Here is a 53,602-nt window from a genome sequence, read left to right on the forward strand (position 1 = left end):
AGCCCGACGAGCTCGTCGGCGCCTCGAAGATGACGATCATCCCCGAGCGGCTCCGGGAGGTCCACGCCGAGGCGCTCCAGCGGTACCTCGAAACCGGCCGCAAGCACATCGACTGGACCTACGTCGAACTCCCGGGGCGCCACGCCGATGGCCACGAGGTGCCGCTCGCGGTCTCGCTCAACGACTTCGAACACGCCGGCGAGCACTACTTCGTCGGCACCTTCCGGGACATCTCCGATCGCAAGGCGGCCGAGCGCGAACTCGAACGCCAGAACGACCGGCTCGAACGGTTCGCCAGCATGCTGGCTCACGAGCTCCGCAACCCCCTCGAGATCGCACGGGTGTCGGTCGAACTCCTCGACGGCGGCGACGAGGCGACCCGCGAGGAGATCGCGGACGCGCTCGGACGCATCGACGAGATCATCGACGTGTTGCTGGCGATCGCCCGCGACCGCGAGCTGATCGAGGGCGTCGAGGCGGTCGCGCTCGCCGGCGTCGCCGCCGACGCGTGGGCCGACATCGAGACCGGCGCGGCCACGCTGGAGAACGACGCCGAGGCGGTGGTCCGGGCGAACCCCAGCCACCTCCGCCATCTGCTGGAGAACCTGTTTCGGAACGCGATCGAGCACGGCTCGACCAGCGACGGTCCTTCGGACGACGGCGACTCGGAACCCGACTCCGCCGACTCCGACGACGCTCCGGTGACGGTGCGGATCGGCGACCTGTCGGACCCCGACCCGAGATCGGACGCGCCCGTCGGGGGCTTCTACGTCGAGGACACCGGCTCGGGCATCCCCGAGTCTCAGCGCGCCGCCGTCGCGGAGCCGGGTTTCACCACCGACGAGGCCGGAATCGGTCTCGGGCTCACCTTCGTCGCCGAACTCGCGGCGGCCTACGGCTGGGAGTGGTCGATCACCGAGAGCGAGGCGGGCGGCGCCCGCTTCGAGTTCGTCGGCGTCGGGCTCGCGTGAGCCACCGCCCGATCCACGAGTCGGGCCACTACTCTCTGGTCGCCGCGGGCGGCGGCGGAATCGAGACCCAACCCAACGTTGTTGTGGCTGGGGACAGAAGGTGGGCGGTATGCCCCAACTCGAAATCGACCTCACGGACGACATGGACATGCAGATCGACCAGCTCGTCTCCCAGGAGGAGTTCGTGGATCGACAGGAGGCCCTCGAAGAGATGCTCTCGCTCGGGATCAAGGAGTATCAGACGACCATGGGCACCGACACGCGCGACGAGATGGAGTTCGCCGACGAGATGATGGAGACGACCGAGCGGTCGCTCGGCGAAGACGACGACGGCTATCGGTTCTGAACGCGCCCGTTCTCGGCGCCGAGTCGCTCCGTCGCTGTCCCGTTTTTTGTCCGGTCGATTGCTGTTAGGAGAAGATTTAAGTGTTTCCATGGTGTTTGTTACCTTGTAGCACGATGGCAACGAACACGACATCCGGTTCGGACGCTCGAACGCTCCGCGTCCGTCCCATCGACGACGTGCCGCCGGACCGCCCGGTGTGGCACTTCGACGAACTGCCCGAGCGCGCACAGCAGTTGCTCGCCGAACGAGACGACCGCGGCTGCGTCGCGGTCACGCCCGACCTCGCGTCGGCGTTCGCCGACGAGCCGGTCGTCGTGTTCTCCGAGTACCTCCTGATCGAGTCGGCCTGACCCGGACCGAAGGCGTTTTGCCCGCCACGCGCCCAACGGGGAGTATGAACGGAAGCGGCGAGATGACCCTGGCCTTCGAGCTCTCCGCGCTGAAGGAGCTGGCCGAGCCCGGGACGGTGTTCGAGGACGCCCGGCGGTGGAGCGAGTACGTCGGGGTCATCTCCGAGCAACCCACCTACGTGGTGACCAACTTCACTCGGAAGAACCGCATCCGACAGGACTTCTTCTCGGGGCCGAAAGGCCGGGGCGAGAGCCTCGACAGCGTCGGCGAGCAGTTCGACACCGACCGCCACGTCTTCGTCGGCGTCGACGACGAGGACCGCGCGCTCGCCGAGGAGTACGACTGGGAGTACCTCGACGTGACCGAGGCCGCCGAGGCCGCCGAGTGGCGACTCGCCGACGACGCCGACGACGAGCCCGACGCGGCCGACGACGACCAGCGCGACGACTGGCCCTGAGCCGGCGCCCCCGATTTCGCGGGCGTTCCCCGCCGGTTTCGCGGGCCGCCCGACCGCAGTCGCGGCGTTTAAACGCCCGAATCTCTAAGTGCGTCCCATGGCAGAACCGCGCGTTCCGGGCGGCCGCGGGGCCGAACTCGATCTCCCCTGCGGCGAGTCGGTCCACGTTCACGACCTCGACATGGGCATGCGAGAGTACGATTGTGCGTGCGGGGCGTCCCACGCGGTCGTCACCGACATCCACCCGCCGTCACGTTTCTTCCCCGAGTTCCTCGTCGACATCCTCAGAGAGACAATCGAGACCGACGACGACATGGGAGAGTTCGGTACCACCCACCTCATGGGGATCGTCTTAGAGGAGTTCCCGGGCGAGGTCGCCACCGAGAACGTCGAGGAGGATCAGGACGTCGGCTACGCGCTGGTGTGGGTGTCCGACTTCGACTCGCGGCGCCTCCACGAGATCGTGGTCGAACTCGTGGTCGAACTGATGGAGCACGCGCTGAGCCACGCCGACAGCGACGAGGCGATGACCCAGTTCGAGGCCGACATGCTCGATTTCGACGTGACCGAGTTCGTCGACGAGTACCGCCGCGAGCGCGACTTCTCGGGCCCCCACGACACCCCGGCCTGACGCGGTCGGGCCGATCGATCGACACCTCGGCGCCGGGACCGCCGTCAGACGCCCGACTGACTGAACACTAAGTGCGATTCGACCGAACCTCGCGGTATGGTCGAGCGCGCGAGAGAGTACGATCGGATCCGCGCCGTTCTCGCCGAGGCCGACCCGGACGAACCGCTGACCGCCAACGAGATCCTCCAGTTGCTCGACGCCTCCGACGGGGCGTTCGACAGCCCCCACCGGGTCGCCACCGTGCTGGGACGGCGCGCCCGCGAGGGCGAGGTGACGGTCATCCGGTCGTCGCCGTACCGCTATCGGCTCGACCCCGCGTCGGGGTCTGGCTCGTAGGCGTCGCCGACACACAGCTCCAGGGCCTTCGGTCTGGTCCGGAGCGCGAGCGACTCGTAGTCGCGGATTTCGCCGTCGAAGCTGAAGCTGACCGGGCTGTCGCGCCTGACGGTCACGTCCAGTTCCGCGGCGAGCAGGCGAGTCACGTTGTCGGTCTCGTCGCCGAACAGCCGCTTGATAGCGGCCTCCTCGAGCAGTTCGACGGTCGGGACCTGCTCGACGATGGTCACGTCGAGCAGTCCGTCCTCGACGTCGGCCTGCGTCCGGCCCTCGTCGGGGAACCGCCGGGCGTTACCGACGAGGACGGCGACGGCCTCGCCGCCCCATGTCCGGTCGCTCTCGGACCCGGTCGCCTCGACCCCCAGCGGGAGGCCGTCGAACTCCCGGGCGGTTCGCAGGCCGCTGATGACGTAGGCGAGCATCCCGAACCGGGCCTTCATCTCGGCGGAGGCCGAGGCGCTGGCGTCGGCGGTCACACCCGCGATACAGGAGTTCAGGAAGATCCGGTCGTTGCCGGTCCCGAGGTCGATCCGCCGGCGCTCGCCGTGCTCGGCGACCTCGAAGGCGTGAGGCGCGTCCTCGACGCCGACGTTCTGGGCGAAATTGTTGCCGGTCCCGGTCGGGACCACCCCGAAGGTCGTCTCCTCAAGCGCGTCGGCGGCGTCGAGCCCGCGGACGGCTTCGTTGAGCGTCCCGTCGCCGCCCGCCGCGAGCAGGAGGTCGGCGCCGGCCGCGCCGGCGATCCGACCGAACGCGAGCCCCTCGCCCTCGGCCTGGGTCTCCAGTACCGTGTAGCCGTAACTGTCGGCGAGTTCGCGCACGCGCTCGCGGTGGTCGGCGTCCCCGCTCTCGGGGTTCAACACCACCACGCGGTCGAGCGGCTCGGTCCCTGCGGTCGCGGCGTCGTCCCCGTCCCCCGACATGTAGCCCCGTTCGGGGCAGAAAGACAAAGGTCTACCGGCGCGTCACCCAGTGCGTGCTCGCAGTCGACCTACACGCTCACACGCGGTTTTTCCACGGCCACGAGGACGCCGCGGCGGCCTTCGATCCGCTCGGCGTCCGCCTGCTCGCGGGCGTCGCGCGGGCCCGCGGGCTGGACGGCGTCGCGCTGACCAACCACGACTACTACCGCGAGTTCGACCTCGGGGGATCGGAGGCGTTCGCGACCACGATCCCGGGCGTCGAAGTCACGACCACCCACGGACACGTCCTCGTCGTCGGCCCGGACCCGCCGCGCCGGACCGCTCCCGGCGAGCTCACGCCCGAGGAGACCGTCGAACTGGCCCACGACCGGGGCTGTGTGGCCATCATCGCCCACCCGTACCGCAACAGCACCGTCCGGAACGTCGAGGCCGACTTCGACGCCATCGAGGTCAACGGCAAGCATCCCCGGACCGAGGAGTGGGTCCGACGGCTGGCCGAGACCCACGACCTCCCGATCGTCGGGGGGAGCGACGCCCACTACCCCGTCGAGGTCGGCCGGGCGTACACGAAGCTCGACCTCGGGACGAGCGGCCGGCCAGGCGCCGCCGAGCTCACGCCCGAAGCGGTCGTCGACGCGATCCGGGACGGCCGGGTCGAGTCGCGGGTGAGCCGCGGGCCGATCAACCGAGGCGTCCGGTGGCTCTACCGGGAGATCCACGAGGACAAGGGGTACCTCCAGCGCCCCGAGTGGGCCGAGTCGCCGGGCGTGGGCGAACCGCCGAAGTAGCCCGGCGAGCGCCCTGTGTATTGGGGCGGCGCGTCGCCGGGCGATTCGGGGGCGGCGCGGCGCGCTGTCTCTCACCCCAGTTTTTCGTCGAGAATCAGTCGCGTCTTGGTGTTGACGACCTCCTCCAGTTCGCGGGCCTTCGTGATGAGTTGGTTCACGCTCTGGGTGTCGGCGGCGTCGACGACCAACACGATGTCCTCCTCGCCCGAGACCTGCCAGACGAAGTCGACCTGCTCCCAGTCGGCGACCCGCTCGCCGAGGTCGGCGGTGTTGACGTCGACCGCCACGTCGAGTTCGATCATCGCCTTCACGTTCCCGGTCCGGGTCGAGACGGTGAACCGTTCGATGACCCCCTCCTCGGTCAGCCGATCGACGCGGTTGCGCACCGTCCCCTCGGACGTCCCGACTTCGTCGGCGATCTCGGTGTAGGGCTTTCGGGCGTCTCGGCGCAGTATGGTCAGAATCTCGCGGTCCAGTTCGTCCATCGAGGTGCGAACGTAGACGGCGGGAACACTTGACGATTACGAAATTCGTAATCTCGCTACGAAAGCAAGGTTTATGACGCCGGGTTTCGTATGAATCTCGTAATGCCGGACGCATACGTAGCGCTGGAGGGCGGCAGCGTCGTGGCGGCGCGCTGTCGCGCTCCGGGCACGTCCCACGGAGAACTGGTGTTCACGACAGCCTACACCGGGTACGAAGAGAGCCTGACCGATCCTTCCTACGAGGAGCAGGTCCTGACGTTCTCGTACCCCCTGATCGGGAACTACGGCGTCCGATCCGAGCGGTTCGAGAGCGAGCGCGTCCACCCCCGCGCGGTCGTCGCTCGCGAACTCACCGAGGACGTGGCCGAGTGGCTCGCCGAGGAGGGCGTGCCCGCGGTCGATCGCCTCGACACCCGCGATCTGGTTGGCCAGATACGGGAGGGCGGCGCGATGAAGTGTGGCATCTCGGCCGGCCCCGACGCCTCCGAGCAGAAGGCCCGCGAGGCGCTCGCGGACTGTCCCGGGATGAGCGACCACACCGACATCGGCGCGCAGGTCAGCGTCGCCGAGGCCCAGACTCGCGGCGACGGGTCGACCGACGTCGCGCTCGTCGACTGCGGCGCGAAGGGGAGCATCGCCCAGTCGCTGGTCGAGCGCGACGCCACGGTCCACGTCCTGCCGTACGACACCGCGCCCGGGGAGGTCGCCGACCTCGACCCCGACGTGCTGTTCATCTCGAACGGCCCCGGCGACCCGGCGAACTTCGAGGCCGCCCAGTCGCTGGTCGAGGAGTTCGCGGGCGAGATTCCGCTGGCTGGAATCTGTCTCGGCCAGCAGATCATCGCTCGCGCGCTCGGCGGGTCGACCGAGAAGATGGACTTTGGCCACCGCGGCGTGAACCAGCCCGTTCGGGACCTCCGGACCGACCGGGTCGTGATGACCACTCAGAACCACGGCTACACGGTCGCCGATCCCGGCGAGCTCGAAGTCACGCAGGTCAACGTCAACGACGACACGCCCGAGGGGCTCGAAAGCGACGCCCTCGACGTGTTGACCCGCCAGTACCACCCCGAGGCCAACCCCGGCCCGAACGACTCGCTGGGCTTTTTCGACGACGTGCTGGAGCTGGCCGACTGTCGAACGCCCGTGGCCGCCGACTGATCCGGCTACCCCTTCTGTTCTCCCGATCTATCGCTCGTCGACCAGCGGTAGGTCCGCCAGTTGGGCCTCGACCATCTCGCAGACGTCCGCGCTCCGGGTCGAGTGATCCCGCGCGAGCTCGCGGGCCTCGGCGAGTCCCGCCTCGTCGGCGACCGGGACCTGTCGGAGCGTCGTCCCTCCGGGACCGATCTCCGCGAGCACGTAGGCCTGCGGGAACGACGACAGCGGCGGGCAGATCAGCCCCCGGAAGTCGCCCGACATCGCCGCCGGGAGGTGGACGTGTCCCGAGACGTGCAGCGCGTCGTGGCCCGCGAGCGCGTCGGCGAACGCGGTCGCGTCCCCGACCGGCGGGTGAGGCGCGTAGCCGTCGGCGCCCACCCGCGCGTCCAGCCCCGGGAGGTTGTGGTGCGAGACGACGAGCGGGGCCTCGGCGTCGGCGAGTGCGCCGTCGAGCCACTCGCGCTGGCCGGCCGAGATCTCGCCGTCGTGGGTCGCGTCGAGTTCGCCGTCAGGCGCCGTCGCACTGTCGAGTCCCAGCACGTCGACGCCGCCGAGCCGCGCCCGGAACGGGAGCCCGTCGGGCGTGAACCGGGCCTCGAACGAAGCCACGGGCGGCGTCTCGTGCTCGTCGAACGCCTTGGGAACGTCGTGGTTGCCCGGCACCGCGACGAACGGCGCGTCCAGCGCTCCGAGGAGGTCGGCGACTCGCTCGACGTCGTCCGGCCGGCCGTCCTCGGTGAGGTCGCCCGTGAGAACGACGCCGTCGACCCCGCGCGCGTCGGCGTCGGCCAGCGCGGCCCGGAGTCGGGCCTCTGTCCGGTGGAACGCTTTCCAAGTCCCCGTCTTCGCGGTCGAGACGTGCGGGTCCGAGACGACCGCCAGCGCCGTCTCGGTGTCGGCTCGCGGGCGGGCGAAGCGAGCGAGCGTTCGGGCGCCCGCGGACTCGCACGTCGTCGAGGTCTCGGCGCCGTCGGCGTTCGTCCCGTACTCCGTTTCGGGTCGCCCCCGGTCTTCGGTTCGCATCTCGATCGGGACTACCGGGCAGAGAGATATAAGGATGACGCACATAATATATATTCAATACCATATGATATATAGATAATAGCGCCCGAGAGCCGATGTCCGGCGACACCGACACCACCCGAGAGTCGCGGGCCGGCGACGCCCCCGGCGCAAGCAGAAACTACAAGGCGCCCGCGTGCGCCCTTTCGGCGAATGCTCGACCGACTGCTCGGGCGCGCACGGCTCAAAGAGCGCATCGAGGAACTCGAAGAGGAAAAGCGCCACCTCGAACGCCGCGCGGAGGCCGAGGAGGAGCGCCGGGCGGAGGCCGCCACCGCGCGGCAGGCGGCCGAGGAGCGGGTCAACCGCCTCGAAGACCGCATCGCCGAGCTCGAAGACCGGGTCGAGCGCACCGAGAGCGACGCCCCCGATCTGGAGTTCCGCGGCGTCGAGACGGTGCGGGGCGACCGACTCGACGAGGTCCTCTCGCGGCTCGAATCGGTCGAGACCGACCCGGAGGGCGCGCTGACCGCGATGGTCGGTGCGGGCGGCTCCCGCCCCGACGCGGTCGAGGAGGCCTTTGGCGATCGGGCCGCGCTGGTCGACCGGGCCCGGCCCTGTCTCGCGGTGGCCGACGACGCCGGCCTCGTGAGCGCGGCGCTCGCGCCCCCGGTCGCGCCCGCCCCGTTCGCCGAGTGGGACGCGGGCTTCCGACTCGAACGGAAGTGGTTCCTCCCGACCGGTCGGTTCGCGCTCGCGCTCGTGCGCTCGGATCTGTTCGCGGTCGGCACCTACCAGGGCCGCGAGCGGGTCGACTTCGAGGGGTTCGAGAGCGACGTGAAAGCCGACCACTCGAAGGGCGGCTTCTCGCAGGGCCGATTCGAGCGCCGCCGGGACGCCCAGATCGACGAGCACCTCGAACAGGCCGAGGCGGCGCTGGCGGCGGTCGACGCCGACCGCCTGTTCGTCGTGGGCGAGTCGACGCTCTTGGGGGAGTTCGACGACCGCGCGGACGCGACCGCGGCCGTGGACGCGACCGGCGACCCGGAGGCGGCGCTCGACGACGCGTTCGGCGCGTTCTGGACGACGCGGCTCTACCGGATCTGAGAGCCCCGCCGGCTCACGAGCCGCCGATAGAGAGCGGTTCGGCCGCCTCCCATCGGGGGGCGAACTCCTCGCGGACGTCCGCGGCGAACTCGGGGTCCTTGAGGTCGATCATCGCGAACGGCTCGCCCGGGTTCAGGGGGTTGACGACCTCGATACAGACCTCCACGCTGTCGATGAGGTTGAACGTCCCCCGGAGCCCGTCGACGGTGCGGACCGCGAACGTCGAGCGGTCGGCGAGGCGCTCGGTGTAGCGCCTGCCGACGCTCGGCGGGAGGGTGTCGACGAGATCCGGCGCCATCAACAGCGAGATCTCGACCCCCCGGTCGAGCGCGGCTTCGAGGTGTTCGGCCACCCGGTCGCCCACGCTCCCGAGGTCGAACTGGGCCGACGACCGCCCGACCACCATCACGATCCGGCGGTCCGCGGCGTCGAGGCGCTCGATCAGCAGGTCGACCGACTCCTCGGCGCCCACCGACGCGGTCCAGAACTGCTCTTCGAGGGGCTCGGCGGCCTCGAGCTCGTCGGTGAGGGTGTCGACGATCTCCTCGTACTGCTCGGCCTGCTCCTCTAACTCCGCGAGCTTGTCCTCCAGTAGTCGGTTGAGCGCGGTCTCGGGCTCGACCGCGACGTACTTTTTCGGGCGGCTCGCGCTCTGGGACCGCACCAGGCTGTGGGTTTCGAGGCTGGAGAGGACGTCGTAGATGCGTCCCATCGGGACGTCGCTCGCGCGTGACAACTCTTTTGCAGTTGTCGGCCCCGCGTCGAGAAGCGATCGGTAGGACCGAGATTCGTACTCGGAGAGGCCGAGGTCTCGTAGACTCGCCATACGCCTCGACATTACGCTCCCGACATATAAACTCCCGGCCCGTTTGTTGATCCGGGGCTACTGGGTCGCCTCGCCGACGAGTTGGCTCAGTTGCGCGGGGTCGCTCGCGGTCCCCGCTCGCTCGCCGTCGACGACGACGTGAGCGGTCCCGGCCTCGTACTCGCGGTCCCGGAGCTCTCCGACCGCCGGGATCACGACCTTCTCGTGGTCGGCGACCCGGAGCGCGGCCCGGTGGAGGTCCGACCCCGCCGGGTCGGCGACCTCGATCACGAGCGGCTCTCGGCAGAGCCGGGCGGCCGCGGTCGCGTAGCTCGCGACCTGCACCCCGAAGCGGTCGGCCGCGCCCGCGAACGCCGCGACCGCTTCGGCGGCGGCCTCGCGGTAGCGGTCCTCGCCCGACAGGATCGCGAGGTCGATCAGCGCGTCCGCGAGTTCGGCGTTGCCGTCGAGCGGTCGGAGCGGTCGGTCGAGCAGTCCCGGCCCCGACCGGGGACCGTCGACGAACGCCCCGGTGTCCTCGTCCCGGAGCGCCTCGAGCGCGCGGTCGGCAACCTCGCGGGCGGCCCCGAGGGACGCCGCGTCGCCGGTCACCTGTCGGGCGGTCGTCAGCGCGCCGAGGAGGTGGGCGTGGTCGGCGAGCAGGTCGGTCTCGCCGGTCCGACCGTCGGCCCGAAAGTGGGTGATCGCGCCGTCCGCGACCAGTTCGTCGAGGACGTGATCGAGCGCGCGCTCGGCGTACGTCCGGGCGCGCTCGTCGTCGGTGTACGCGTGGAGGGTCAACAGCGCGTCGGCGGCCATCGCGTTCCAGTCCGCGAACGCGGTGGCGTCGACCGCCGGCGGGTCGGCGGCCTCGCGGTCGCTCGCCGGCCGGTCGTAGTAGCCCGGCTCGTCGGCCTCGCTCTCGGAGTCGTCCGGGGCGTCTGGCTCGTCGCCGGGCGCCTGACTCCCGGCGAACGACTCGCCCGTCCAGAGCGTCGTCGTGAGGTACTCGACCGTCCGGTCGGCGGGCTCGCGGTACTCCGCCTCGCCGGTGTAGAGGTACGCCTCGGCGAACGCCCGGACGAGCGCGGCGTTGGTCGACAGCAGTTTCTCGTGGTGGACGTCGGTCCAGTCTCGCCCCTCGGCGAACCGGAAGAACCCACCGTCGTAGTCGTCGAAGAGGTGCTCGCGGACCGCCGTGAGGCTCGCCAGCGCCTGCTCGCGCTCGCGCTTCAGGGCGAACTCCGCGGTGCGGGCGAGCGGGAACTTCTCGCTGTCGCCCCACCCGCCGAACTGGTCGTCGAACTTCTCGCCGAGCTGGCCCGCGACCAGCCGCTCGATCTCCGGCGACAGCTCGCCGGCGGGCGGGTCCTCGCGCAGGCTTCGCGGGACCCGGGCGGCGTCCCGACCCTTGTGGGTCCAGAGGTCCCGGACGCGCTCGACGACCTGCCGCATGCCGTCGACTCCGAGGTAGGTCGCGCCGGTCAGCGTCTCGCCCTCGGGGGTGAGAAACACGTTCGAGGGGAACCCGCCGACGTTGTACCGCTCGCGGACCCGCGGCTGGCGGTCGATGTCGACCCGAATCGGGACGAACGAATCGTTGACGTTGGCCGCGACCATGGGGTTGCTGTAGGCCTCCCGGTCCATCCGGTGACACCACGAACACCACGTCGCAGACAGCGAGAGCAGGACGGGCTTGTCGGCCGCTCGGGCCTCCTCGAAGGCGTCGGCGCCCCACTCGCGCCACTCGACTTTGGTTCGCTCGGCGCTCTCGTTCATCGGTACCCCACGGTTCGTGTCTGTCTGGGATGGGTCTTGCTATACTCGCGCGGCTCGGCGGGCGGTCGGACTCGGGGCAAGAGAGCAGAAGGACCGGCGCCCCGCGGCCGGTCGGGCCGCGAGGAGTCGAACGGGCGCGGTCCTCCTGCGAGTCGCGTTCGAGCGCCCTCCGCCGGACGGCATCATCGGGCGACTCCGGCCGGTCACCTGCTCGGAGCCGGTTCGCAAAACGCCGTGCGTCCGAGTCGACGCCGCGCCCACTTAAATTCCGCGCCGGCAGACCGTCGGCCCGACCGCCGGTAGCGAGACGCTTACGGGGATGGGCGCCAACGTCGAACTGTGAACCGAACGCGGTTCCTGTTCGGACTGGCGGCGGTGCTCGCGGGCATCGCCACGCTCCAGTTCGTGCTGGCGTTCGTCTACTCGCCGGCCCTGCTGGGGGTGGCGCTCCCGTTCGGCGCGGCCGCGTATCTGGTGTGGTACCAGGCGAGCGGTCGACTCCGCGAGCGCGTCGAGCGCGGGCGGGCAGGCCAATATCGTGACCGCGGGACCGAGGCCGGGGGGTTCGGCGCCGGCCCGCGAGAGTCGTTCTCGGGACGCCGGGGCGGGTTCGGCGACCGCGAGGCCGGGGGCGGCCGTCGCCGCCGGACTCGCGGGGCGGCCGGCCCCCGGACCGACGCCGGCCCGACCGCGGCCGAGGCGTACCGAACGCTCGGCCTCGACGCCGACGCCGACGAGGAGGCGGTCCGGGAGGCGTACCGCGAGCGCGTGAAGTCGGTCCACCCGGACCGCGAGGGCGGCGACGAGGAGGCGTTCAAACGGGTCAACGACGCCTACGAGCGCCTCCGGGAGTAGACGATCCGGGGTCGGCGGGCCGACCGCGGGGACGTGCTAAATATCAGTGTCTCGGCAGTTCCGAGATGGGACCTCTCAGTTCCTGCAAAACGACTACTGCTCTCTTGGCGATCCAAATCCTCCGCGACTGTCGGTTGTCTCGCTTTCGTATTCGGTCGCAGGGGTGATGTTTTTTATACGGGGCCTGCGGATGTGAGATCGAACGCAGTCCCCGCGGTGACTACCATGTTGCAGGAAATGGACCAGTCGGAGTTCGGGCAGTTCGTGGCGGCCCTCTGGGACCAGCAGGGCTGGGAGACGCAGGTCAAGACCGACGACGGTCGGACGTTCGTCGCGGTCCAGCGCCCCGAGACCGGCGACGAGGGACTGCTCTGGGCGATCCCGGCCTCGGCCGGCGAGGTCGGCGGCAAGCAGGTCCAGCAGTTCGTCAAACTCTGTCGGGAGTACGGTGTCGACGAGGCCGCCATCGTCTCGGCGGGGTCGGCCTCCGACCACGCCGAGAAGGCCGCCCAGGGGACCCAGATCAAACTGCTCGACGGTGAGGGCGTGATGACGTTCCTAGAGCGTCGCGACATGACCGATCTGCTCGAACGCCACGCCGGGGGCGCGACCGGAGGCGGATCGGACGGCGGGTCGCCGGTCGACCGAGTCCGGGCGATCGCCGAGACCGCGGTCGGGCGCGTCTCGGGCCTCGCCGGCGGGGTCGACTCGCGGGGGCTCGCACTCGCGGTGGTCGTCGCGGTCGCGATCGTCGCGGCCGGGGTGCTCGGCGTACCGTCGATCCCGTTCATCGGCGGGGGCGGCGACGACATCACCGCCGAGTCGGTCTCCCCCGAGGGGGCGAACGCCAGCCTCTACGTCGCGTGGAACGCCGCGACGACCGACACGATCGACCCCAACGAGTCCGACGAGTTGGCCTACCGGGCGCCCGAGGGGACCCGGTTCGTCGTGGTTCGGATGTCGGTCAACAACACCGGCGAAACACAGACGCCGTTACGACAGGCCGCGTTCCGGTTCCGAGCCAACGGCACGACCTACGACAACCAGACGCTGGCCGACCACGACGGCTTCGTCGACCTCCCGATGGGGCCGACATCGAACCGCGTGGTCTGGACCGTGTTCGTGGTTCCCGAGGGGGTTTCGGGCGGCACGCTCGTGTACGACCAGAACGCGACCGACGCGACGGTGGCCGTCGAGTTCGAGCGCGACACCGCCATCTCGACGAACGTGACCGCGCGGTGACTCCCCGAACCCGTGGTACTGCGCCTCACACTCCGGGCAAGGCTTTTGCCGACTCCGGCCTAATCGCGCGGTATGTGCCCTAACCGGGCCACGTTGCAACGCGCTCTCGATCGCGGCGAGCGAGAGGGCGGCAGCGTCGAGTTCAAGGAGCGACTCACCAGAGACCTCCACCTCGGGGACGGTCGGATGGAGAGTCTGGCGGCACAGCTCAGACACCGCGTGCTGTCGGGCGACGGCGAGGCCACTTACGTGGTCGGCGTCACCGACGACGGCGGGATCGCGGGAATCAGCCACGACGCCTTCTCGGAGTCGATGGACGTGCTGAGCCTGCTCGCCGAGGAGGCGGGCGCCCACATCGAGGACGTCCAGACGTGGGGGATCGACGACGACGGGTCGGTGGCGACCAACCGCGACGGCGGGGCCGACGGCCTCGTCGGCGTGGCGACGATCCGGGAGGGCGCGATGCTCGACACCGACAGCGACCACATCGTCGTCGGGACCGCGGGCCACGTCGACCACGGCAAGTCCACGCTGGTCGGGTCGCTGGTGACCGGGCAGGCCGACGACGGCGAGGGCGGCACCCGGGGCTACCTCGACGTCCAGCCCCACGAGGTCGAGCGGGGGCTCTCGGCCGACCTCTCGTACGGCGTCTACGGCTTCGACGGCGAGGGGCCGGTCCGGATGGACAACCCCCACCGGAAGTCCGACCGCGCCCGGGTGGTCGAGGAGTCCGATCGGCTGGTGTCGTTCGTCGACACCGTCGGCCACGAGCCGTGGCTCCGGACCACGATCCGGGGGCTGGTGGGTCAGAAGCTCGACTACGGCCTGCTGACCGTGGCGGCCGACGACGGCCCCACGAAGACGACCCGCGAGCACCTCGGGGTGTTGCTCGCGACCGAACTCCCGACCATCGTCGCGATCACCAAGGCCGACGCGGTCACCGACGACCGCCTCGCCGAGGTCGAGCGGGCGGTCGAGCGCCTGCTCCGGGACGCGGGCAAGACCCCGCTCCGGATCGAGCGCTACGGCGTCGACGCCGCGGTCGAGGAGATCGACGAGAGCGTGGTCCCGGTGCTCACTACCAGCGCGGTCACGATGACGGGGCTCGACACCCTCGACGAGCTGTTCGAGCGCCTCCCCAAAACCACCGCCGACGCCGGGGAGTTCCGGATGTACATCGACCGGAGCTACTCGGTCACCGGCGTGGGAGCGGTCGCGTCGGGCACCATCATGGCCGGAGAGGTCGAGGCGGGCGACGAACTCCTGCTCGGGCCGATGGCCGACGGCGAGTTCCGGGAAGTCGAGGTGCGGTCGATCGAGATGCACTACCACCGGGTCGATCGGGCGACGGCCGGCCGGATCGTCGGCATCGCGCTGAAGGGCGTCCAAGAGGCCGACATCGAGCGCGGGATGGTGCTCGTGCCGGCCGGCTCCGAGCCCGAGCCCGTCCGGGAGTTCGAGGCCGAGGTCGTGGTGCTCAACCACCCCACCCGGATCCGCGACGGCTACGAGCCGGTGGTCCACCTCGAAACGATCAGCGAGGCCGCGCAGTTCCACCCCGAGGGCGGCCAACTGCTTCCCGGCGACTCGGGTAAAACGCGCGTCCGATTCAAGTTCCGGTCGTACCTCTTCGAGGAGGGCCAGCGGTTCGTGTTCCGCGAGGGCCAGAGCAAGGGCGTCGGCACCGTCACCGACCTCGACCCCTCCTGATCGCGTGGTTTTTGTAGGGCGAGCGAGCACTACGTTTGTGAACCGCGACAGAGCCGTCGAGATCGCCGTCGGCGTGTTCGTCACCGCGCTGTTCGTCCTGAGCGCCTTCGGGGTCTACGGCGCGGTGCTCGAGGGCGAGGGAGTGCTCTCGGCGCTGTTCGGGGTCTACCTCACAGGGCTGTTGTTGTTCGCGGTCCTTCGGGACTCGATGGGGACCCGCGGCTGGCGGCTCGCGTTCTTTTCGGGGGTCGCGGTCTGGGGTACCTACGAGTACTTCGCGGCCGACGGCGGCGTCCTCTCGCTAGCGCTGGCGGCGATCGGCGTCGTGATGGTCGCCGCGAACGCGATCGACCGGTAGTCCCGCGGTGAGCCGCCGGGCTCACCACGGCGCGTCGCGCAACTCCGCCAGCGACACGAGCGAGTAGTGGGGCGCCGGGTCGGGGTCCGCGTCCGACTCGGCCGGCACCCAGACCGACCGCAGTCCCGCGGCGTGGGCGCCCGCGACGTCCGAGGACAGGGAGTTGCCGACGTGGACGGCGCGGCCGGCCGGGATTCCCAGCGCGTCGAGCGCGCGGTCGAACGGCTCGGGGTCGGGTTTGGGCGGAGCGTCGTGGCCCGCGAACACGATCGTCTCGAAGCGGTCGGCGAGCCCCGCGGCTTCTAGCTTCGTCGTCTGCATCTCCGGCGGCCCGTTGGTCACCACGCCGAGCGCGTGGTCCGCCCCGAGCGCGTCGAGGGCCTCGACCGCGCCCGGTAGCGTCGACACCCGGGTCTGGTCGCGCTCGGCCGCGTAGGCCGCGGCGACCCGCCGGCCGAGGGCGGGGTCGCGCCCGCGGCGCTCGGCGAGGTCGGCAAAGCAGGCCGCCCGGCCCTCCGCGATCGAGACGCCCGGTCCGAGGTGGTCGCCGAACCGTTCGAGGTACGCTTCGGCGCCGAAGAAGGGCTCGACGCCCGCCGCCTCGAAGGCGACTTCGAGCAGTTCGGTCGGCGAGCGGTCGTACTCGACGAGGGTGCCGTCGAGGTCGAACAGGACCGCGTCGGCGGGCGAGTCGGAAGTCGACGCCGCGCGGTCGTCGTTCGGATGCGGGTCGTCGTTCGGGTGTGGGTCGTCGCTCGTCATACTGATGGGTTCGTCGTCGCCGCGGGTTACGGCCCGCGGTAGCCGCCGTCGGCGCGCTCGGCCAGTCCGAGGAGCACGCACCACTCCAGGATGTGCCCGACTCGCTCGCGCCAGAGCTGTTCCCACGAGTTCGGGTTCTTGTGGTGTTCCCACGTCGGCACCTCGTCGCGGAACCGCTCGAAAGCCGCCTCCACGGAGAGGGGCTCGTCGGCGTCGTCTAACGCCGCGAGGATCGCTGGCGCGCCGAAGACGTGGTCGCGGAACCGCTCGCGGAGGTACTCGGGGTCGGGGTCCCGGCGGAGCCGTACGAACCCCGAGTCGGTCTCCTCGGCCAACCCGAGCGCCCGGAGGAAGGTGAGCCACGTCCGGGCCTCGTCTCGCATCTGGAGGTCGGTCCGGTCGAGCAGTCGGGCACAGCAGTCGTCCTCGGTGCCGGGAACGAGCGGGACCGCCCGCTGGGCCTCGGCCACGGAGTCGAGATCGGCGGGCGGTTCGGGGACGAGCTTGAAACGCATCAGTCCCCGAGGCCGAAGCTCTCGGCCAGCAGTCGTTCGTCGCGCCCGCCGACGACGTGGGTGTCGCCGCCGATCACGTTGACCGTCGCCCGCGCGGGCGCGAAGACGCTCTCGTCGACCTCGTAGAAGTCCCAGTCGACCGACTCGAAGATGTCGGCGAACCGCGTGCCGTACTCGTCGGTCGCGGTCGAGACGATCTCGTCGAACCGGTCGAACTCCTCGCGGACGGTGAGGTGGACCCGACCGCCGTACGCCAGCGCGTCGTTGGTGCGAGCGATGGCGGTCTGCTCGTCGTCCGCGACCGGCGCGACCGGCGCCGACCCCGTCGCGTTCACCACGTCGAGGGGGTCGTAGCCCAACTCCGAGAGCCGGAACACCGCCATCTCGGCTGCGCGGGCCGCGACGCTGACGCTCCCGGCGAGGCTCGCGGTCGGCGCCGTCGGGAGGAAGACGCTCGACGGCTCGACGCCGGTCAGGTCCGCGACGTGGTCGGCGACCGACGCCGTCGGGTAGTCGTCGCTCTCGACCGCCAGCACCGCGAACTCGAACTCGTCGCGGTAGCCCACCCGGGCGAACTCCTCTTCGTCGGCGACCAGCGCGCGGGCCGGCCCGCTCCCGAGGCCTTCGAAGTCGTCGGTCGCGACCTCCCAGCCGGCCTTCTGGGCGCACAGCAACGCCAGCGCGGGATGGTCGGTCGAGAGCTCGACGTGGGGCAACGGGGCGTCGGCCACGTCGTCGAGCCGGCTCTGGACCGTGGCGAGCCCGCCGGTCTGGAGCTCCGCGAGCAGGAGGCCGGCCTCGACGCCGGCGTCGAACTCGTGGCCGAAGTCGAGCACCGTCGCGCCGTTGTCGAGTTCGTGGGCGCCGATGTCGAGTTCCTCGGCGAAATCGAGCGCTTCGTCGGCGAGTTCGAGCGCGTTGCGATTGAGACTGTCCATGGACGTGGGTTGGGCGCGATCCGGTAAACAGTTTTCAGTCTGGCTCGCGCGGGCGTTCGGCGCCCGCGAGGTGTTATCGGTCGCGTCTCGCCTCGCGGCCCAGCGCGTCCTCGACGGCGTCGACCTTCTCGCCGGCGCGCTGGTCGCGCACTCGCTTGTCGTCGATCTTGAGGAACGTGCTCACCCGGTCGCCGTCGACCGCCTCGTGGGCGGCCTGTGCGGCCGCGAACAGCTCGTCGACCGAGTCTGCCTCGATCGTGGTCCCCATCGGCGTCGTCTCGTAGGAGACCTCGAAGTCATCGAGCGCGGCGACCGCCTTGGCGACCTCCCCGGCCATGCTACCTTCGGTGACTGGTGCGACGCTCAGGAAACCGATCGTCGTCATACCGGACTACGCGCGCCCGAGCCAGTTCAAGATACCGCCGCGCGACCGCTCCGGGGTCGCCTCGCGTCCGGGGCGGCGACCGCCCGGCGGTAAGTCAGGTTTCATATCAGAATTTAGTTTCTAATTGAAGGAAAGTATTTAAATATACGTAGTGGGACCTGCCGTCGATCACTCGAATGAGCGACCGGCCCCGTCCGCGGGCGCGACGGCTCGCGGCGACGCTCGCGTTCGTCGCGGTACTCGTGACCAGCGCCGCGGTTCCGGCGTTCGCGGCGCCGGCCCCGACCGGTGGCGCGCCGGCCGCCGCCGACCGCGCGGCGACGGCTGTCACCGCCCCGCCGGCCGGACTCGGACCGGACGCGACCGCCTCCGAGGGCATTCCGCGCCCGCCGGGGGTCAACGAGACCGCCGACGTCGAGATCATCGGCGCGAACGACTCGGAGTCCCCGACGGGCGCGAACCGGACCGACGTGACCCTCGTCACCGGCCAGACCGTGACCGCGGTCGAGACCGCGAACGGGACCCGATACCGGGTCGCCAGCGACGACCGAATGCGGAAGGTGACGACCGGCGACGCCACCTACGTCTACCCCGCGGGAGTCGACTTCGAGACGTTCGGCCGCCGGCTGTTCGACGTCGATCTCCTCGTTCGACAGAACCTGACCGACGCCGAGACCGACGCTATCCCGGTCATCGTCAGCGGCCCCGACCGGCCGGGCCCGACGGCCGAGGAGCGAACTCCGGCCGACACGCTCGAGGCGGTCGAGGGCGTCCGACCGCGGGCGACCCTCGACAGCATCGGGGCCGCGGCCGCGACCGTCGGGAAGGCGCGGGCCCGACGGGCCGCCCGGCGGTTCGCGGCCGACGACGCCGTCGCTCGCGTGACCCTCGACGCGAAACACCGCCTCGACCTGCGCGACGCCGACGAAGCGGTCGGCGCGACGCGGGCCCGCCGGACCTACGGCGCGACCGGCGACGGGGTCACGGTGGCGGTCGTCGACAGCGGCATCGACGACGATCACCCCGCGATCGACCGGGTGGTCGCCGAGCGCGATTTCACCTACGAGGGCCGGACCGACGATCCCAACGGTCACGGCACGCACGTCGCCGGCATCGTCGCCAGCGACGACGAGACCTACACCGGGATGGCGCCCGACGCCAGCCTGATCGACGCCCGGGTGCTGACCGAGGACGGGTGGGGGTACACCTCGTGGATCCTCGCTGGGATGGAGTACGCCGTCGACAGCGGCGCCGACGTCGTCAGCGTGAGCCTCGGCGGGAGCGTCGGCTCCGAGCGGTCCGACGACCGTTACACTGAGGCGGTCGACAGCGCGACCGATCGCGGCGCCGTGGTGGTCACGTCCGCGGGTAACGGCGGCGACGCGTACGGCACCGTCACTACGCCCGGCATCCAGTCGCGGGCGCTCACGGTCGGCGCGAGCGTCGACGACGACGGGATTCCGGGCTTCTCCTCGCGCGGGCCCACCAAGTACGGCTACTACCTCAAGCCCGATCTGGTCGCCCCGGGCTGGGGCGTCGTCAGCGCGGCGGCCGGCACCGACGGCTTCGCGCGCAAGACGGGCACGAGCATGGCCGCCCCGGCGGTCAGCGGGGTCGCCGCGCTCCTCCTCGAGGACAACCCCGACTGGTCGCCCGCCCGGATCCGGGGCGTCCTGACGGCGACGGCCGACCCACTCTCCGGGCCAGACGTCTACACGCAGGGGGCGGGCGTCCTGAACGCCACCGAGGCGCTCGGCTCTGAACTGGCGGTCGCGCCCGCCACCGTCGACTTCGGCACCCTTCGGCGCGGCGACGACGCCGCCCGGACCGTGAAGCTCACCAACACCGGCGACGAGACGACGACCGTCGACGCCGACGCCGCCGCGACCGACGTCCGAGACGGCGACGCGGCGCCGGTTTCGGTGAACCGCTCGACCGTCTCGGTCGACCCCGGCGAGACCGCACACCTCCGTCTCGCGGTCGACGCCGGCGACGCGTCGCCGGGCACCTACTCCGGGCGGCTCTCGGTCGGAAACCACACCGTCGTCTTCGGGTTCGTCCGCGAACACGCGATCACCGTCGAGAAGGCGCCGGTCCCGAACACCTCGACGGCGGGCGACCGCGTCTGGCTGTTCGCCGACCGACCGGGCCGGTCGAAGCTCACCGGCCGGGACGGGCTCGTCCGGCTGAACGGCTCGTCGACCACCTACCACGCGGTCGGCGGCGGGACCTACCGGCTCCTCTCGTCGGGCCGCGACGAGCGGACCGGCGAACCGATCGTGTTCGAGCGGACGCTGACCGTCGACGGCGACGAGCGGGTCGTCCTGAACGAGACCGAGACGGTCCGCCACGACCTCGACACCGGCGAAATCGGCCCGGTCGCGACCCGGAACGTGACCGTCGACTACGCCGCGACCACCGCGTCGGGCCGGACGTACGGCGGCTCCATCACCGCCCCGAACCCGGACGCGCCGGCGGTCCGGTTCGGGCCGGACTCGGCGCTGAACGCCACCGTGGGCCGCCTGTTGGTCTCGAACGGCTCCGGGGACGGGGCCGCGTTCGACGCGGCCGCGGTCTACCACCTACTCCACGAGGTCGACGGCGTCGACGGGGGTCGGACGACGACCGTCGACCCCGACGCGCTCGCGGCGAAGAACGTGACCTACCGGCGGGCGAGCCGGGACGGCTCGTACGAGGCGACGATGCGGGCGACTGCGGGCGAGTTCACCCACGCCGTCGTCGGGGGCGTCGGCGACCGCCGGACCCAGACGGTGTATCTCACCGACGGCGTCGACGACCACGCGATCGGCGCGTCCGGCGACGAGTGGCGGCTGACCCCGTCGGCGACCGGCTTCCACGGGCCGAACGCGACCAGCGAGGTCGCGTTCAACCGCCACCCGTTCCTCGGGAGCCTCCGGTGGACCGTCGACGACGGCGACCTCCGATATCGCGCGGCCGGCCAGACCGACGGGGACGGCCACCGGTTCGCGGACGGTCGCGCGGACTCGATCCGGGTCCGGGTCGACGGCCGCGAGAGGCTCTCCCGAGAGCTCGGGGGCGCGCCGGCGTGGCGAGACCCGGGCGTCGAGATCGCCCCCGGCGCCGATCTCGAACTCACGGTCGTCGGCCGGAACGGCGCGACCCCGCTCTCGACCCGGACCGTGACCACCCACCGCGCGACCTACGCGCCGGGCGACGACGACACGCCGCCGGGGCTCCGCTCGCTCGCGGTCCGCGAGCTGTCGGCGAACAACACCGCCGGCCGAGACCTCCGGGTGCGGTTCGCGGTCGACGGCGACGCAGAGCGCGCGGAGGCGTGGCTGGCGACCGACGCCGAGGCGGTCCCGTTCGGCGGCGACTCGGCCCCGGCGGGCGACGATCCGACGGGCTGGACCGCGGGGTCGGTCGAGCGCGTCGACGCGCCGGGCGACGCCGCGGTCTACGAGGCGACCTTCCGAGTGGCGGCGGGGCATCTCGGCCGGGTTGACCTCGCGGTCGCCGCGACCGACGACCGGGGCAACGCGATGGAGTCGACCGTCTTCGACGCCGTCCGGGTCGACGCTCGGGGACCGGCCGTCGCGGTCGCGTCGCTCGGGGCCGACGGGTCGACCGCGACCGACGGCTCGATCCACACCAACGGCACGGTGTCGGCGAACGTCACGGCCGACGACGCCGCCGGGGCGGTCGGGAACGTCTCGCTCGGGCTGTCGGCGGCGTTCGCGAACTACCGGACCGAACTCCCCGCCGCCCGGACGCCCGACGGCGACTGGGCGGTCGACGGCGACCTGACCGACCTGCCCGACGACGGCACCTACTCGGTCCGGGCGCTCGCCCGCGACCGGTTCGGCAACGAGAACCGCACCGCCCCGGCGGGAACGGTCGCGCTCGATCGCGAGCCCCCGGCGCTCGGCGCGACGCTGACCCGGGTCGACGACGCGACCGGCCGGGTGACCGTCTCGGCCGACGAGCCGCTGGCGTCGACGCCCGAGGCGACGGTCGAACGTCCGAACGGCACGGCGACCGACGTGGCGCTGAACGCGACCGGCGACCGCGAGTGGGCCGGGACCGTCTCGCTCGCGGACGGCGACGCCGGCTACGGCGTGACCGCGACCGCCACCGACCGCGCCGGCAACCCCGGTCGCGCGGTCTCGAACGCGAGCGTCGCGGCGGTCGACGCCAGCCCCGGTCGCCCGGCGACGGTCTCGCCGGCGGGGTCGGACGCGTTCGTCCGACTCCGGACCGACCGGGGTACGAACGGCTCGGTGACTCTGACCCAGAGCGGGTCGGCGCTCGCGCCGCTCGAACCCGGACTGACCGGGCTGGGCTTTCTGAACGGCGATCTCGACTCGGCGGTGTCCGGCGCGCTCGCGAACGCAACCGTCGGAATCCCCGTCGACGAGTCCCGACTCCCGCCCGGCGTCGCACCCGGCGACGTCGAGGTACGCTACCGCGACCCGGCGACCGGCGGCTGGGACCGGCGTGCGACCGCGGTCCGGAACGTGACGGTGGACGGCGCCACGGACGCCTACTGGGTCGCGAACGTCACCCGCTTCTCGACGTACGGCGCGGTCGCGCCCGACGAGACCCCGCCGACGATCGACGGTCGGGCGCCCGACGGCGGCGAGTACCGGCGCGACGGTGGGGTGCCGGCCGTCGCGTTCGAGTACGGCGACGACCGCTCGGCCGTCAACGCCAGCGCGGTCGAACTGTTCGTCGACGGCGAGCGCGTGACCGACGCTCCCGCGACCAGCGTCACGAGCGAGGCCGTCCGGTACGGCGGGGCGTTCGACTACGGGACCCACGCCGCGACCGTCCGCGTGGTCGACGAGGCGGGCAACGCGGCGAACGCGACGACCACGTTCGCGGTCGTCGGCGACGAGACGCCCCCGCGCGTGGTCGAGGCCTCGCCCGCCGACGGCGCCGAACTCCCGGCGGGCACCGACAGCCGCCGGTTCGAGTTCGCGCTCGCCGACGACGCGACCGGCGTGAACCCCGACGCCGTGCGAGTCCGGTACGACGGCGCGGATGTGACCGCCGACGCGACCGTCTCCGCCGACGCGGTCGCGTACACCGTCGACTCGCTGGCCGACGGGTCCGACCACGCGATCGAACTGGTCCTCGAAGACGAGGCCGGCAACGGCGCGACCTACACCCACGCGTTCGGCGTCGCCGACTCGGAGCCCGAGCAGACCGGCGGTGGCGCCGGCGGCGGAGGCGGGTCTGGCGGCGGGTCCGTCCCGCCTCCGTCAGTCCGGGCCGAGGTCACCGAGCGCGACGCCGCCAGCGCCACGATAAAGATAGTAAGCGCCCGCGCGGACGCGCCCGGTCGCGTGACGCTCGACGACGGCCTCCGCGGGGGCGAGGTCGCGTTCCGGACGGTCGGACTCACGCCGGCGAGCTCGGAGCCCGAGCCGCGATTCTTCCTCGGTCTCGACGCCTCCGCGGGGGCGCCGACCGGCGTTCCCGCGCTCGCGGACGCGAGCCGGACGCTCGGCTACCTGAACGCGACGCCGACGTACATCGCGGACGGCGAACTCGACGCGGTGTGGGTAAGCTTTGGGGTGGACACCGCGACCACGGACGCCCCGGCCGGCGTCTCGCTGTACCGGTACGCCGACGGCGACTGGCGGCGACTCGACACCGATCTCGTCGGGACGCGGGACGGCGCCCACCGATTCACCGCGAGCGCCGCCGGCACCGGCGCCTTCGCTGTCGGGCTCGACGAGCCAGTCTTCGAGGTGCGGAGCGCCGGCCTGAACGCCTCGTCGGTGCGGGTCGGCGAGGCGGTCGCGGTGACAGCGAGCGTCGAGAACGCGGGGACGGCGGCCGGTATCGAACGCGTCGGGCTCGCGGTCGACGGCGAGACCGTTGTGACGGCGAACGTGACGCTCGCGCCCGGCGAAACCGAGGCCGTTCGGTTCGATCGGGCGTTCGAGACGCCCGGAGAGCGCTCGATCGCGGTGGGCGGGGCCACGGCGGGGACGCTCGCGGTGACCGCAGACCGGGCCGAGACGCCGGAACCGACGACCGCCGAAACCGACGCGACCGACGACCCGACCCGCGACGGCGGAACCACCACTGGGGCGCCGGGATTCGGACTCCTCGCGACGGTCGTCGCGTTGGTCGGCGCCGTGGTGGCCGCCCGGCGCGAGTCCTCGTGAACCGCCACGGGCTCTCGGGCGTCTGTCGAAGCGGGAGAGAACGGTGGGGCTGTCGGAGACGTAACTCGGCGAAAAGCGGATCGGAGAGAAGTGCGCCGGCTGGGATTTGAACCCAGGTTGCGACCATGGCAAGGTCACGTGATACCACTACACTACCGGCGCCCTGCGGGCCTTCGTCTGCATTCACACATAACCGGAGGATACTAAATAAGGCTTCCGAATCGCGGGCAGAGCGAGGCCCGGTACCACGGTTCAATCGCCGAGTTCCGCCGCGAGCGACTTTGTGAGCGCCTCCCATCGCCGGGCGAGAAGCGGCACCCTTTTACGACCCAAGCCGGTACGATTCGCTACAGTCTAGTGACCAGCCGTCGAAGCGTCACGGTATGACCGTCAGCGTACTCGTTCCGTCGTCCCTCGTCCGGGAAGCCGAGGACAAACGCGAGGCAACTCGCAAGCTCGGCTACGTCGCCCGCGCGGCGATGGTGTTCCGGGCCGATCGCCTCGGGGTCTTTCCGGACCCCGACGGCGAACGCCACTGGGGCGGCGGGTTCGTAAGCACCGTGCTGGAATACGCCGCGACGCCGCCCTACCTCCGAAAGGAGGTATTCGGCAAGCGCGACGAACTGGAGTACGCGGGCGTCCTACCGCCGCTCCGCGGCCCGTCGCTGACCGGCTCCGAATCCGAGGGTTCGGGGTCGTTAAGACAGGGAATCGTGACCGAGGTCGGACCTGAAGGGCGCGTTCGGGTCAATTGCGGACTGCAACACCCGATCTCCCTCGTCGCACCGCCGAAAATGGCGGTCGAAGAGGGGGAGCGCGTCACCGTCAGGATCTCTTCGCGAAGTCCGGTCCGTGCGAAGCTCGTCGACGAACCCCTCCCGGGGTTCGGAGTGACGCGCACGGACCTCCCGGCGGCCCTCGACCGCGACGACGCGGGCGTTCGCATCGCGACGTCCCGCCACGGGGTCGAACTGACGACCGGGCGGCTGACCGAACTGGTCGGCCGCACAGCCGACGACGGGATGACCGTCGCTTTCGGCTCGCCCGGTCGCGGCCTGCCGGAGATACTCGACCTCTCGGTCGACTCGCTCGGCGACCCGGGCGACGGCCGCGAGGACGAGGCGGACGCGGAGTCCGGAGTCGAATCGGGCGCACCCGGCCGGTTCGACCTCTGGGTCAACGCGGTTCCGAATCAAGGCAGCGAGGTCGTGCGAACTGAAGAAGCGATGTTCGCCGCCCTCGCCTGCCTGAACCTCAAAGAGAAGTGATACGATGCCAGAAACAAGCAGACCACGAAAAGGTTCGCTAGGGTTCGGCCCCCGCACGCGTGCGGCCAGCGAGGTTCCGCGCTTCAACTCGTGGCCCGACGGCGACGGCAGTCCGTCGCTCCAGGGCTTCGCGGGTTACAAGGCCGGCATGACCCATGTGGTGATGGTCAACGACGAGTCCGACTCCCCGCGCGAGGGGATGGAGGAGACCGTGCCCGTCACCATCGTGGAGACGCCGCCGATGCGAGCGGTCGCACTGCGAGCCTACGAGCAGACGCCGTACGGCAAGAAGCCGCTGACGGAAGTGTGGGGCGGAGAGTTCCACGAGGAACTCGACCGCACCCTCGACATCCCGAAGGAGTACGACACCGACGCCGCCGCCGACGAACTGCGCGAAGCAGTCGCGGACGGCGACGTCGCGGACCTCCGGGTCGTCACCCACACCGTCCCGAGCGAGATCGCCAGCGTCCCCAAGAAGAAGCCCGACGTGATGGAGACTCGCGTCGGCGGCGGGTCGCTGGACGAGCGCGTCGACTTCGCGCTCGATCTCCTCGACGACGGCGGGGAACACGCGATGAACGACGTGTTCCGCGCGGGCGAGTACATGGACGTCAGCGGCGTGACCAAAGGGAAAGGAACGCAGGGCCCCGTCAAGCGGTGGGGCGTCCAGAAGCGCAAGGGCAAGCACGCCCGGCAGGGCTGGCGGCGCCGGATCGGTAACCTCGGCCCGTGGAACCCCTCCCGCGTGCGCTCGACCGTCCCCCAGCAGGGCCAGACCGGCTACCACCAGCGCACCGAACTCAACAAGCGCCTCGTCGACCTCGGCGAGGGCGACGACATCAACGTCGACGGCGGCTTCGTCAACTACGGCGAGGTCGACGGCGAGTACGCGCTGGTCAAAGGCTCGGTGCCCGGCCCGGACAAGCGCCTCCTGCGCTTCCGTCCCGCCGTCCGACCGAACGACCAACCGCGCCTCGACCCCGAGGTGCGGTACGTGAGCACCGAATCCAACCAGGGATAAACCATGCAAGCAACTATCCGAAACCTCGACGGCGAGGAAGACGGCAGTGTGGACCTGCCGGACGTGTTCGAGACGACCGTCCGGACGGACCTCATCGAGCGCGCCGTCCTCGCCGCTCAGGCAAACCGAAAGCAGGACTACGGCGCCGACGATTACGCCGGGATGCGGACCTCGGCGGAGTCGCCCGGCAGCGGCCGGGGCATGGCCCACGTTCCCCGAACGAACGGCGAGGCCGCCCGGGTCCCGCAGGCCGTCGGGGGTCGCAAGGCCCACCCGCCGAAAGAAGAGAAGGATCGCTCGCTCGACATCAACACCAAAGAGCGCAAGCAGGCGGTGCGGAGTGCGGTCGCCGCGACCGCCGACGCCGACCGCGTGGCCGAGCGCGGCCATCAGTTCGACGACGACCTCGACCTGCCGCTCGTGGTGAGCGACGACTTCGAGGACCTCGTGAAGACCAAGGAAGTCGTCTCGTTCCTCGAAGCGGTCGGCGCAGACGCCGACGTCGAGCGCGCCGAGGAGAACCGCTCGATCCGGGCCGGTCAGGGGACGACCCGCGGCCGGAAGTACAACACGCCCCGGTCGGTCCTGTTCGTGACCAGTAGCGAGCCCTCGAAGGCCGCCCGCAACCTCGCAGGCGCCGACGTGGCGACCGCCCGCGAGGTCAACACCGAGGACCTCGCGCCCGGCGCCGACGCCGGCCGACTCACCGTCTGGACCGAGAGCGCGATCGAGGAGGTGGCCGACCGATGAGCGGTATCATCGAGTACCCGTGGGTCACCGAGAAGGCGATGAACGAGATGGACTTCAAGAACAAGCTCCAGTTCATCGTCCACCTCGACGCCGACAAGCCCGAGATCCGCGAGGAGATCGAGGACCAGTACGAGGTCACCGTCGAGAAGATCAACACGCAGGTCACCATGAACGGCGACAAGAAGGCCACGGTGACACTCTCGGAGGACGACGACGCGCAGGAAGTCGCCTCGAGAATCGGGGTGTTCTGACACATGGGACGACGAATTCAAGGACAGCGACGCGGTCGCGGGACCTCCACGTTCCGAGCCCCGTCGCACCGGTACAAGGCGGACCTCACGCACAAAAAGCCCGAAGAGCGAGACGTGGTCTCGGGGACGGTCGTGGACATCGAACACGACCCGGCCCGGAGCGCGCCGGTCGCGGCCGTCGAGTTCGACGACGGCGACCAGCGGCTCATCCTCGTGCCCGAGGGCGTCGGGATCGGCGAGCAACTCCAGATCGGCGTCAGCGCCGAGATCAAGCAGGGCAACACGCTCCCGCTCGCCGAGATTCCGGAAGGCGTCCCGGTGTGTAACGTCGAGAGCAGTCCGGGCGACGGCGGGAAGTTCGCCCGCGCGTCCGGCGTGAGCGCGAGCCTCATCACCCACGACCGCGACGCCGCGGTCGTCGAACTCCCGAGCGGCGAGGTCAAGCGGCTCTCGCCCGACTGCCGGGCCACCATCGGCGTGGTCGCCGGCGGCGGCCGGACCGAGAAGCCGATGGTCAAGGCCGGGAACAAGCACCACAAGATGAAAGCGCGGGGCACCAAGTGGCCGAACGTGCGCGGCGTCGCGATGAACGCCGTCGACCACCCGTTCGGCGGCGGTGGCCGCCAGCACCCCGGCCGACCGAAGTCGGTCTCGCGGAACGCGCCGCCGGGCCGCAAGGTCGGAGACATCTCGTCTCGACGAACGGGACGAGGAGGGAACTAACATGAGCGAAGGCGAGTACAGAACCGGCCGCGAGGGTGAGTTCACCTTCCGCGGTCACACGCTAGACGAGTTGCAGGAGATGGACATCGACGAAGTCGCGGAACTGCTTCCCGCACGCCAGCGGCGAACTATCGAGCGGGGCCTGTCCACCGAGCAGCAGAAACTGCTCGAAGAGGCCCGCGAGGCCGGCGAGGAGGAGACGGCCAACGACCCGATCCGCACTCACCTGCGGAACATGCCGATCCTCCCGGAGTTCGTCGACAAGACGTTCGCGGTGTACACCGGTCAGAGCTTCGAGCGCGTGCGCGTCGAGCCCGAGATGCTCGGCCACTACCTCGGCGAGTTCCAGCTGACCCGAACCTCGGTCGAACACGGACAGGCCGGTATCGGGGCGACCCGCTCCTCGAAGTTCGTGCCACTCAAGTAAATCATGGGAATCAGCTACAGCGTCGAGGCCGACCCGGACACCACCGCCAAGGGGATGCTCCGGGAGCGGCACATGAGTCACAAGCATAGCAAGGCCATCGCCCGCGAGATCAAGGGCATGACCGCCGCCGACGCCGTCGACTACCTCCAGCAGGTCATCGACGGCGAGCGGTCGGTGCCGTTCAAGTCCCACAACAGCGGCGTGGGCCACCGAAGCGACATCGACGGCTGGGACGCCGGTCGCTACCCCGAGAAGGCCAGTTCGGCGTTTCTCGACCTCATCGAGAACGTGGTCAACAACGCCGACGAGCAGGGCTTCGACGGCGAGGAGATGGAGATCATGCACGTCGCCGCCCACAAGGTCGGCGAGGTCCAGGGCCGCAAGCCCCGCGCGATGGGTCGCGCGAGCGCGTGGAACACCATGGAAGTAGACGTCGAACTCATCCTCGAGGAGGCTGACGAGTAATGGCGGACGAACACCAGTTCATCGAAGACGGGCTCCAGCGCTCCCAGATCGACGAGTTCTTCAGCGACGAACTCGGGCGCGCCGGCTACGGCGGCATGGACGTCGCCAAGACCCCGATGGGAACCCAGATCGTGCTGAAGGCCGAGAAGCCCGGCATGGTCATCGGCAAGGGCGGCAAGAACATCCGGAAGATCACCACCCAGCTCGAGGAGCGGTTCGACCTCGACGACCCGCAGATCGACGTTCAGGAGGTCGACGAGCCCGACCTGAACGCCCGGATCGTCGCCGACCGGCTCGCAAACGCCCTCGAACGCGGCTGGTACTTCCGGAAGGCCGGCCACACCACCATCGACCGAATCATGGACGCGGGCGCGCTCGGCGCCGAGATCGTCCTCTCGGGCAAGGTGTCCGGGGCGCGTTCGCGCGTCGAGAAGTTCAACCGCGGCTACATCAAGCACAACGGCGAACCCGCCGAGGACATCGTCGACCACGGCCAGGGCGTCGCGGTGATGAAGCTCGGCACTATCGGCGTGGACGTCAAGATCATCCCGCCGGGCGCCGACCTCCCCGACGACTTCGAGATCCACGAGGGCGCGAGCCCCGAAGAGGTCGTCCCGGAGGCCGTCGAGGCCAACGAGTCGGTCGAGGAACTGCTCGACGAGCCGACCGACGAAGAACTCGAAGAGCTCGGCGCCGACGAGGCGGCCGAAGACGCCGACGAGTCCGACGAGCAGGCAGTCGACGAAGAGGTCGTCGAGGAGGTCCTCGAAGAGGAGACCGCGACAGACGAGGAGTCCGACGCGGACGCCGAGGCCGACGAGTCGGTCGAAGAGGAGCTCGACGAACTCGAAGAAGAGGTCGAACAGGAAGCCGAGGAGCTCATGGACGAGATGGACTCCGACGAGGAGGGTGACGAATAATGGCGATCGTTCACGTCGAGGAGATCCGCGACATGACCCCGGCAGAGCGCGAATCCGAGCTCGAAGAGCTCGAGACCGAACTGCTCAACGCGAAGGCCGTGAAGGCCGCGGGTGGCGCGCCCGAGGACCCCGGCCGATTCCAGGAACTGCGCCGGACCATCGCGCGCATCAAGACGGTCCAGCGCGAGAAAGGCGACCTGGACGAAGACGACGAATAACATGCCACTCACACCCGAAACGCTGACGCGACACGAGCTCAACGGGCTGTCGGTCCGCGTCGTGGACGCGGCCAATCCGGACCTCGTCGGAATCGAGGGCCGGGTGGTCGCCGAGACGCGGGCCACGCTGAGCGTCGCGTCGGCCGATCGGGTGCGGCAGGTGCAAAAGCAGGGCTCGACGTTCGAGTTCGCGCTCACAGATGAACCCGCCGACTGCTCCGGGCCGCGCTCGGAGCCCCGTCCCGTCTCGCGTGACGGCGCCGCCAAGGAGTCGGGGACCGCGTCCAAACGGGGATCGGAAACTGCCGGAGGTCGCTCCGGTCAGTCTGGTCACTGCGAGGGCGTGGCCTACGTTACGGTGGATGGCGCGCGACTGCTCTCACGACCCGAACTACGCACCGAGAAGGCAGGTGAATCCAGATGGCAATAGGACTGAACGTAACAGAACCGGAGGAGACCTGCTCCGACGAGAACTGTCCCTTCCACGGAACGCTTTCCGTGCGCGGACAGACCCTCGAAGGAGAGGTCGCCTCCACAGACATGGACAAGACCGTGATCGTCGAGCGAGAGTACGACGTTCCGGTGCCGAAGTACGACCGGTACATGAAACGCCGGTCCCGCGTTCCGGCTCACGCGCCGGAGTGCCTCGGCCTGGAAGTCGGCGACACGGTTCGTATCGCAGAGACCCGACCGCTTTCGAAGACGAAGTCCCACGTCGTCGTCGAGACCCTCGACACGACCGAGGACTTCGGAGCGGGCGGCACCGAACACGCCGAAACCGACGAGGAGGGCGAAGACTGATGGAGGCACTGAAGGCTGACGTCACGCAGGGCCTCGCGAAGGGCTCGCTGCTGACCTGCGCCGACAACACCGGCGCGCGCGAAGTCAAGGTCATCAGCGTCTCCGGCTACTCGGGCACCAAGAGCCGACACCCCAAGGCGGGGATCGGCGACAAGGTGACCGTCTCGGTCACCAAGGGTACCCCCGAGATGCGCCGGCAGGTGCTGGAGGCGGTCGTCGTCCGCCAGCGCAAGCCCATCCGTCGCCCCGACGGCACCCGCGTCAAGTTCGAAGACAACGCGGCCGTCATCATCGACGACGTCGAAGAGCCCCGCGGGACCGAGATCAAGGGTCCGATCGCGCGGGAAGTCGCCGAACGGTTCGGCTCGATCGCGAGCACGGCTACGATGATAGTATGACTGAACAACCACGCAAACAGCGAAACCAGACCGAAAGCGCCTCGCTCCACGAGCGTCACAAGCAGGTCAACGCCACGCTGTCCGACGACCTCCGCGAGGAGTTCGACACCCGGCGCGTCCGGGTCAACGCGGGCGACACCGTCGAGGTGATGCGCGGTGACTACGCCGGCGAAGAAGGCGAAGTCATCGACGTCGACCTCCGCGACGCGGTCGTTCGCGTCGAGGACGTGACGACCGAGAAGGCAGACGGGGAGGAAGTGCCCCGGGCGCTCGACGCGAGCAACCTCCGCGTGACCGACCTCGACCTCGAGGACGACGTGCGCGAGGCGCGCCTCCGAGGTGACGACGAATGAGCAACCACCAGAAACGACTCTCCGTTCCGAAGTCCTGGCCGGTCGAGCGCAAGACCGAGACGTTCACCGTGAAGGCCCAAGGCCCCCACGGCGAGGACGGCGTCCCGCTGCTGATCGTGCTGCGGGACGTGCTGGGCTACGTCGCGTCGCGGAAGGAAGCCCGCTACGCGCTCGAACAGGGCACGGTGCTGGTCAACGGCGACGCGAACGTCGCCGAGGACCGTCCCATCGGGATGTTCGACATCCTGGCGTTCACCGAGCGCGACGAGTACTACCGGGTGTTCCCCGACGAGGGCGGTCGGCTCGCGCTGACCCCCATCGACGCCGCGGACGCCGACAGCAAGCTCTCGAAGATCGAGGACAAGACGAAGGTCGCCGGCGGCCGGACGCAGCTCAACCTCCACGACGGGCAGAACCTGCTCGTCGAGGACGACGAGTACGCCGCCAAAGACTCGATCGTCATCGACAACGACGACGGCGAGATCGTCGCCCACTTCCCCTACGAAGAGGGGAGCCTCGTGACCGCGGTTCGGGGGTCCCACGCCGGCGACATCGGCGAGGTCGACGAGATCCAGACCACTCCCGGCAGCGGTTCGAACAACGTCGTGGTCGACGCTGGCGACGACTCGTTCGAGACGGTCGAGGAGTACGTCGTCGTCATCGACGAGAACTTCGTCGGCGACGAGGCGGACGCCGCCTCTGACGACGAGAGCTCCGAGGACGGAGGTGACGACGAATGAGCGAGTCGCAGGCCGACTTCCACGAGATGCGGGAGCCGACCATCGAGAAGATCGTCGTCCACATGGGCGTCGGCGAGGGCGGCCGCGCGCTCGCGGACGCCGAGGAGATCATCGAGGACGTCACCGGCCAGCAGAGCGTTCGGACGCAGGCGAAGGCCACCAAGCCCGAGTTCGGCATCCGGCAGGGCGACCCGATCGGCGCGAAGGTCACCCTGCGCGACGACGAGGCCGAGGAGTTCCTCGAGACGGCACTCCCCATCGCGGACGTTTCGGCCGGGCAGTTCGACGACACCGGGAACTTCAGCTTCGGCATCGAGGAGCACACCGAGTTCCCGAGCCAGGAGTACGACCCCAACGTCGGCATCTACGGGCTCGACGTGACGGTCAATCTCGTCCGTCCCGGCTACCGTGTCTCGAAGCGAGACAAGGTGACCCGTTCGATTCCGTCGGGTCATCGACTGAGCGCAGAGGACGCCATCGCGTACCTCGAAGCCAACTTCGACGTGGAGATAGAGCAATGAGCGAAAGCGAAACCGAATCCGACGCGACGGGAGAGCACGCGGCCAAACGCACTGGCCAGATCGAGGAGTGCCAGCGCTGTGGCCGCAAGCAGGGACTGGTCGGCAAGTACGACATCAATCTGTGTCGCCAGTGCTTCCGCGAGATCGCCCGAAGCATGGGATTCAAGAAGTACCGATAACCATGGCAGGAAACGATCCGCTGGCCAACGCACTCTCGGGCGTGGACAACGCCGAGAGCGTCGGGCATCTGAGCCACACGGTACAGCCCGCCTCGAACGAGATCGGCAGCGTACTCGAAGTCCTCTACGACCGAGGGTACATCGACGGCTTCGAGTTCGTCGACGACGGTAAAGCCGGAGAGTTCGAGGTCGAACTGAAAGGCGCAATCAACGAGTGCGGCGCGGTCAAGCCCCGGTACTCGGCCGGGGCCGACGAGTTCGAGAAGTGGGAGAAGCGGTTCCTCCCCGCCCGGGACTACGGGGCGCTCGTCGTCACGACCAGCCGCGGCGTCATGAGCCACTACGAGGCCCGCGAGCGCGGCGTCGGTGGCCAGATCATCGCCTACGTGTACTAACAATGGCACGAGTAGAACTGGAAATTCCGGACGAGGTAACCGCCGAGATGGACCACCTCGAACTCACCGTCGAGGGTCCGAACGGCGCCGTCACCCGACGCCTCTGGTACCCCGACGTGACCGTCGAAACGGACGACGGCTCGGTGGTCATCGAGAGCGAGGAGAACGACGCGAAGACGAACGCGACCGTCGGCACGTTCGAGAGCCACGTTCGCAACATGTTCCACGGCGTGACCGAGGGCTGGGAGTACACCATGGAGGTGTTTTACTCTCACTTCCCGATGCAGGTCCGCGCCGAGGGCGACGAGGTCGTCATCGAGAACTTCCTCGGAGAGAAAGCCCCGCGACGGACCGACGTTCACGGCGACACGACCGTCGACGTGGACGACGAGGTCGTCCGTCTCAGCGGCCCGAGCATCGAGGACGTCGGCCAGACCGCCGCGGACATCGAGCAGTTGACCCGCGTGCAGGACAAGGACACCCGCGTGTTCCAGGACGGCGTCTACATCACCGAGAAGCCCCAGACTGGAGGTGTCTAACGAATGGCAGACGAACCCCAAGAGCTTGAAGACATCAGCGGCGTCGGCCCGAGCAAGGCCGACTCGCTGCGCGAGGCCGGCTTCGACGCCGTCGAGGACGTCAAGGCGGCCAGTCAGGACGAGCTCGCCGAGGTCGAAGGCATCGGGAACGCCCTCGCGGCCCGCATCAAGGCGGACGTGGGCGGGCTCGAAGTCGAGGACGAGACCGAGGCAGAGATCGAAGAAGACGAGACCGAAGCCGACGAGGCCGAGGCCGAGGAGGTCGAGACCGAACTCCAGCCCCGCGGGCTGGTCGACAAGACGCCCGACCTCACCGAGCGCGAGGAGGAACTGCTCGCCCAGCGCAAGCGCGTGGGCAAACCGCAGTTCAACCGTCAGGACTACCACAAGAAAAAGCGCACCCCGACCTCGTGGCGGCGTCCGAAGGGGACGCTGTCGAAACAGCGCCGCGGCATCAAGGGCAAGGGCCCGAAGGTCGAGGCGGGCTACCGCACGCCGAAGGCGGTGCGCGGCAAGCACCCCAGCGGCTTCGAGGAAGTCCGCGTCCACAACGTCGACGACCTCGAGGGCGTCGACGGCGACCGCGAGGCGGTCCGCATCGCCTCGAAGGTCGGCGCCCGCAAGCGCGAGCGCATCGAAGAACAGGCAGAAGACCAGGGCGTCCGCGTCCTGAACCCGACCTACGAGGAAGTGGAGGTCGACGAATGACTGACCTGAACGCACAGAAGCGACTCGCCTCGGACGTGCTCGACGTCGGCGAGAACCGCGTCTGGTTCGACCCCGACGCGCAGGGCGACATCGCGGAGGCGATCACCCGCGAGGACATCCGCGAACTCGTCGAAGACGGCACGATTCGGGCCAAGGACAAGAAGGGCAACTCCCGCGGTCGCGCCCGCAAGCGCAAGCAAAAGCGCGACTACGGGCACCAGACCGGCCCCGGCACCCGCAAGGGGAAGGCGGGCGGTCGCCAGAACGAGAAAGAACAGTGGCAGAAGACGATCCGCGCACAGCGCCGGAAGCTCAAGGAACTCCGCGCCGAGGGTGAGATCACCCAGTCGCAGTACCGCGACCTCTACGACAAGGCGAAAGGCGGCGAGTTCCGGAGCGTCCGGTATCTGCTGAACTACATCGAGAGTAACTACTAACCATGGCAACAGGACCACGATACACGGTGCCGATGCGCCGTCGCCGCGAGGTCCGGACCAACTACCATCAGCGGTTGCGCCTGCTGAAATCCGGTAAGCCCCGGCTGGTCGCTCGCAAGAGCAACAAGCACGTCAGGGCGCAGCTGGTCACGATGGGTCCGGACGGCGACGAGACAGTCGCGAGCGCCTTCTCGGGCGACCTCGAGGAGTACGGCTGGGAGGCCCCCACGGGCAATCTCCCGAGCGCGTACCTCACGGGGTACCTGCTCGGAAAGCGTGCGCTCGACGCGGGGTACGAGGAGGCGGTGCTCGACATCGGCCTCAACACCGCGACGCCCGGCAACAAGGCCTTCGCGGTGCAGGAGGGCGCTATCGACGCCGGCCTCGAGATCCCCCACAACGAGTCGGTGCTCGCCGACTGGTCGCGTAACCGCGGCGAACACATCGCCGAGTACGCCCAACAGCGCGACGAGCCCCTCTACAGCGGGGAGTTCGACGCGACGGAACTGCCCGAGCACTTCGACGACGTGCTCGAAACGCTACAGGAGGACTAACACATGTGTGCAAACCACGACGGCTGGGAACCCCAGACCCGTCTCGGCCGCAAAGTCGCCGAGGGCGAGATCGACACGATGGAGGACGCCCTCAACTCCGGCCTCCCGCTGAAGGAGTCCGAACTCGTCGACCAGCTCCTGCCGGGGCTCGAAGACGAGGTACTGGACATCAACATGGTCCAGCGGATGACCGACTCCGGTCGCCGCGTGAAGTTCCGATGCGTCGTCGCGATCGGTAACCGCGACGGCTACGTCGGCTACGCGGAGGGCCGCGACGATCAGGTCGGCGGGGCCATCCAGAAGGCGATCGACATCGCGAAGCTCAACCTCATCAAGGTCAACCGCGGCGCCGGGTCGTGGGAGGACCGAAGCGACCGACCCCACTCGCTGGCCCGCCGGACGACCGGCAAGGCCGGCTCGGTCGAGGTCGAACTGATCCCCGCCCCGACCGGGCTGGGACTCGCGGCGACCGACACCGTCCGGAAGATTCTGGAACTGGGCGGCGTCGAGAACGCCTGGACCAAGAGCCACGGCAACACCCGCACCACGCTCAACCTCGCCAAGGCGACCTACAACGCCCTGGAGAACGCCGCCGAGTCGCGCGGCCCGCGAGGTCAGGTGGACTTCGAAGAGGAGGTAGCCGACTCATGAAGGCGGTCGTCCAGATTCGGGGCGAAGTCGACATGAGCGGGGACATCCAGGACACCCTGGAGATGCTCAACATCCACCGCGTGAACCACTGCGCGCTGGTCCCCGACGGCGACGCCTACCGCGGGATGATCACGAAGGTCAACGACTACACCGCGTACGGCGAACCGAGCCAGGACGTGCTCGAAACCCTGCTCGAGAAGCGCGCCGAGCCCGCCGAGGGTTCGGCCGACGTCGACGACGAGTGGGTCGCGGACAACACCGACTACGACGGCGTCAGCGACCTTGCGTCGGCACTGCTCGACGACGAGACGACCCTGCGCGAGCAGGGACTCGCACCGGTCCTTCGCCTCCACCCGCCGCGGGGCGGCCACGAGGGGCTCAAACACCCCGTCGTGGAGGGCGGCGAACTCGGCAAGCACGACACCGAGGAGATCGACGCGCTCCTCAAGGCGATGCGATAACCATGACGGACAAGAAACGACGACAGCGCGGCTCTCGCACCCACGGCGGCGGCACGCACAAGAACCGGCGCGGCGCCGGCAACCGCGGCGGCCGCGGGCGCGCGGGACGCGACAAACACGAGTTCCACAACTACGAACCGCTCGGCAAGCACGGCTTCTCCCGGCCGGAGAAGGTCAAAGAGGAGGTCCTGACCGTCACCGTCCAGAAGCTCGACGAGGACGCGGCCCTGCTGGCCGCCGACGGCGACGCCGAGGAGACCGACTCGGGCTACCGACTCGACGCTCGCGACATCGTCGACGACGGCTGGGACGTCGACGCCGTCAAGGTGCTCGGCGACGGCCAGGTCCGCAACGAGCTCGAAGTCACCGCCGACGCCTTCTCGGCGAGCGCGGTCGAGCTCATCGAGGAGGAGGGCGGCGAGGCGGTCCTCAGCGAGCGCGCCGAGGACGAAGACGACGAAGACGCCGACGACGAGTAACGTCTCGGAGTTTTTCCGTTCTTTTTCGGCGGCGAGCGCCAGCCGTAGTCGTCTTGCGGCGGCGAGCTCGACCGGCGCGTGCGCCGCTTTCCTACCGGGTTCGTGGCGAATAGACGCGGCGCTTCGCCGCGGTCGAACGTGATCCAAAGCGAAGCACATACAAGCCCCCGTCCGATGTATTGCGATATATGAGTTGGAAAGAGACGGCCGAACCAGTCCTCAGCCGGATGCCCTCCGTGAGACGGCCGGAGGGCCACGTCCCGTTCAAGCGAAAGCTTGGCTGGACCGCGGGCGTGCTGGTTCTGTACTTCTTCCTCACGAACATCTTCCTGTACGGTGCCAACGAGACTGCCGACGTGTTCGGCCAGTTCCGGTCGATCCTGGCCGGCGGGCAGGGGACCATCCTCCAGCTCGGTATCGGACCGATCGTCACCGCGAGCATCGTGTTGCAGCTGCTCGGCGGTGCCGACCTGCTCGGGCTCGACACCGACGACCCCCGCGATCAGATCCTCTATCAGGGCCTCCAGAAGCTGCTGGTGGTCGTGATGATCTTCCTGACCGGCCTGCCGATGGTGTTCGCCGGCAACTTCCTGCCCGCGGACCCGCAGGTCGCCCAGAGCCTCGGGATCGGCCTCGGGGGCGTCAAGTGGCTCATCTTCGCCCAGATCGCCGTCGGGGGGATCCTCATCCTGTTCATGGACGAGATCGTGAGCAAGTGGGGCGTCGGCTCCGGGATCGGGCTGTTCATCATCGCCGGCGTGAGCCAGCGGCTCATCGGCGGCCTGTTCGCGTGGCCCGGGCTCGGCGAGCGGACAGGTCTGCTCGCGACCTGGTGGGGGATCGTCTCGGGGAGCGCCCAGAACATGCCCTCGCTGCTGACCGGCGACGGCATCCAGTACCTCCTGACCGGGCCGGGTGGCATCCTCGCCATCTTCACGACGGTGTTCATCTTCGCGGTCGTCGTGTACGCCGAGAGCGTCCGGGTCGAGATCCCGCTCAGCCACGCCCGCGTGAAGGGCGCGCGGGGTCGGTTCCCGGTGAAGCTCATCTACGCGAGCGTCCTGCCGATGATCCTCGTCCGGGCGCTCCAGATGAACATCCAGTTCCTCGGGCGCATCCTCAACAGCCAGCTCGGGGCTATGCCCGCGTGGCTCGGCCAGTACAGCCAGGGCCAGCCGACCGGCGGGCTGTTCTACTACCTCGCGCCGGTACAGTCGCCCCAGCAGTGGATGTGGTGGGCGGCGGGCGCGACCCAGGAGCCGTGGCAGATCATGATCCGGGTCGCGGTAGACCTCACCTTCATGGTGATCGGCGGCGCCATCTTCGCCATCTTCTGGGTCGAGACCACCGACATGGGCCCGGAGGCCACCGCCAAGCAGATCCAGAACTCCGGGATGCAGATCCCCGGCTTCCGCCAGAACACCGGCGTCATCGAGAAGGTGATGGAGCGGTACATCCCGCAGGTCACCGTCATCGGCGGCGCGCTGGTCGGCCTGCTCGCGGTGATGGCGAACATGCTCGGCACCATCGGCGACGTCTCGGGGACGGGGCTGTTGCTGACGGTCTCGATCACGTACAAGATCTACGAGGAGATCGCCGAGGAGCAGCTGATGGAGATGCACCCGATGATGCGGGACATGTTCGGCTCGGACTGACCCCGATCCCGTCTCGCCCCGTCGCACCCAAACGTTTCTGTCGGTCGCCTCCGATTGCTGAGGCGTGAGCTCACTCGACGAACGCGATCACGAACCGCACGTCCGGCGAGCGATTCGGCTCGCCAGACGGGCCGGCGACCGGGGCGACGGCCCGTACGGGTCGGTGCTCGTCCGGGACGGCGACGTGGTGATGGAAGATACAAACCGCGAGCACACCGACGACGACATCGCGCTCCATCCGGAACTCACGCTGGCGCGTCGCGCCGCTCGCGAACTCGACGCCGGCGAGCGGGCGGAGGCGGTGATGTACACTAGCACCGAGCCCTGCCCCATGTGCGCGGGCGCGATCGCCATCGCGGGACTGGGCGGCGTCGTGTACAGCGTCTCGGCCGCCGCCCTCGCCGAGGCGTTCGGCGGGCCCGAGAGCGTCCCCTGCGGCGAAATCTTCGAGCGCCGCGGCCGGGAGATCCCGGTCGTCGGGGGCGTCCTCGACGAGGAGGGGCTGGCGCTCCACCGGGAGTTCCGGTAGCCGGCGCAGGTCACAGTCGTTAACCCCTGCGAGTGCGTTCGGTCGACGATGACCGAACCCACCGACCGCGACCCCGCATCGACCGAGGCGGTCGCCGAGCGCCGCGACGAGGTCGTCGCGCGCGTGGCCGACCACGCCGGGACGATCGCGCGCGAACTCGCGCTGTTGCACGGCGGCGACTACGGCAAGCGGAGCTTCGAGACCGAGCGCGGCGAGTGGACGGTCAAGTACGAAGCCGGGGCGCTCCAGTTTCTCCTGTTCGACGGCGGTCGGACCGAGACGTACGTGGTCTCGACCAAGCATCCGCCCGACCCCGACCCACTCGCGACCGCCATGGAGGACTACGACGCGTTCGTGGCGGCGTACAACGACTACGTCGGGTCGCTCTCCGGGGTCCTCGACGACGTGGCCGACGAGTTCCCCGAGGTGGCCTCGACCGAATCGGTCGTCGCCGAGCGCGACCGGGTGCTCGGCGCGATCCGGGACGCGGCCGATCGGATGGCGCTCGAACTCTCCCGGTACGAGGCCGACGAGTACGGCACGTTCGCGGCGCGGGTCGATGGGACCCGGTGGGAACTCAAGTGGGACGTCGACGGCGCGAGCTACCTCCGGGTCGGCGGCGAGGGCGGGATCTATCTCCTCTCGCAGTACGAACAGCCCTCGGCCCGCGACGTGCGCCGGCTCGCGGGGGACGTCTCGGGGTTCGTGGCGGCGTTCAACGACCACGTCGAGGACCTCGATGCCGGCCTCTCGACGGTGTCGCTCGATCCGTAGTTACTCTCGACCGGCGGTCGCTCGGTCGGGTGCCGCCGCCCCGCCGGTTCGACCGACCCGGTAGCTGAGTCCCGCGATGAACGCCGCCGCGAGCGCGAACCCACCGATCGACTGGAGCCAGGTGTGAGCCCCCGCCAGCGGTCGGGCCGCCACCATTCCGATCGCCACCGCGAGCAGCGGCCAGAACCGGCGGTCCGCAGAGACGAGGTAGCCGGCGGGCGCGACGGCGTACGCGACGTGACTCGAAACGTCCCAGAACGGCGTGATCGCGACGTGGACGACGGTGACCCCGAGCAGGAGCGCCGCGAACCGCGGGACGTGTCGGCCCCACTCTCGGAGGCGCCAGACGATCCCGATCAGCAGGATCCCGACCCCGAGCCCGACGCTCCCCGTGAAGTCCTCGCCCCACGACGGCACCGACTCGAAAACCGCGCCGGTCGACTCGTAGATGGCGAACGCGACCGCCCATCCCGCGACGACGGCGAGCGCGCGTCCGGCGAGTCCGGCGGGACCGAACCGCCGCCGTCGCCACTCGTGTCCGACGAGCGCGATCGTACAGAGGAGGACGAAGTACTCCGGAGCGAACGCCTCGGAGTACAGCCGTGCGAGCTCCGTTACCATATCCGACAGGAGCCGACCGCCGTCCCATCATAGTTGTGGTTTCTCCGGGTTCGGCGTCGACCTGCTGGCGTCGGTCCCCGGCTAGGACTCCGACAAAACCTCTCTCGTCGCGGTTTTCAGGATTTCGAGCCCGGTCGCGGCGTCCGCGAGGTCGATGCACTCGTCGACCGCGTGGGCCTTCGAGAGGTCGCCCGGCCCCCAGATGACGGCGTCGATGCCTCGCTCGACGAACTCCCGGGCGTCGGTCGCGGCCGCCATCCCCCACGGCTCGGTCGGGGCGTCGGCCCGGTCGGCCGAGAGCCGGCGCAACCGCTCGGCCAGCGGGCTGTCGTCGGCGATCCCGGCCGAGGCGTAGTGCATCACGAGTTCGCGATCGGTCTCGACGCCCGCCTCGCGCTCGACGCCCGCGAACAGGTCGTCGAGCTCCGCCTCCACGTCCTCGAAGCGCTCGTCCGGGAGGATTCGCCGATCGAGCAACAGTTCCGCGCGCTCGGGGAGCACGGCCATGTTCGAATCGGTGCCGGCCGACAGCTCCGTGACCGTGGCGTAGGCCCGCCCGACGAGGTCGTCGACGCGCTCGCGGAGTCGGGCGTCGTACTCGTCGATCGCGACGAGCACCGGCCGGGCGGCGTCGATCGCGTTCGCGCCTTCGTCGGGGTGGCTGGCGTGGGCGGCGGCCCCGGCGACGCCGACCCGGAAGGTGGCGACCCCCTTCGCGCGCGTGCCGACCCGGAAGCCGGTGGGTTCGAGCACGACCGCGGCGTCCCCGCCGTAACCCGCATCGAGGAGGCTCGCGGTGCCGGGGTCGCCGGTCTCCTCGCCCATCGCGGCGTGGACCACCAGAGAGCCGTCGAGGTCGCCCGACTCGATCTCTGGCGCGAGGTCCCGGGCGGTCACCATCGCGAGCGCGATCCCCGTCTTCATGTCGGCGCTCCCCCGACCGTGGAGGCGGCCGTCGGCGATCGCGCCGGCGTAGGGGTCGTGGGTCCACGCCTCGCGGTCGCCGGCGGGTACCACGTCGGTGTGGCCGTTCAGCACGAGCGTGGGCCCGTCCTCGCGGTCGCCGACCTCGGCGACCGCCTGTGGGCGCTGGGCGCTTGGCTCCTCGAACAGCGTCGCGTCGATCCCCCGGTGGTCGAACCACTCGACGACGAACTCCGCGCAGGGCCGCTCGTTGCCCGGCGGGTTCTCCGTCTCGATGCGGACCAGTTCGGCGGCCAGCCCCGGCAGATCGTTGAGGTCGCTCGCAGTCGGGTCGGCGCCGGCCTCGCCGCTCATGGGTCGCCCTCCGGGCCGGTCCGTCCCGGCGCGCCGCGTTCGTCTCCGCTCGCCGCGTTCGCCGTCGACTCGATTTGCCGCTCGTCTCCGGTCATGGCTACCAGTGTGAATGGGGCCCGTATAAGTGCAGGCGGTTCGACTGGGGACGGTTCGCACGATCCGGGTCGCGCAGGCACCGCGGGACCGCCCCCAGACGACGCCTATCGGAGCGTAGGCTCGGCCTGCGCCGCCGAACCGGAGTTAACGGTTCCCTATCTTAATGAGCGTCTACGCCGACCCGAGGGTATGGCGACGACCGAGAACCGAAACGCCGTCCTCCTGCCGACGGGGTACGATCCGGCGACGTACGCGTGTCTGCGGTCGCTCTCGGACCGCGGGCTCCGCGTGATCGTCGCGTCCCACCACGACGACGTCCCGGAGTTCGCCTCGCGGTTCTGCGACGAGGCGCTGACGATTCCCTCGCCCCACGACGACCTGCTCGCGTACAAGGACGCGCTGGTCGGCATCGCCGCCCGCTCCGACGTCCGCACGGTGGTCCCGATCCGCGAGGAGGACAGCTACGTCCTCACGAAGTACCGCGAGGAGTTCGAGGCGTACGTCTCGCTCCTCGTGCCGGACCTCGAGACGCTCCGGAACGTCCACGACCGAAAGCGACTGTTCGAGATCGCGGCGCAGGCGGGCCTGGCGGTGCCCGAAACCCGGCTCCTGAGCGAGGTCGACGACTGGAGCGAGGAGATGATCGTGAAGTCGCGGTACAACCTCCTGACCGACGAGTACCTCGACGCCTACGCCCCCGACGAGGCCGAGGAGGTCAAGACCGTCACCCACCTGCGCCCCGGCGAGCGCCCCGACAGCGAGGCGCTCGTCGCGCAGATGCACCACGAGCCGCTCGTCCAAGAGTACGTCGAGTCGAGCGACGAGTACCTCTTTGGGGCGGTGTGTGATCGGGGCGAACTCCTCTCGACGTTCCAGCACCGCCAGATCCGGGGCAACTCCTACACCGGCGGGGGCGGCGTCTACCGCGAGTCGGTCGACGTGCCCGCGCTCGAACGGGCCGGCCGGACCCTGCTGGAGGCCCTCGACTGGCACGGGGTCGCCTGCATCGAGTACATGCGCGACGCCGAGACCGGCGAGTTCGTACTCACCGAGATCAACCCCCGGATGTACCAGTCGCTTCCGTTGACGGTCCGGGCGGGCGCGGACTTCCCGCTCCACTACTGGCTGGCGGCGACTGACCGTCCCGACCGGGTCGAGTCGGGCTACGAGGTCGGCGCCGGGAGCCACCTCCTGTACGGCGAACTCGGCTACCTGCTGAGCGTGCTCCGGGACGACTCCCCGCACGTCGAGCGGCCCTCGCTCGCCGCCACCGCGTGGGAGATCCTCGCGTCGTGCTACGACCACCCGAACTTCGACTACCTCCGGCTCGACGACCCCGGCCCGTTCGTTCAGGGGGTCCGTCACATGCTCTCGGCGCGCGGGTGAGCCCGACGCGTTTGCCCCACTTTCATAACGGGTCGCCGGCCAGAACACGGTAGTCAGGATGATCCGGGGACTCGCGGCGGCCGACGCGCACGCCCGTTCGACCGACGGTGGTATCGATGGCTGAGTCGCTGGTCGCGGTCTGTGGCCTGCCGGGCGTCGGGAAGACGACGGTGGCCGAGACCGTCGCCGACCGGCTCGACGGCCGGCTCCTCCGGACCGACGTGGTCCGCAAGGAACTCCTCACCGACCCCGACTACACCGAGGAGGAGTCCCGGCTGGTGTACGACGAACTGTTCGATCGGGCCCGCGAGACCGTCGGGTCCGGCCGGAGCGTCGTGCTCGACGGCACCTTCCAGGACGCCGACCGCCGGGACCGACTCGCGACGCTCGCCGCGGACCTCGGCGCCGAGTTCCGGCTGGTGAAAGTCGAGTGTGCGGAGTCGGTGGTCCGCGACCGGATCGAGCGCCGGGAGGGCGACGAGAGCGACGCCGACTTCGAGGTCCACCGGCTCTACCGCGAGACGTTCGACCCGCTCGCGCGCGATCACGTCACCGTGGACAACTCCGAGGGGCTCGAAGCGACCCGCCGGCAGGTCGCCGAGCAGTTCCCCGAGCGCGCCGGGGACCCGCCGAACGCAGAGCCCTGAGTCGAGGCGTCGGGCGGGCGCTACGAGCGCAGGCGGTCGGCGACCCGAACCCCTCGCCGGCCGAACACCGACGCGAGACACTCCCCGACGTAGTCGACCCGGTCGTCGGGGGTGTAGTAGGCCGCGCGGGCGAACGCCACGGTCGCGGCCGGCGACCAGCCCTGTTCGTCGAGTAATTTCCGGCCGATCTGGGAGTAGGTCTCCCGGACCGCGCGCCGGCGGACCTCCCGCGGGAACCGGCGGTAGATATCGTCGAAGTCGGCGATCACTCGCTTGCGACCCTCCAGATACGCCCACGACGCCGACAGCGAGGTGTCGGTCCGCCCCCGGACGATCAGGGGCTCGGCCACGAAGTCGAACCGGGTCCGGAGCGCGAGATCGATCTTGGTCGCGGTGTCGTCGGCGCCGTGGCGGTGTCCGAGCGGGAGCAGGTCCTCGACCACGTCGGCGTCGACGAGCATCGTGGAGTAGATGCAGGGAAACGTCCGCATCTCCAGGGCGTACGCCAGCACGTCGCCCCGGACCGCGGGGTTCGGCAGGACCTCGCCGCGGTCCTCGTCGTCCATCCCGCAGTAAACGACGCCGACTGGCGGGTCGAGGAGCGCGACCTGCTTGCGGAGCTTGTCGGGCGCGAGCCGGTCGTCGTCGTCGAGAAACTGGACGTACTCGCCCGAGGCGCGCTCCGCACCGAGGCTCCGGGCGGCCTGCGGTCCCTCGTCGCGGTCGGTGGACGCGTACTCGACCGCCGGGAACTCCGCGGCGACCGGCCGGGCGTGGCCGTCCTCGGCGCTGTCGACCACGATCGTCTCGACGGGCTCGTACTCCTGGGCCGCCACGCTTTCGAGGGCTTCTCGGAGCCGATCGTTCCGGTAGTAGGTCGGAACGACGACCGAGACCAGTCCCGACCCGTCTCCGTCCCTGCTCATGGGTGGGTCAGGTACGACGCGGGGGCCCAAATCCCCACCGGCTGTCTCGGCGCGGGCGTCCGCCGCGACGGCGGCCGCCTCGCGGACGCTCTCGGCGTCGAATCGGCCACCTTTTTATCACCGACGCGACCACCGGGCAACGAGCATGGCGGTCGAGCAACTCGACGCGCCCGACCCCGACGACGTGGCGGCGGCGGTGACGGCCGCGGTCCGGGACGGCGCGGTGTTGACGGTGGCGGCGAACTGCGAGGTAACGTACGAGGGCCGCACGAGCGGCTCGCTGGGGCCGGGCGATCGGGTGCTGGTCGCCAAGCCCGACGGCACCTTCCTCGTCCACCAGCCGACCGGCCACGAACCGGTCAACTGGATGCCCGGCGGCGGGCGCGTCTCCGCGCGGGTGAGCGACGGCGATGCGGTGGTGCTCGCGCGTCGCACCAACCCCAACGAGCGCGTTGAGGCCCGCATCCACGACGCGTACGGGCTCACGCGGTTCGACGCCACCGACGGCGCGACCTACGAGGAGTCGGGCACCGAGGCCGAGATGCACGAGTACATCGAGGCCAACCCCGAGGCGCTCGAAGCGGGACTCCGGATCGTCGAACACGAACGCGAGACAAAGTACGGCTACGTCGACTTCTTCGCCCGCGACGCTCAGGGCGACCCCGTCGTGGTGGAGGTAAAGCGCATTCAGGCGACGCTCGACCACTTCGACCAGCTACGACGGTACGTCTCGCTGTACGAGGAGACCAACGAGGACGTTCGCGGGATGCTGGTCGCGCCCTCGGCGTCCGACCGGGTGAAGCGCGCACTCCGGGACGACGGGCTGGAGTTCGTCGGCCTCTCGGCGTTCGATACCGACGCGAAGGGGTCGGTCGAGGCGAAGCTGACCGACTTCTGAGCGGCCCGCTCGCGGTCACATCACTCATGACGGAGGCGCGCGTACGGCAGGGGGATGCGAACCGTTCGACCGACGACCGCGCCTCGACGATCACATGCCTAGCAACTGGGCCGACCTGTTTCGAGACGTCGACGGACCGATCCCGGGACTGACCCGGCGCCAGCGGCTCGTGATCGCCTACGCCGGGGTCGTCCTCGCGGTCATCGTGGCGTACAGCGTCCTCTACAACTACGGCATGCGGACCCTGGAGGGGCGAAACCACTCGCTTTTCCGGTCGTTCCAGACCGTCGTGGAGACGATGACCACGACGGGGTACGGCGCCGACTCGCCGTGGTCGTCGCCGATCATGAACGTCTACGTCGCGTTCATGCAGTTGACGGGCGTCGCGATCGGGTTCGCGACCCTCCGGGTGCTCGTCATCCCGCTGTTCGAGCGCGCGCCCCTCGACCTCAGCGACCGGCTGACCGCGAAAGACGATCACGTCGTGATCTGCGAGTACCGCCGGGACACCGGCGTGTTGCTCGAGGAGTTTCGCCGGCTCGGCGTCGACTACGTCCTGATCGAGTCCGACCCCGAGGAGGCCAAACGCCTCTCGGACGACGGCTATCAGGTGATCCACGGCGACCCGGAGACCCCCGAGTCGCTCGATCGCGCGATGATCGGCGACGCGAGCGCCCTCGTCGCCGACGCGGGCGACCGGAACGCGAGCGTGATCCTGACGGCTCGCAGACACGCAGACGACCTGAAAGTCGTCGCGGTCACCGACACGCCCGACCACGAGCCGGCGCTCCGGGAGGTCGGTGCCGACACGGTCCTGTCGCCCCACGCGCTCATCGGCCGGCGGCTGGGCCAGAAGGCCGGCGTGTGGGCCGAGTCGCCCGAGGCCGCCGGCGACGCCGCCGTGGGCGACCTCCGGATCCGGGAGGTGCTCGTCCGGCGCAACGGGGCGCTCGCCGGGGTCGCCATCGAGGACGTCGGGTTCGCCGGGGACTCGGATCGCTCGCTCGTCGGGGCCTGGGTCGACGGCGAGCTCGAACTCCCCGTCGAACCCGGGACCGAGCTCACGCCGAACTCGGTGTTGATCGTGGCCGGCACCGAGGACGCGCTCGACGACCTTCAGGAGGTCGCGGCCGGCATCCGGCCGTCCCGCCGCCACTCGGCGGTGATCGTCGCGGGCGTGGGGACCGGCGGCCGGGCGGCTCGCGAGGCGCTGGCCGACGAGACGGACGTGACGACCGTCGACCGGCGGGAGGCCCGCGGCGTCGACGTCGTCGGCGACGTCTCGGACCCGCGGACGCTCGAACTCGCCGATATCGAGACGGCGAGCGCGCTCGTCGTGACCGTCGACGACGACTCGACCGCGCTCCTCGCGGTCGCGATCGCGCGCACGCTCACCGACGACCTCGAGATCCTGGTCCGGGTCGACGACACCGCGAAGTCGCCGACCGCGTTCGACGCGGGCGCCGACTACGCGCTGTCGACCCAGCGGGTCAGCGCCCGACTGCTCGCCAGGGAGGTCCGCGGCGAGGACGTGCTCACGCCGGTCGAACAGCTCCGGCTCGTCCGGATCGACGCCGCGCCGTTCGCGGGCCGGACCCTCGGGGCGGCCCAGCCCGACCCGGCGAGCGGCTACGTCCTCGTGGGCGTCGAGCGCGGCGGCGAGCTACTGCTCGACGACGGGACGGGGATCGCCGACGGCGACGCCGTGATCGTGGCCGGCACCGACGTGACCATCCGGGAGTTCGAGCGCGAACTCGCGTAGCCGCCTCGGTCCGCACCAACGGCCTTAACGCCGCGACACGCGTAGGCCGGGTCGAATGACTGCTGCCATCGACGTCGAGAACCTTCAAAAGCGCTACGAGGACGTCCGGGCGCTGGACGGCGTCTCGCTGACGGTCCCCGAGGGGAGCTTCTTCGGACTGCTGGGTCCGAACGGCGCGGGCAAGACCACGTTCATCAACATCCTCGTCGGGCTCGTCCGCCGGACCGGCGGTCGGGCCGAGGTGTTCGGCCACGACGTCGAGGACGACTACCGGCGGGCCCGGGACGCGATCGGGCTCGCGCCCCAGGAGTTCAACGTCGATCGGTTCTTCCCGATCCGGGAGGTGCTCCAGCACAAGGCGGGCTACCACGGCATCCCGGAGTCGACCGCGGGCGAGCGCGCCGACGAGGTGCTCAGGCGGGTGGGGATCTACGACAAGCGCGACACCCGGTTCGACTGGCTGTCCGGCGGGATGAAACGGCGATTCATGCTCGCACGCGCGCTGATCACCGACCCCGACCTGCTGATCCTCGACGAGCCGACCGCGGGCGTCGACGTGCAGTTGCGCCACGACCTCTGGGACCTCATCACCGAGCTCAACGAGGGCGGGACCACCATCCTGCTCACCACCCACTACATCGAGGAGGCCGAGCGGCTCTGTGACGAGGTCGCGATCCTCGACTCGGGGCGTCTGCTCACCGTGGCGACCCCCGAGGAGCTGATGGACCGGGGTCCCGACCGGATCACCGTCACGCTCCGGGACGCGCCCGCGACGGTCCCCGACCTGCCGACGCTCGCGGCGGGCGAGCGCGAGGGCCGGATCGAGGCGGTCGAACTCGACGGCGACAAACTGGTCGTCACCGCCACGCGGGGCGGGCTGGTCGCGCCCGATCTGGTCCGGGCGCTCGACCGGGCGGGCCACGAGATCGTCGACTTCGACATCTCCCGGACCTCCCTCGAAGAGGTGTTCGTGGAGATGACCCGCGAGGGCGGTGGCGACCGGACCGCAGAGCCGGTCGCGGCCGACGGGGGTGAACTGCCGTGAGTCTGGTCTCCGGGCTGACGGGGTTCAAGACGCTCACCAAGCGCGAGATCCTGCGATTCCTCCGGCGGCCCCGCAACACGTTCGTGCCGCCGTTCGTGACCAACGTGCTCTACTTCGCGGTGTTCGGCGTCATCCTCGGCGACCGGGTGGGCGAGATCAGCCTCGCGGACGGCGACCCCGTCCCGTACATCCTGTTCATCCTGCCCGGGCTGGTGGTGCTGGGCGCCATCTCGAACGCCTTCGAGAACGCCTCGTTTTCGATCTTTCACGGCCGGTGGAACGAGTACATCGAGGAGACGCTGACGTCGCCGATGCCCTACTCCCGGATGGTCGCGGCGTACATCGTCGCGGGCGCGACCCGCGGGATCCTGGTGGGGTCGCTCATCGCGGTCATCGGCGCCTTTTTCACCTCGGTCGGGGTCGCCCGACCGCTCTACCTGCTCGCGTTCGGGCTGGTGGTGAGCCTGTTGTTTGCGAGCTTCGGCGTGGTCGTCGGGCTCTGGGCCGACGACTGGGACAACCTCACCATGATGAATCAGTTCATCGTCCGGCCGCTGGTGTTTTTCGGCGGCGTGTTCTACGCGGTCCGCGAGCTCCCGTCGCCGTACCAAGAGCTGTCGTTCCTGAACCCGATGGTGTACATGGTCAACGGCGTCCGGTACGGCTTTCTGGGCGTCTCGGAGGTCGACCCCGTCTGGTCGCTCGCGGTGCTGACGGGGCTGACCGCCGCGGTCGCCGGCCTCGACGTGGCGCTGTTCGAGCGCGGGTACGGCCTGACCGACTGAGGGGCCGTCGTCGGCAAGCGGTGGCTCTTTGCCGGCCCGCCACGACCTCTCGGGCATGTCCGACGACGAACGCGACGCTCGGGGCACCGACGGCGACGACCGCGATAGCGCCGACGCCGCCGACCCGCTCGCGTGGGAGAGCCTCGACGCCGAGGTGGCCTACAGCTGTCCGGGGTTCGACGTCCGGCGCGAGCGAGTCAGGCTCCCCGACGGCACCGAGACCAACTACGACTACCTCGCCGAACCGCCGAGCGTAGTCGTGCTTCCGTTCACGCCCGACGGGGAGGTCGTCGTCATCGAGGAGTGGCGACAGGCGGTCGGTCGGGTGAACCGCGGGCTCCCGGTCGGGGGCACCGAGCCCGACGACGACGATCTGTCGGCGGCGGCCCGCCGGGAACTCCGCGAGGAGACCGGCCACGAGGCCGAGGCCGTCGAGCGCCTCACCACCGTCGAGCCCGCGAACGGGGTCGCCAACAGCGTCCTCCACTTTTTCGTCGCCCGGGGCTGTACGCCGACCGCCCAACAGGACCTCGACGCCGACGAGTCGATTCGGGTCGCGACCACGACGATGGCCGACCTCCGCGAGCACGTCGCCGCCGACGAGGTCCGGGACGGTCGGACCACGTTAGGCGTCCTCTACTACGACGCGTTCGGTGAGTGAGGGTCGCGGCGCCGACCGCCCGACATCTCGGGGGTGTGACCGGTTCGGGCGGGTAATCAACGCCTGAACTACTTAGTCGTTAAACATATATGGGCGGGACGAATTGTTTCGAACGAGCAACTCCGCCGACGAGACCGCCCTCCACCCCGAGAGCGTCCGCGAGCGGAGTTGCAACCAACAGATATGAGATTCCGAGTACTTGCCATGATCGTGCTGGTCGTCGGCGCGGTGCCCGCCGCCACGGCGTCCGCCCCGTCGCCAGCCGACGCGACCGCCCTGAGCGACCGAGACGTATCGTCAGTCCAGGAGACCGCCTCCGAGGAGACAACGACAAACGACTCCGAGTCGGACTCCTCGGACTACCGCAACCTCTACGTCGAGAGCGACTACGACTACCCCGACCTCAAGCCCGGCGAGTCCACCGAGTTCACCGTCACGGTGAAGAACGGCGAGGACTCCGAGGTCGACCTCGACCCGCACGTCGTCGTGCCGCCGGTCGGCGAGAACCTCCTCAACGAGTCGTGGGTCACCATCGAGGGCGACTCGACGGTCGCGGCGGGCGGCGAGCAGGAGTTCAGCGTCACCGTCTCGGTGCCCGAGGACGCGGAGATCGGCCACTACCGCGGCCAGATCGCGTTCACCGACGAGACCGTGACCTACCCCGGTCGCCCCGAGCGTCCGGTCCACGCCGCGAGCCTCAGCGTCCGCGTCTGGCAGGAGCCGACCGTCGAGATCGTCTCCTCGACGTACCTCCGCGGACAGGTCGAAGCCGGCGACAGCGCGACCAAGCAGATCGTGATCGAGAACACCGGCGAGCAGGCGGTCCCGCTCAGCCCGCAGTTCGGCGACGAGCGCAACCGACGCTACGGCGGTAGCTCCTCGAAGATCGACCCCGCGTGGGTCGACATCGAGGCGCCGTCGAGCATCGACCCCGGCGAAACCGCGACGGTGAGCGTCACCGTCTCGCCGCCCGAGGACGCCGAGAGCATGCGCTACCGCGGCAACCTCGACCTCGGTCTGAAGGACCCGAACCGCGCCGACGACCGCGGCTACTGGCAGGAGATCAGCATGAACTTCGAGGTCTGGAACCAGCCCGAGCAGGCGTTCGAGACCTCCTTCGACGTGAGCGAGGACGCCGAGAACGTCACGCTCACGCTCTCTCCGCGCACCGCGATGTACGGGTCGAGCTCCGACGACCCCGCGAACTTCGAGGTCACCTTCGTCAAGCCCGACGGCACGACCGTCACGGCCGAGCGCGTGCAGGTGACCGACCGCGGGTCGGTCGACCTGAGCGAGACCAACAACCCCGACGTCGAACAGCAGGGCGAGTACGGCGTCCGGAGCGGCGCACAGGAGTTCGTCTACCGGATCGACGATCCCGAAGCCGGTAGCTGGGACCTGCAGGTCATGCCCGAGAACGTGATCGGGTTCGGCTACGAGATCGTCCGCAACGAGAGCGCAGAATAGCGGCTCCGCGGTCTTTTCTCTTCGGTGGGGCTACTCGCCGGTCTCGACGGTTAGCTCGTAGTCCGCGACCGCGCGGGCGTCCTCGCCGGTCGCCGGGTAGACGAGCTCGAACGACCACGAGCCGCCGGGCGAGAGCTCCGAGACGCTCGCGTTCGCGGCGTCGAGCGCCTCGCCGTCCTCGTCTTCGAACGTCGCGGTGACGGTCGCCTCCGCCACCGTCTCCTCGGTCGGATTGTGGAGGGTCCCGACCACCCTCGCGAGCTCGCTCTCCGAGCCCTCGTTCGAGCGGACGAGGTCGTCGTTCTCCAGTTCGAGCGCCGGCTCCGGGGCGGCGGTGGTGGTCGAAGCCGTCGTCTGGGTGTCTGTCTCGGTCTCGACTTCGGTCGCGTCGCCGTCGTCGCCGAGGCGGCCGCCACAGCCGGCGAGCGCGCTCGCGCCGACGGCGCACAGGAGGGCACGGCGTCGCATAGGCGATCCAATACATCCGTCCCTCATAAGGGTTGTCGAGACGGACCGGCGGCGAACGGAACCCTTACCCGCCCGCTCGGGCTACCCGAAGCCGATGACCAGAGAGCACTTCGAGATCCGCGACCAGGACGGGCTGGGTCGCATCGGCGAGCTCGCGGTCCCGCGGGCGGACGTGACCGTCGAGACGCCGGCGCTGTTGCCCGTCATCAACCCCCACCTGCGGACGGTCGAGCCCTCGCGGCTCCGGTCGGAGTTCGGCGCGGAGATACTCATCACCAACTCCTACATCTTCTACGGGAGCGACGACTACCGCCAGCGGGCGCTCGACGAGGGGCTCCACGAGGTGCTCGGATTCGACGGCGCGATCATGACCGACTCGGGGTCGTTCCAGCTGGCCGAGTACGGCGAGATCGACGTGACGACCCCCGAGATACTCCGATTCCAGCGCGAGGTCGGGAGCGACATCGGAACCCCGGTCGACGTCCCCACGCCGCCCGACGCCCCTCGCGAGCAGGCCGACGAGGAGCTGGCGACCACTCAGGAGCGGCTCGAAGTCGCCGAGGGGGTCGACGTCGGCGAGATGCTCGTCAACGCGCCGGTTCAGGGGTCGACCTACCCCGACCTCCGCGAGCGGGCCGGTCGCCACGCCGCGGCCACCGACCTCGACGTGTTCCCGGTCGGCGCGGTGGTCCCGCTGATGAACGACTACCGGTACGCCGACATGGTCGACGTGATCGCGGGCGCCAAGCGCGGACTGGGTCGGGACGCGCCGGTCCACCTGTTCGGCGCCGGCCACCCGATGATGTTCGCGCTCGCGGTCGCGATGGGGTGTGACCTGTTCGATTCGGCCGCCTACGCGCTGTACGCCCGCGACGACCGGTATCTCACCGTCCGGGGGACCGAGCATCTCGACGACCTCGAGTACTTCCCGTGTTCGTGTCCGGTCTGTGCCGACCACGAACCGGCGGACCTCCGGGCGCTCGGGGACCGCGACCGCGAGCGACTGCTGGCCGAGCACAACCTCCACGTCACCTTCGAGGAGATCCGCACCATCAAGCAGGCCCTGCGGGCGGGCGATCTCCTCGAACTGGTCGAGACCCGCGCTCGGGCCCACCCCGCGATGCTCGACGGCTACCGGGCGCTGACCGACCACGCCGACCTCCTCGAACGCGAGGACTCGGCGTCGAAGGGCGCCTTTTTCTACCTCTCGGGCGAGAGCGCCCGCCGGCCCGAAGTCCTGCGCCACCGCGAGCGACTCGCGCGCCTCTCGCTCGACC

The 53,602-nt window shown here is 69.9% G+C and carries 63 protein-coding genes and 1 tRNA gene (2 of these 64 only partly in view); 50 read left to right on the forward strand and 14 right to left on the reverse strand.

Annotated elements, in window-relative coordinates; translation table 11 throughout:
- The 6 genes from EPY72_RS12890 to EPY72_RS12915 form a co-directional block, all read left to right on the forward strand.
- Window positions 1-971, forward strand: the 3' portion of a protein-coding gene (locus tag EPY72_RS12890; protein ID WP_135806685.1) for a PAS domain S-box protein. 550 nt of this gene lie to the left of the window's left edge; 971 of the gene's 1,521 nt are visible here — the last part of the coding sequence; the start codon falls outside the window, past its left edge; its stop codon occupies window positions 969-971.
- A 109-nt stretch (window positions 972-1,080) separates the two neighbouring features.
- Entirely contained in the window at window positions 1,081-1,317 is a 237-nt protein-coding gene (locus EPY72_RS12895) for a DUF7120 family protein (RefSeq protein ID WP_134671319.1), read from the forward strand.
- Between the two features lie 113 nt (window positions 1,318-1,430).
- Window positions 1,431-1,667 carry a DUF7979 domain-containing protein gene (locus EPY72_RS12900; RefSeq protein WP_135806686.1) on the forward strand — a complete coding sequence of 79 codons (237 nt, stop codon included), beginning with the start codon at window positions 1,431-1,433 and terminating at the stop codon, window positions 1,665-1,667.
- A gap of 44 nt (window positions 1,668-1,711) precedes the next feature.
- Window positions 1,712-2,125 (forward strand): DUF7124 domain-containing protein, encoded by a 414-nt coding sequence (locus tag EPY72_RS12905; RefSeq protein WP_134671321.1) that lies wholly within the window; start codon window positions 1,712-1,714, stop codon window positions 2,123-2,125.
- A gap of 97 nt (window positions 2,126-2,222) precedes the next feature.
- Window positions 2,223-2,756 carry a DUF5815 family protein gene (locus EPY72_RS12910; RefSeq protein ID WP_135806687.1) on the forward strand — a complete coding sequence of 178 codons (534 nt, stop codon included), beginning with the start codon at window positions 2,223-2,225 and terminating at the stop codon, window positions 2,754-2,756.
- Window positions 2,757-2,852: 96 nt separating this feature from the next.
- Window positions 2,853-3,092 carry a hypothetical protein gene (locus tag EPY72_RS12915; protein ID WP_134671323.1) on the forward strand — a complete coding sequence of 80 codons (240 nt, stop codon included), beginning with the start codon at window positions 2,853-2,855 and terminating at the stop codon, window positions 3,090-3,092.
- Here EPY72_RS12915 and EPY72_RS12920 read toward each other — a convergent pair.
- Window positions 3,056-4,015 (reverse strand): diacylglycerol/lipid kinase family protein, encoded by a 960-nt coding sequence (locus EPY72_RS12920; RefSeq protein WP_135806688.1) that lies wholly within the window; start codon window positions 4,013-4,015, stop codon window positions 3,056-3,058. The genes EPY72_RS12915 and EPY72_RS12920 overlap by 37 nt on opposite strands.
- Before the next feature lie 53 nt (window positions 4,016-4,068).
- Between EPY72_RS12920 and EPY72_RS12925 the strand changes: the two genes are divergently transcribed.
- A complete protein-coding gene (locus tag EPY72_RS12925) occupies window positions 4,069-4,803 on the forward strand; it encodes a CehA/McbA family metallohydrolase (RefSeq protein ID WP_135806689.1) in 735 nt (244 codons plus the stop codon).
- A gap of 71 nt (window positions 4,804-4,874) precedes the next feature.
- Here the strand turns inward: EPY72_RS12925 and EPY72_RS12930 are convergent, their stop codons facing one another.
- Window positions 4,875-5,288, reverse strand: coding sequence for an Lrp/AsnC family transcriptional regulator (locus tag EPY72_RS12930; RefSeq protein ID WP_134671326.1), 414 nt, complete (start codon window positions 5,286-5,288; stop codon window positions 4,875-4,877).
- Window positions 5,289-5,390: 102 nt separating this feature from the next.
- Here EPY72_RS12930 and carA point away from each other — a divergent pair, with 102 nt between their 5' ends.
- A complete protein-coding gene (carA, locus tag EPY72_RS12935) occupies window positions 5,391-6,449 on the forward strand; it encodes a glutamine-hydrolyzing carbamoyl-phosphate synthase small subunit (protein ID WP_135806690.1) in 1,059 nt (352 codons plus the stop codon).
- A 27-nt stretch (window positions 6,450-6,476) separates the two neighbouring features.
- Here the strand turns inward: carA and EPY72_RS12940 are convergent, their stop codons facing one another.
- Window positions 6,477-7,472 carry a metallophosphoesterase family protein gene (locus EPY72_RS12940; RefSeq protein WP_168216041.1) on the reverse strand — a complete coding sequence of 332 codons (996 nt, stop codon included), beginning with the start codon at window positions 7,470-7,472 and terminating at the stop codon, window positions 6,477-6,479.
- Window positions 7,473-7,664: 192 nt separating this feature from the next.
- Between EPY72_RS12940 and EPY72_RS12945 the strand changes: the two genes are divergently transcribed.
- Complete coding sequence (locus EPY72_RS12945) at window positions 7,665-8,558, forward strand: Vms1/Ankzf1 family peptidyl-tRNA hydrolase (RefSeq protein WP_135806692.1); 894 nt, start codon at window positions 7,665-7,667, stop codon at window positions 8,556-8,558.
- A gap of 13 nt (window positions 8,559-8,571) precedes the next feature.
- Here EPY72_RS12945 and EPY72_RS12950 read toward each other — a convergent pair whose 3' ends face one another.
- Both EPY72_RS12950 and EPY72_RS12955 read right to left on the reverse strand, forming a co-directional pair.
- Entirely contained in the window at window positions 8,572-9,384 is an 813-nt protein-coding gene (locus EPY72_RS12950) for a TrmB family transcriptional regulator (protein WP_134671330.1), read from the reverse strand.
- 57 nt (window positions 9,385-9,441) lie between these two features.
- The gene (locus EPY72_RS12955; RefSeq protein WP_135806693.1) at window positions 9,442-11,142 is read right to left on the reverse strand and encodes a DUF255 domain-containing protein; all 1,701 of its coding nucleotides are present in this window, start codon (window positions 11,140-11,142) and stop codon (window positions 9,442-9,444) included.
- Window positions 11,143-11,481: 339 nt separating this feature from the next.
- Here EPY72_RS12955 and EPY72_RS12960 point away from each other — a divergent pair, with 339 nt between their 5' ends.
- From EPY72_RS12960 to EPY72_RS12975, 4 genes are all read left to right on the forward strand, one after another.
- Entirely contained in the window at window positions 11,482-11,997 is a 516-nt protein-coding gene (locus EPY72_RS12960) for a J domain-containing protein (RefSeq protein WP_134671332.1), read from the forward strand.
- Window positions 11,998-12,189: 192 nt separating this feature from the next.
- The gene (locus tag EPY72_RS12965; RefSeq protein WP_135806694.1) at window positions 12,190-13,239 is read left to right on the forward strand and encodes a restriction endonuclease; all 1,050 of its coding nucleotides are present in this window, start codon (window positions 12,190-12,192) and stop codon (window positions 13,237-13,239) included.
- 72 nt (window positions 13,240-13,311) lie between these two features.
- Window positions 13,312-14,949 carry a GTPBP1 family GTP-binding protein gene (locus EPY72_RS12970; RefSeq protein ID WP_134671334.1) on the forward strand — a complete coding sequence of 546 codons (1,638 nt, stop codon included), beginning with the start codon at window positions 13,312-13,314 and terminating at the stop codon, window positions 14,947-14,949.
- Between the two features lie 37 nt (window positions 14,950-14,986).
- Complete coding sequence (locus EPY72_RS12975; protein WP_135806695.1) at window positions 14,987-15,307, forward strand: hypothetical protein; 321 nt, start codon at window positions 14,987-14,989, stop codon at window positions 15,305-15,307.
- 21 nt (window positions 15,308-15,328) lie between these two features.
- Here the strand turns inward: EPY72_RS12975 and EPY72_RS12980 are convergent, their stop codons facing one another.
- From EPY72_RS12980 to EPY72_RS12995, 4 genes are all read right to left on the reverse strand, one after another.
- The gene (locus EPY72_RS12980; protein ID WP_135806696.1) at window positions 15,329-16,069 is read right to left on the reverse strand and encodes an HAD family hydrolase; all 741 of its coding nucleotides are present in this window, start codon (window positions 16,067-16,069) and stop codon (window positions 15,329-15,331) included.
- 26 nt (window positions 16,070-16,095) lie between these two features.
- On the reverse strand, window positions 16,096-16,584 hold the full coding sequence (locus tag EPY72_RS12985) for a double winged helix-containing putative transcriptional regulator (RefSeq protein ID WP_134671337.1): 489 nt from the start codon (window positions 16,582-16,584) through the stop codon (window positions 16,096-16,098).
- On the reverse strand, window positions 16,584-17,522 hold the full coding sequence (gene mch, locus EPY72_RS12990; RefSeq protein WP_135806697.1) for a methenyltetrahydromethanopterin cyclohydrolase: 939 nt from the start codon (window positions 17,520-17,522) through the stop codon (window positions 16,584-16,586). The genes EPY72_RS12985 and mch overlap by 1 nt, the downstream gene beginning before the upstream one ends.
- Window positions 17,523-17,595: 73 nt before the next feature.
- Window positions 17,596-17,907, reverse strand: coding sequence for an MTH1187 family thiamine-binding protein (locus EPY72_RS12995; RefSeq protein ID WP_135806698.1), 312 nt, complete (start codon window positions 17,905-17,907; stop codon window positions 17,596-17,598).
- 176 nt (window positions 17,908-18,083) lie between these two features.
- Here EPY72_RS12995 and EPY72_RS13000 point away from each other — a divergent pair, with 176 nt between their 5' ends.
- Window positions 18,084-24,068, forward strand: a complete 5,985-nt coding sequence (locus tag EPY72_RS13000) for a S8 family serine peptidase (RefSeq protein ID WP_135806699.1) — start codon at window positions 18,084-18,086, stop codon at window positions 24,066-24,068.
- 91 nt (window positions 24,069-24,159) lie between these two features.
- Here the strand turns inward: EPY72_RS13000 and EPY72_RS13005 are convergent.
- Window positions 24,160-24,230, reverse strand: a tRNA-Gly gene (locus EPY72_RS13005).
- A gap of 221 nt (window positions 24,231-24,451) precedes the next feature.
- Here EPY72_RS13005 and EPY72_RS13010 point away from each other — a divergent pair.
- The 27 genes from EPY72_RS13010 (at window position 24,452) to EPY72_RS13140 (ending at window position 40,285) form a co-directional block, all read left to right on the forward strand.
- The gene (locus EPY72_RS13010; protein ID WP_134671341.1) at window positions 24,452-25,336 is read left to right on the forward strand and encodes a putative RNA uridine N3 methyltransferase; all 885 of its coding nucleotides are present in this window, start codon (window positions 24,452-24,454) and stop codon (window positions 25,334-25,336) included.
- A gap of 4 nt (window positions 25,337-25,340) precedes the next feature.
- Entirely contained in the window at window positions 25,341-26,357 is a 1,017-nt protein-coding gene (locus EPY72_RS13015; protein ID WP_135806700.1) for a 50S ribosomal protein L3, read from the forward strand.
- Window positions 26,358-26,360: 3 nt separating this feature from the next.
- On the forward strand, window positions 26,361-27,107 hold the full coding sequence (gene rpl4p / locus EPY72_RS13020) for a 50S ribosomal protein L4 (RefSeq protein WP_134671343.1): 747 nt from the start codon (window positions 26,361-26,363) through the stop codon (window positions 27,105-27,107).
- On the forward strand, window positions 27,104-27,358 hold the full coding sequence (locus EPY72_RS13025) for a 50S ribosomal protein L23 (RefSeq protein WP_134671344.1): 255 nt from the start codon (window positions 27,104-27,106) through the stop codon (window positions 27,356-27,358). Before rpl4p ends, EPY72_RS13025 begins: the two co-directional genes overlap by 4 nt.
- Window positions 27,359-27,361: 3 nt before the next feature.
- Window positions 27,362-28,081, forward strand: a complete 720-nt coding sequence (locus EPY72_RS13030; RefSeq protein ID WP_134671345.1) for a 50S ribosomal protein L2 — start codon at window positions 27,362-27,364, stop codon at window positions 28,079-28,081.
- Window position 28,082: 1 nt separating this feature from the next.
- Entirely contained in the window at window positions 28,083-28,508 is a 426-nt protein-coding gene (locus tag EPY72_RS13035) for a 30S ribosomal protein S19 (protein WP_134671346.1), read from the forward strand.
- A gap of 3 nt (window positions 28,509-28,511) precedes the next feature.
- Window positions 28,512-28,973 carry a 50S ribosomal protein L22 gene (locus EPY72_RS13040; protein WP_134671347.1) on the forward strand — a complete coding sequence of 154 codons (462 nt, stop codon included), beginning with the start codon at window positions 28,512-28,514 and terminating at the stop codon, window positions 28,971-28,973.
- The gene (locus tag EPY72_RS13045; protein ID WP_134671348.1) at window positions 28,973-29,893 is read left to right on the forward strand and encodes a 30S ribosomal protein S3; all 921 of its coding nucleotides are present in this window, start codon (window positions 28,973-28,975) and stop codon (window positions 29,891-29,893) included. Before EPY72_RS13040 ends, EPY72_RS13045 begins: the two co-directional genes overlap by 1 nt.
- Window positions 29,893-30,111, forward strand: coding sequence for a 50S ribosomal protein L29 (gene rpmC / locus EPY72_RS13050; RefSeq protein WP_135806701.1), 219 nt, complete (start codon window positions 29,893-29,895; stop codon window positions 30,109-30,111). Before EPY72_RS13045 ends, rpmC begins: the two co-directional genes overlap by 1 nt.
- 1 nt (window position 30,112) lies before the next feature.
- Window positions 30,113-30,541 (forward strand): ribonuclease P protein component 1, encoded by a 429-nt coding sequence (locus tag EPY72_RS13055; RefSeq protein WP_135806702.1) that lies wholly within the window; start codon window positions 30,113-30,115, stop codon window positions 30,539-30,541.
- A complete protein-coding gene (locus EPY72_RS13060) occupies window positions 30,532-30,912 on the forward strand; it encodes a 30S ribosomal protein S17 (RefSeq protein WP_134671351.1) in 381 nt (126 codons plus the stop codon). The genes EPY72_RS13055 and EPY72_RS13060 overlap by 10 nt, the downstream gene beginning before the upstream one ends.
- On the forward strand, window positions 30,912-31,310 hold the full coding sequence (locus tag EPY72_RS13065) for a 50S ribosomal protein L14 (RefSeq protein ID WP_134671352.1): 399 nt from the start codon (window positions 30,912-30,914) through the stop codon (window positions 31,308-31,310). Before EPY72_RS13060 ends, EPY72_RS13065 begins: the two co-directional genes overlap by 1 nt.
- Entirely contained in the window at window positions 31,307-31,663 is a 357-nt protein-coding gene (rplX, locus tag EPY72_RS13070; RefSeq protein ID WP_134671353.1) for a 50S ribosomal protein L24, read from the forward strand. Before EPY72_RS13065 ends, rplX begins: the two co-directional genes overlap by 4 nt.
- The gene (locus tag EPY72_RS13075) at window positions 31,660-32,403 is read left to right on the forward strand and encodes a 30S ribosomal protein S4e (RefSeq protein ID WP_134671354.1); all 744 of its coding nucleotides are present in this window, start codon (window positions 31,660-31,662) and stop codon (window positions 32,401-32,403) included. The genes rplX and EPY72_RS13075 overlap by 4 nt, the downstream gene beginning before the upstream one ends.
- On the forward strand, window positions 32,400-32,924 hold the full coding sequence (locus tag EPY72_RS13080; RefSeq protein ID WP_134671355.1) for a 50S ribosomal protein L5: 525 nt from the start codon (window positions 32,400-32,402) through the stop codon (window positions 32,922-32,924). The genes EPY72_RS13075 and EPY72_RS13080 overlap by 4 nt, the downstream gene beginning before the upstream one ends.
- Window positions 32,921-33,103, forward strand: a complete 183-nt coding sequence (locus EPY72_RS13085; RefSeq protein WP_132059700.1) for a 30S ribosomal protein S14 — start codon at window positions 32,921-32,923, stop codon at window positions 33,101-33,103. Before EPY72_RS13080 ends, EPY72_RS13085 begins: the two co-directional genes overlap by 4 nt.
- A 2-nt stretch (window positions 33,104-33,105) precedes the next feature.
- Window positions 33,106-33,498, forward strand: coding sequence for a 30S ribosomal protein S8 (locus EPY72_RS13090; protein ID WP_134671356.1), 393 nt, complete (start codon window positions 33,106-33,108; stop codon window positions 33,496-33,498).
- 2 nt (window positions 33,499-33,500) lie between these two features.
- On the forward strand, window positions 33,501-34,037 hold the full coding sequence (locus EPY72_RS13095; protein ID WP_134671357.1) for a 50S ribosomal protein L6: 537 nt from the start codon (window positions 33,501-33,503) through the stop codon (window positions 34,035-34,037).
- A 3-nt stretch (window positions 34,038-34,040) separates the two neighbouring features.
- The gene (locus tag EPY72_RS13100) at window positions 34,041-34,745 is read left to right on the forward strand and encodes a 50S ribosomal protein L32e (protein WP_134671358.1); all 705 of its coding nucleotides are present in this window, start codon (window positions 34,041-34,043) and stop codon (window positions 34,743-34,745) included.
- Window positions 34,742-35,182 carry a 50S ribosomal protein L19e gene (locus EPY72_RS13105; protein WP_134671359.1) on the forward strand — a complete coding sequence of 147 codons (441 nt, stop codon included), beginning with the start codon at window positions 34,742-34,744 and terminating at the stop codon, window positions 35,180-35,182. The genes EPY72_RS13100 and EPY72_RS13105 overlap by 4 nt, the downstream gene beginning before the upstream one ends.
- A gap of 2 nt (window positions 35,183-35,184) precedes the next feature.
- Window positions 35,185-35,736 carry a 50S ribosomal protein L18 gene (locus tag EPY72_RS13110; protein WP_134671360.1) on the forward strand — a complete coding sequence of 184 codons (552 nt, stop codon included), beginning with the start codon at window positions 35,185-35,187 and terminating at the stop codon, window positions 35,734-35,736.
- Window positions 35,737-35,739: 3 nt separating this feature from the next.
- Window positions 35,740-36,387, forward strand: a complete 648-nt coding sequence (locus EPY72_RS13115; RefSeq protein ID WP_134671361.1) for a 30S ribosomal protein S5 — start codon at window positions 35,740-35,742, stop codon at window positions 36,385-36,387.
- A complete protein-coding gene (gene rpmD / locus EPY72_RS13120; protein WP_134671362.1) occupies window positions 36,384-36,848 on the forward strand; it encodes a 50S ribosomal protein L30 in 465 nt (154 codons plus the stop codon). Before EPY72_RS13115 ends, rpmD begins: the two co-directional genes overlap by 4 nt.
- Window positions 36,849-36,850: 2 nt before the next feature.
- Window positions 36,851-37,327 (forward strand): uL15m family ribosomal protein, encoded by a 477-nt coding sequence (locus tag EPY72_RS13125; protein ID WP_135806703.1) that lies wholly within the window; start codon window positions 36,851-36,853, stop codon window positions 37,325-37,327.
- Window positions 37,328-37,515: 188 nt separating this feature from the next.
- The gene (gene secY, locus EPY72_RS13130) at window positions 37,516-38,982 is read left to right on the forward strand and encodes a preprotein translocase subunit SecY (RefSeq protein WP_134671364.1); all 1,467 of its coding nucleotides are present in this window, start codon (window positions 37,516-37,518) and stop codon (window positions 38,980-38,982) included.
- A gap of 64 nt (window positions 38,983-39,046) precedes the next feature.
- Complete coding sequence (locus tag EPY72_RS13135) at window positions 39,047-39,511, forward strand: nucleoside deaminase (RefSeq protein WP_135806704.1); 465 nt, start codon at window positions 39,047-39,049, stop codon at window positions 39,509-39,511.
- Between the two features lie 48 nt (window positions 39,512-39,559).
- A complete protein-coding gene (locus tag EPY72_RS13140) occupies window positions 39,560-40,285 on the forward strand; it encodes a profilin-fold protein (protein ID WP_135806705.1) in 726 nt (241 codons plus the stop codon).
- Here the strand turns inward: EPY72_RS13140 and EPY72_RS13145 are convergent, their stop codons facing one another.
- Together EPY72_RS13145 and EPY72_RS13150 are read right to left on the reverse strand one after the other, a co-directional pair.
- Complete coding sequence (locus EPY72_RS13145) at window positions 40,286-40,906, reverse strand: hypothetical protein (RefSeq protein WP_210423538.1); 621 nt, start codon at window positions 40,904-40,906, stop codon at window positions 40,286-40,288.
- An 81-nt stretch (window positions 40,907-40,987) separates the two neighbouring features.
- Window positions 40,988-42,184, reverse strand: a complete 1,197-nt coding sequence (locus tag EPY72_RS13150; RefSeq protein ID WP_135806706.1) for a M20 family metallopeptidase — start codon at window positions 42,182-42,184, stop codon at window positions 40,988-40,990.
- A 285-nt stretch (window positions 42,185-42,469) separates the two neighbouring features.
- Here EPY72_RS13150 and EPY72_RS13155 point away from each other — a divergent pair, with 285 nt between their 5' ends.
- Complete coding sequence (locus EPY72_RS13155) at window positions 42,470-43,666, forward strand: carboxylate--amine ligase (protein WP_135806707.1); 1,197 nt, start codon at window positions 42,470-42,472, stop codon at window positions 43,664-43,666.
- Between the two features lie 116 nt (window positions 43,667-43,782).
- A complete protein-coding gene (locus EPY72_RS13160) occupies window positions 43,783-44,313 on the forward strand; it encodes a P-loop nucleotide/nucleoside kinase family protein (RefSeq protein ID WP_135806708.1) in 531 nt (176 codons plus the stop codon).
- 20 nt (window positions 44,314-44,333) lie between these two features.
- Here the strand turns inward: EPY72_RS13160 and EPY72_RS13165 are convergent, their stop codons facing one another.
- Complete coding sequence (locus EPY72_RS13165) at window positions 44,334-45,239, reverse strand: glycosyltransferase family 2 protein (RefSeq protein WP_134671370.1); 906 nt, start codon at window positions 45,237-45,239, stop codon at window positions 44,334-44,336.
- A gap of 145 nt (window positions 45,240-45,384) precedes the next feature.
- Between EPY72_RS13165 and nucS the strand changes: the two genes are divergently transcribed.
- From nucS to EPY72_RS13195, 6 genes are all read left to right on the forward strand, one after another.
- The gene (nucS, locus tag EPY72_RS13170; protein WP_134671371.1) at window positions 45,385-46,137 is read left to right on the forward strand and encodes an endonuclease NucS; all 753 of its coding nucleotides are present in this window, start codon (window positions 45,385-45,387) and stop codon (window positions 46,135-46,137) included.
- A 94-nt stretch (window positions 46,138-46,231) separates the two neighbouring features.
- The gene (locus EPY72_RS13175; protein ID WP_135806709.1) at window positions 46,232-47,899 is read left to right on the forward strand and encodes a potassium channel family protein; all 1,668 of its coding nucleotides are present in this window, start codon (window positions 46,232-46,234) and stop codon (window positions 47,897-47,899) included.
- Between the two features lie 55 nt (window positions 47,900-47,954).
- Window positions 47,955-48,944, forward strand: coding sequence for an ABC transporter ATP-binding protein (locus EPY72_RS13180; protein ID WP_134671373.1), 990 nt, complete (start codon window positions 47,955-47,957; stop codon window positions 48,942-48,944).
- A complete protein-coding gene (locus tag EPY72_RS13185) occupies window positions 48,941-49,729 on the forward strand; it encodes an ABC transporter permease (RefSeq protein ID WP_134671374.1) in 789 nt (262 codons plus the stop codon). The genes EPY72_RS13180 and EPY72_RS13185 overlap by 4 nt, the downstream gene beginning before the upstream one ends.
- A 55-nt stretch (window positions 49,730-49,784) precedes the next feature.
- Window positions 49,785-50,390 carry an NUDIX hydrolase gene (locus EPY72_RS13190; protein WP_135806710.1) on the forward strand — a complete coding sequence of 202 codons (606 nt, stop codon included), beginning with the start codon at window positions 49,785-49,787 and terminating at the stop codon, window positions 50,388-50,390.
- A 183-nt stretch (window positions 50,391-50,573) separates the two neighbouring features.
- A complete protein-coding gene (locus EPY72_RS13195) occupies window positions 50,574-51,857 on the forward strand; it encodes a COG1470 family protein (protein ID WP_135806711.1) in 1,284 nt (427 codons plus the stop codon).
- Between the two features lie 30 nt (window positions 51,858-51,887).
- Here EPY72_RS13195 and EPY72_RS13200 read toward each other — a convergent pair whose 3' ends face one another.
- The gene (locus tag EPY72_RS13200) at window positions 51,888-52,325 is read right to left on the reverse strand and encodes an FxLYD domain-containing protein (RefSeq protein WP_135806712.1); all 438 of its coding nucleotides are present in this window, start codon (window positions 52,323-52,325) and stop codon (window positions 51,888-51,890) included.
- Between the two features lie 94 nt (window positions 52,326-52,419).
- On the opposite strand from EPY72_RS13200, the gene tgtA reads away from it, so the two are divergent.
- Window positions 52,420-53,602, forward strand: the 5' portion of a protein-coding gene (tgtA, locus tag EPY72_RS13205) for a tRNA guanosine(15) transglycosylase TgtA (protein WP_135806713.1). 293 nt of this gene lie beyond the right edge of the window; 1,183 of the gene's 1,476 nt are visible here — the first part of the coding sequence; the start codon lies at window positions 52,420-52,422; its stop codon lies off the right edge, out of view.

It is taken from the genome of Halorussus marinus, from assembly GCF_004765795.1.
In the GTDB taxonomy this organism is placed as follows: Archaea; Halobacteriota; Halobacteria; order Halobacteriales; family Haladaptataceae; genus Halorussus; species Halorussus marinus.

Excerpts from the sequence above, each read along its gene's own strand:
- EPY72_RS13125 (WP_135806703.1), top strand. The coding sequence starts at position 36,851 with ATGACGGACAAGAAACGACGACAGCGCGGCTCTCGCACCCACGGCGGC.
- carA (WP_135806690.1), top strand. The coding sequence starts at position 5,391 with ATGCCGGACGCATACGTAGCGCTGGAGGGCGGCAGCGTCGTGGCGGCG.
- EPY72_RS13180 (WP_134671373.1), top strand. The coding sequence starts at position 47,955 with ATGACTGCTGCCATCGACGTCGAGAACCTTCAAAAGCGCTACGAGGAC.
- EPY72_RS12905 (WP_134671321.1), top strand. The coding sequence starts at position 1,712 with ATGAACGGAAGCGGCGAGATGACCCTGGCCTTCGAGCTCTCCGCGCTG.
- EPY72_RS13085 (WP_132059700.1), top strand. The coding sequence starts at position 32,921 with ATGAGCGAAAGCGAAACCGAATCCGACGCGACGGGAGAGCACGCGGCC.
- EPY72_RS13030 (WP_134671345.1), top strand. The coding sequence starts at position 27,362 with ATGGGACGACGAATTCAAGGACAGCGACGCGGTCGCGGGACCTCCACG.
- EPY72_RS13175 (WP_135806709.1), top strand. The coding sequence starts at position 46,232 with ATGCCTAGCAACTGGGCCGACCTGTTTCGAGACGTCGACGGACCGATC.
- EPY72_RS13000 (WP_135806699.1), top strand. The coding sequence starts at position 18,084 with ATGAGCGACCGGCCCCGTCCGCGGGCGCGACGGCTCGCGGCGACGCTC.
- EPY72_RS13025 (WP_134671344.1), top strand. The coding sequence starts at position 27,104 with ATGAGCGGTATCATCGAGTACCCGTGGGTCACCGAGAAGGCGATGAAC.
- EPY72_RS13090 (WP_134671356.1), top strand. The coding sequence starts at position 33,106 with ATGGCAGGAAACGATCCGCTGGCCAACGCACTCTCGGGCGTGGACAAC.
- rpmC (WP_135806701.1), top strand. The coding sequence starts at position 29,893 with ATGGCGATCGTTCACGTCGAGGAGATCCGCGACATGACCCCGGCAGAG.
- EPY72_RS13160 (WP_135806708.1), top strand. The coding sequence starts at position 43,783 with ATGGCTGAGTCGCTGGTCGCGGTCTGTGGCCTGCCGGGCGTCGGGAAG.
- EPY72_RS13040 (WP_134671347.1), top strand. The coding sequence starts at position 28,512 with ATGGGAATCAGCTACAGCGTCGAGGCCGACCCGGACACCACCGCCAAG.
- EPY72_RS13155 (WP_135806707.1), top strand. The coding sequence starts at position 42,470 with ATGGCGACGACCGAGAACCGAAACGCCGTCCTCCTGCCGACGGGGTAC.
- EPY72_RS12915 (WP_134671323.1), top strand. The coding sequence starts at position 2,853 with ATGGTCGAGCGCGCGAGAGAGTACGATCGGATCCGCGCCGTTCTCGCC.
- EPY72_RS12895 (WP_134671319.1), top strand. The coding sequence starts at position 1,081 with ATGCCCCAACTCGAAATCGACCTCACGGACGACATGGACATGCAGATC.
- EPY72_RS12940 (WP_168216041.1), bottom strand. The coding sequence starts at position 7,472 with ATGCGAACCGAAGACCGGGGGCGACCCGAAACGGAGTACGGGACGAAC.
- EPY72_RS13165 (WP_134671370.1), bottom strand. The coding sequence starts at position 45,239 with ATGAGCAGGGACGGAGACGGGTCGGGACTGGTCTCGGTCGTCGTTCCG.
- EPY72_RS13075 (WP_134671354.1), top strand. The coding sequence starts at position 31,660 with ATGAGCAACCACCAGAAACGACTCTCCGTTCCGAAGTCCTGGCCGGTC.
- EPY72_RS13095 (WP_134671357.1), top strand. The coding sequence starts at position 33,501 with ATGGCACGAGTAGAACTGGAAATTCCGGACGAGGTAACCGCCGAGATG.
- EPY72_RS13010 (WP_134671341.1), top strand. The coding sequence starts at position 24,452 with ATGACCGTCAGCGTACTCGTTCCGTCGTCCCTCGTCCGGGAAGCCGAG.
- rplX (WP_134671353.1), top strand. The coding sequence starts at position 31,307 with ATGACTGAACAACCACGCAAACAGCGAAACCAGACCGAAAGCGCCTCG.
- EPY72_RS13190 (WP_135806710.1), top strand. The coding sequence starts at position 49,785 with ATGTCCGACGACGAACGCGACGCTCGGGGCACCGACGGCGACGACCGC.
- nucS (WP_134671371.1), top strand. The coding sequence starts at position 45,385 with ATGGCGGTCGAGCAACTCGACGCGCCCGACCCCGACGACGTGGCGGCG.
- EPY72_RS12985 (WP_134671337.1), bottom strand. The coding sequence starts at position 16,584 with ATGCGTTTCAAGCTCGTCCCCGAACCGCCCGCCGATCTCGACTCCGTG.
- EPY72_RS13015 (WP_135806700.1), top strand. The coding sequence starts at position 25,341 with ATGCCAGAAACAAGCAGACCACGAAAAGGTTCGCTAGGGTTCGGCCCC.
- EPY72_RS13195 (WP_135806711.1), top strand. The coding sequence starts at position 50,574 with ATGAGATTCCGAGTACTTGCCATGATCGTGCTGGTCGTCGGCGCGGTG.
- secY (WP_134671364.1), top strand. The coding sequence starts at position 37,516 with ATGAGTTGGAAAGAGACGGCCGAACCAGTCCTCAGCCGGATGCCCTCC.
- mch (WP_135806697.1), bottom strand. The coding sequence starts at position 17,522 with ATGGACAGTCTCAATCGCAACGCGCTCGAACTCGCCGACGAAGCGCTC.
- EPY72_RS13140 (WP_135806705.1), top strand. The coding sequence starts at position 39,560 with ATGACCGAACCCACCGACCGCGACCCCGCATCGACCGAGGCGGTCGCC.
- EPY72_RS13150 (WP_135806706.1), bottom strand. The coding sequence starts at position 42,184 with ATGAGCGGCGAGGCCGGCGCCGACCCGACTGCGAGCGACCTCAACGAT.
- EPY72_RS13060 (WP_134671351.1), top strand. The coding sequence starts at position 30,532 with ATGGCAATAGGACTGAACGTAACAGAACCGGAGGAGACCTGCTCCGAC.
- EPY72_RS12930 (WP_134671326.1), bottom strand. The coding sequence starts at position 5,288 with ATGGACGAACTGGACCGCGAGATTCTGACCATACTGCGCCGAGACGCC.
- EPY72_RS13065 (WP_134671352.1), top strand. The coding sequence starts at position 30,912 with ATGGAGGCACTGAAGGCTGACGTCACGCAGGGCCTCGCGAAGGGCTCG.
- rpmD (WP_134671362.1), top strand. The coding sequence starts at position 36,384 with ATGAAGGCGGTCGTCCAGATTCGGGGCGAAGTCGACATGAGCGGGGAC.
- EPY72_RS12900 (WP_135806686.1), top strand. The coding sequence starts at position 1,431 with ATGGCAACGAACACGACATCCGGTTCGGACGCTCGAACGCTCCGCGTC.
- EPY72_RS13055 (WP_135806702.1), top strand. The coding sequence starts at position 30,113 with ATGCCACTCACACCCGAAACGCTGACGCGACACGAGCTCAACGGGCTG.
- EPY72_RS12910 (WP_135806687.1), top strand. The coding sequence starts at position 2,223 with ATGGCAGAACCGCGCGTTCCGGGCGGCCGCGGGGCCGAACTCGATCTC.
- EPY72_RS13080 (WP_134671355.1), top strand. The coding sequence starts at position 32,400 with ATGAGCGAGTCGCAGGCCGACTTCCACGAGATGCGGGAGCCGACCATC.
- EPY72_RS13035 (WP_134671346.1), top strand. The coding sequence starts at position 28,083 with ATGAGCGAAGGCGAGTACAGAACCGGCCGCGAGGGTGAGTTCACCTTC.
- EPY72_RS12995 (WP_135806698.1), bottom strand. The coding sequence starts at position 17,907 with ATGACGACGATCGGTTTCCTGAGCGTCGCACCAGTCACCGAAGGTAGC.
- EPY72_RS13145 (WP_210423538.1), bottom strand. The coding sequence starts at position 40,906 with ATGGTAACGGAGCTCGCACGGCTGTACTCCGAGGCGTTCGCTCCGGAG.
- EPY72_RS12970 (WP_134671334.1), top strand. The coding sequence starts at position 13,312 with ATGTGCCCTAACCGGGCCACGTTGCAACGCGCTCTCGATCGCGGCGAG.
- EPY72_RS13115 (WP_134671361.1), top strand. The coding sequence starts at position 35,740 with ATGTGTGCAAACCACGACGGCTGGGAACCCCAGACCCGTCTCGGCCGC.
- EPY72_RS12980 (WP_135806696.1), bottom strand. The coding sequence starts at position 16,069 with ATGACGAGCGACGACCCACACCCGAACGACGACCCGCATCCGAACGAC.
- EPY72_RS13110 (WP_134671360.1), top strand. The coding sequence starts at position 35,185 with ATGGCAACAGGACCACGATACACGGTGCCGATGCGCCGTCGCCGCGAG.
- EPY72_RS13200 (WP_135806712.1), bottom strand. The coding sequence starts at position 52,325 with ATGCGACGCCGTGCCCTCCTGTGCGCCGTCGGCGCGAGCGCGCTCGCC.
- rpl4p (WP_134671343.1), top strand. The coding sequence starts at position 26,361 with ATGCAAGCAACTATCCGAAACCTCGACGGCGAGGAAGACGGCAGTGTG.
- EPY72_RS13105 (WP_134671359.1), top strand. The coding sequence starts at position 34,742 with ATGACTGACCTGAACGCACAGAAGCGACTCGCCTCGGACGTGCTCGAC.
- EPY72_RS12950 (WP_134671330.1), bottom strand. The coding sequence starts at position 9,384 with ATGGCGAGTCTACGAGACCTCGGCCTCTCCGAGTACGAATCTCGGTCC.
- EPY72_RS12945 (WP_135806692.1), top strand. The coding sequence starts at position 7,665 with ATGCTCGACCGACTGCTCGGGCGCGCACGGCTCAAAGAGCGCATCGAG.
- EPY72_RS13045 (WP_134671348.1), top strand. The coding sequence starts at position 28,973 with ATGGCGGACGAACACCAGTTCATCGAAGACGGGCTCCAGCGCTCCCAG.
- EPY72_RS12920 (WP_135806688.1), bottom strand. The coding sequence starts at position 4,015 with ATGTCGGGGGACGGGGACGACGCCGCGACCGCAGGGACCGAGCCGCTC.
- EPY72_RS13100 (WP_134671358.1), top strand. The coding sequence starts at position 34,041 with ATGGCAGACGAACCCCAAGAGCTTGAAGACATCAGCGGCGTCGGCCCG.
- EPY72_RS12955 (WP_135806693.1), bottom strand. The coding sequence starts at position 11,142 with ATGAACGAGAGCGCCGAGCGAACCAAAGTCGAGTGGCGCGAGTGGGGC.